This window comes from Shewanella intestini, from assembly GCF_018221465.1.
Classification (GTDB): Bacteria; Pseudomonadota; Gammaproteobacteria; order Enterobacterales; family Shewanellaceae; genus Shewanella; species Shewanella intestini.
Map to the genome: position 1 here is coordinate 1 of NZ_JAAIKR010000016.1, position 57,671 is coordinate 57,671.

Below are 57,671 nucleotides of genomic sequence, written 5' to 3' on the forward strand. Positions count from 1 at the left end.
TTGTCCCCCGTTGGAAATCTTTCGTTTTCCAGAAAGTTTCGCCGGGGCTGCTGGGGAGATGCAAGAGGGGGAGCAGTTTCCCCCTTCTTGCTCTGGTGTGGGCGAAGCGCCACAACGTTAATCCAAATAGGGTTTGGAAATCTTGTGTGAAATCCATATGTCTAAAACTGATATTAACTAAGTACCAAGACGTAGAGTTTTCAAAACAGTAAACAAGCAATGGGGCAAGAAATGTGTTAGCCCTCAACATAGCAAAACACACACCGACACCTCATAAGTAAACAACCTAATAAAGTGAATTCATTAAAAGTGATCCACTATGCAAGCAAAACCGTAATGGCTAATGAAAGTTAATGTCTCATCGACATCCTCACTGGCTTACAGCTGTATCGTAAGCCTTTTTTAGCCTCAAGATTACCCATATTAAGGCTATGTATGAATCGCATTCACCCAAAAAAACTGCTGCACAGCAAATGGACCAAGGTTGACGTCACTCAAAAAATGAAACACTTCAGTGTTTGTGAAGTCAGTTTTGACGACAATCAAAAAGTGCAAAGTTGCACAATAAGAGCTGAATTCACTCACCAAGAGTTTGCTATTGATTGGCGACAACTCACTGACACATTAATCTGGCGTCAAGGCTGGCAATAAGTCGATAAACACCATGACTTAATCATTCAAAACACTAAGCATTTGCTAAATAAAATCACACATTTCAGCTAAAGCTTTTTTCTGTAACGCATGGGTAGGCACAGTGGCATTGGTGTCTGGATAACCTGCAATAATCAACATATATGGCCGCTCATTGTCATTATCTCGGCCACACACTTTCGATAAAAAACTCATCGGTTTTGGTGTATGCGTTAATGTGCCTAAACCGGCATGATGCAAGGCTTGAATAAGAAAACCAGTGGCAATACCAACCGACTCATGTACATAATAATTACTCTTTTGTTCGCCTTGTTGCTGTTGCCGTTTCTGACTAAACACGGCAATTAACCACGGCGCATGTTCTAAATAGGGCTTATTGGCGTTAGTGCCCAACGGTTTCAATGCATCTAGCCATTCTTCACCCGCACGCCCTGCATAAAATGCTTGTTCAAGCGCTTCTGCTTGCTGCCTAATTTGCGCTTTAATTTCCGCGCTTTGGATTGCCACAAAATGCCACGGTTGATGATTCGCCCCATTTGGCGCAGTACCCGCGGCCAAAATGCATTGCTCAATAACTTCCCGTGCTACCGGTTTATCTGAAAATTGACGAATAGAGTGGCGACGCTTCACCTCTTGGTAATTAGCTTGCGCGCGTTGCAGCATTTGCTCTGGTGGATATTCAATGAAATCGGTTAACGGTAAGTGTGCTTCAGTCATAAGAGATTCCTTGTAATGTACGCGCTAACATCACGATATTATTGGCCGTAATTCCCTAACCTACCAAAGCTGTTTCTAAAGGTCATTAAAATCTTTCTTCGCCTGATGCAAATGGTACTATTAATAATTTAAACAATACGTTAATTAACAATTACAATAAAAAATAATCCCCAACAGGAAGCCATATGAGTTCAGCATTAACCACTAACACATTACCTAAAAATGTGGCAATAGCAGGTGCAACCGGCCTTGTTGGGCAAGCGCTATTAGTTGGATTACTAAAAGATGATCACGTCGCTAAAGTCATCGTCATAGGTCGGCGACAACCTCAAATACCATCAAGCAGCAAACTTTCTGCGTCGCAGTTAGCTAAGCTAAAATTTGTTGCCTGTGAATTGGTAAATTTGCAGCATTTACCCTTAAATGATGTCATTCATCGCGCGTATTGTTGTCTTGGCACCACCATTAAAAAAGCCGGCAGCCAAACGCAGTTTATTAATGTAGACAAAACCGCCGCCATCGACTTTGCCCAAATGATATTAACCGCTAATCAGCGCCTTAATGCCACTCACATATCAACGCAGCTGCATATGATTACTGCGCACGGCGCAACGCCTAATAGCAAGGTATTTTATAATCGTATTAAAGGCGAAACTGAACAGGCAATCGCTAAACTGGGTTTCGATCAGATTCATTTTTACCGCCCAAGCTTATTACTGGGAAAACGTCATGAAGCGCGGTTATTAGAAGATATTGGCCAACGCTTATCTACGTATTTCATCGGCATGTTTATTGGGCCAATGCGCAGTATAAAACCCATCACAGCTAAGCAAGTTGCCAGTGCTATGCTGTCTTATTCAGGGGGCTCTAGAGAAGAACTTGCTAGGTTTGAGGTATCTAACTGTGCACCGTCGAATGCAACACAACCCAATATAAGACTGGCCGATACAGAGCTTGCGAATACTGCGTTAACAAACGCAACGTCCACTGAGACTAAATCAATGGGTAATGCAGCCATCAAACCTGTTATCAGCATCATCACTAATCAACAGATGCATCAACTTAACTCTGTAAAGGTGTGATGGCATAAGCCTTTAGCACTAAGCCATTTGGCTGACTCAACACATTCGGTACAAAACATCAGTAATCAACTCGAAGTCAATACGGTTCTTAGGGGTGATATTGATATTGATATTGGTATTGATGTTGATGTTGTTGTTGTTGTTGTTGTTGTTGTTGTTGTTCAGAATCTAGACACGAGGACAAGCGTCATGAAAAAAACCGATAAAAAGCGCGACAATCAGCTGAGAATATTACTCACACAATTATGTGACACTGCTGTTGATGAAATAGCAGGCTTTCAATGGTTGACTCATTTGGTCAACTACTCACGTTTCCCGCAGAGCCTGAAAATTGTAGTGGTATTTGACAATCAAACTAATTTAGCCCGTTTTAGCGATCAAAGCCGTGTGCAGCAATGCAATAAACTGCAATTTATACAACAACTCAAAGCCAAGTTAGCCAGTGCTGACATTCAATTTTCTGACATCAATCAACATGTTATTTTTGATACAGAAACCGCCTGTGAGCAGCAACATCAAGGTAATTGGGCTGCAAGATTGCAACGACACTAATCACGACAAGCTTTAAGCACTTATCCAGTTATCCAGTTATTCAGTTATTCAAAATAAGTAAAATAACAATCGCCTTGCTGCAATCCCCCTTTACCAAAACCAAAAAGGCTCAACGTTAAATAATTAACCCTAAGCCCTAATCTCCCAAACTTACACACATACGATTAATTAGCTAACCAGTAAAGGCTAGTTAACTGGCGTTGGTTGCCAATCGTGTAATTGCCCCTTTTCCATATGATAAACTTTATCCATACTCTCAATTGCAGTCAGCCTATGGGTGATCATCAATAAGGTTTTTTGCTCAGCAAATTTAAGTAGTATTGCCATAATATCGCGCTCGGTACGCTTATCTAAGCCCTCTGTTGGTTCATCTAGCAACAATAACGGCGCATCACGTAATAATGCCCGCGCGACACCAATACGACGCTGCTCGCCACCAGATAATTGACGTCCACCGTCGCCAATCCATGCATCAAGCGGCTTATCACCTTGTAATAATGCCTCTAAACCTACTTGCTGTAACACGTCAATTAAACGGGCATCATGCGCTTTACGCTTGTCAGCTTTATTAAATGGCAGTGCTAATACTAAATTGTCGCGTAACGTTGCTGAGAATAAATAGATCCGCTGGCTCACCACGGTCATTGCGCTGCGCAGTGCTGGCTCACTGTATTGGCTAATATCTTTACCCGCCAACTCAATACGTCCTTGTTGAGGCTGCCACTCACGGGTTATTAAGCTGAGTAAACTTGATTTACCGCAACCTGTTTTCCCTAAAATAGCCACTTTATCACCCGCGTTTACTTGCAAAGATAAGCCACTAAGTACAGGCGAATTATCAAGGTAACTAAAACCAATATTATCAAGTTGTAATCTGGTATTTTTTGGGGTTATTGTCAGTTCCTTGTTATCCGTTTCTGGGAATGTAATGGCAGGAGTTTGCTCAGTAATGTCAGTGACTCGTTTAGCCGCAAGCACCGTGCTCGACAAGTGCTGAAACGCGCCGGCTATTGGCATCAGCATTTCAATACTGGCCATGGCCGCAAAGACGACCATTGCCATCATTGGCCCCGGCGGCACGTATTCGCCCACGCCTTGGCCTGCTAAATATAAAATAAGGGTGACAATACAACCATTGGCAAAAATCACCATTGCCTGACTCATCCCGGTAATAGCGGCCATTTTGGCTTGACTGGCAAATAAGTGTTTTTGAGCCTGCTCAAGCTGCGCCCGATAACGACCGTTGGCATTAAACAAGGTTAGCTCGGCTTGGCCTTGAAGCATATCGAGCAGCTTCACTCGATAGTGCTGACGGCTTTGAATAATCGCTTCACCCGGGTTTCGCCCTAGTTGGTAAAAAATCACCGGCACAATTAACCAAACCGCCAATAACGCCCCACACAACACGTTAGCCAATGCTAAGTCAAACCAAGCAATAAACACATACAAACCGCCAATCATTAATAATGAAGCGGTCATAGGGGTTAATAAGCGCAAATACAAATGATCAAGGGTATCAATGTCAGCCACTAGGCGGTTTAACATATCGCCTTGACGCATTGCTTGCAGATTTTTAGCGCTCAACGGCAACAATTTACGCCATGCCCAGACACGTAAATCAGTTAATAATTTAAAGGTGGCTTCGTGGGTGGCTAAGCGCTCACCATAGCGACTTGCGGTGCGAAAAATAGAAAAACCACGCACACCGCCAGCAGGGGTAAAATAATTAAAGGCTTGCGACGAAGCAACCGTTAAGCCCGCAACCGCCGAGGCAGATAAAAACCACCCCGACAAAGACAACAGTCCAATGCCAGTTAATAGGGTAATAAATGTTAGCAATAACCCGACACTCATCATTAACCATTGGCGACTAAATAAACGTAAAAACGGCAATAAGACTTTCATTACACCGTCTCCTTTTCATCATTAAGCAATTGAGCAAACATGCCTGAACGGTCATTAGCTAACACGTCAAATTGACCCTGTTGGACTAATTTCCCTTGGTTAAGCACCATAATGTTGTCCATTGCCGTTAACTGATCGATACGGTGAGTGATCATCACACAGGTTTTGCCTGACATAGCTTGGTTTAATGCTTGTTGAACCAGCTGTTCGCTGTGTAAATCTAAACTAGCTGTCGGCTCATCTAACACATATACACTGGCTTGTTGGCCTAATGCTCGCGCTAATGCAATACGCTGCGCTTGGCCAACTGACACCCCTGTTGCTTGGTCACTAATCGAGACATTTAACCCTTGAGCATGCGACGCGACAAACTCACCTAAATTGGCTTGAGTTAATAACTTCATCACTTGCTCATCACTGAGTTGAGGATTTGCCAGCGCCACATTGTCGCGCAAGCTACCATGAAACAGTTGGGGATCTTGCCCTAACCATGCAAGGTTTTGTCGCCATTGGGCTAATGAAATTTGATTGAGTGGTTGACCATTAATGCTCAGCTCACCTTGATAAGGTAAAAAACCCAATAAGGCATTGATTAAGGAGGTTTTACCTGCACCACTTGGTCCAACAATGGCAACATGTTGTTTCGCAGCAATGCTAAATGATAGAGGCCCTAACAAGCACACGCCATCTTGGCTATAGACCGTTAAGTTTTTGGCTTCAATACTGACACAACTCAAATCGATATCCACGTTACTTGGCTCAGCATTGGCTTTAGTTTGTGGCGTAGGCGTATTTAATAACTCAACTAATGACTCCGCCGCACCAATGGCTTGGGCTTTTGCATGATAATGTGTGCCTAAGTCACGTAGGGGTTGATAAAATTCAGGTGCTAAAATTAATATAAACAAGCCGGTAAATAAGCTAATCCCAAGGTCATAATGACCAAAATTCAAGTGGCCTAAATAACTAAAGCCAAAATACACCGCTAATACGGCAATCGACACCGCAGCAAAAAACTCTAATACCGCCGAACTTAAAAAGGCTAAGCGAAGTACCGACATGGTACGAGTTCTAAAGTCTTCCGATGCAACTTCCACTTTATTAAGCTCTACCTCACCACGATGAAACAGCCTTAAGGTCGATAACCCTTTTAAGCGATCCATAAAATGACCACTTAAACGCGACAATGCAGTAAAGTTTTTGCGATTGGCGTCTGCAGCTCCCATGCCCACGAGGATCATAAACATCGGTATTAACGGCGCGGTTACCAGTAAAATTAGCCCTGCGGCCCAATTAAGCGGGAACACACACACTAAAATGGTTAATGGAATAAACCCCGCTAGCATCATTTGCGGCAAATATTTAGCGTAAAAGTCGTGTAGATCTTCGACTTGTTCAAACACAATACTTGCCCAAGCACCAGCAGGTCGGCCTTTTATCCAAACCGGTCCTAATTCAATTAGCTTATTTAATATTGTCTGACGAATGTCTTGCCTTAAGCGTTTACCCGCTTCAAACGACACTCGCTCGCGTGCATAAGCAATTAAGGCTCTGGCTGCAAATAAGCAAATTAAGGTAACAAATGCACCTTGCAGCGCCATCACGCTTTGGTGCTGCATAATCACCCCATCAAGAATGGTCGCTAGATAATAAGCTTGAGCAACAATTGCCAAGCCATTAACAATACCGAGAAAAATAGACAATTTGAGGAAAACGCCACAAGCGAACTGACGACTTTTTAACCATTGGGTTAATGACTTTTCTAACGACTTATCCATATGACCTTAATAAATAATGGGTTAAACAACAGTGACTAACGAATTACCCGCCAGTATCGCAGTCCTAAAAAGCAGATAACACCCGACAGTCAATAACTGTTAACCGCCTCACAGAAAAGACGAGCTAGATATGAGAGGTAAACAAATAATTGGCTTAAAACTGCATGTCAAGCGAACACTAAAATCGTATTGATTAACTTAATGGTGTGGTGTTAACGCCAAATTTAACCAACACATGCCACAATAACTTTAATTGTTGCAGTTGCTGCTGTTGCATGTCGCGTTGCTGCCAACTGGCTAGTTCTTCAGTACAGCGTAATGTGGCCACACCCAGATTAAAAGGTGTCATCACCCCTTGTCGCGCAACCTGCTTGGCTAACGCTGGCATGCATGCTCCCCTAAAATTGTTAGGCGTGTGCGCAGCGTCCATTTGGTAGCCTTGATGATAATACAAGGTTATGTCGTATTGATTTGCTAGCGCCTGCAAAGTTTCATCCATTGGGGTGTTTTGGTAACAAGGGTCAACCACTAACGCGCAGATATCCTCCTCTAAGGACACATCGTCATGTATTTGGGCTTCAATGTAATGGTCTAAATTGGCAAAACCGGTATGAGTAAAACGTTGCGCTATATCTGTAAATGAGCACAGATACGCAATAAGAGCATCAGGATCAAACACATTCACACCCAATGCAGATTGGCGTTCAAAACTTTCAGTTAATAGCGCAGCTAACACCACCTCAAAGCAGGCTAATGTGCCGCGCTCAGGCAATAAACGGTGCGAGTCCATATAGCTAAAACTGCAATTTTTTAACAACGCGCAGTGGCTCAACAAGTAACAACTGCCAAAGCGCGGCGCAGGGCCATAAGGATTTAAGCCGAAATCTAACGCACCATATTTAGGTCGATGTTGAATGCCGGCATAAGCATGGCCAAAGAATTGATTCTCCCAATGGTCGCGTATCCCCCCAAGCTCTGGCGCTAGCTGCCCATTTGAAATGTGGGTTTCAAACTGGGTTTTATACACGCCATCTTTTAATAACCCTTGAGCAACGGTTAACCCACGGCTATCAATATGATCAGGATGAAAATGCAGCGCAACTCGGCCGTGTTGAGCAATATTATGTTTAGCTTGTTGCAGACGCTCAATGGTTACATTTGACATTAACAGCACATTTTTAAGCATACAATGGGCCTGTTCACGCAGCGGCGCGACCGTTTTTTCAATGTATGACAATGCCGCTTGGTTCATTAATGTCATCCTTATGTGGCTATCTGTTCACCGACCGCCCTCACTAGCAGACTCTTTTATTGTATGTGTTGTGAACATTAATCACACAAATTATTAAAGGTTTTTCAGCAAACAACTGATACATCAACGATTTTGTTATCTATTAAGCCAAATAAAAGTATAACTAATCGATTAAATAGCGCTTTAGACTATTCTCAGGTAAACTTCACGGCCGCTATTTTCGGCGCTATCCTTTAGTTTGCGCAGCACATACGCTGCCCAATGAGAACACGCTATGAGCTTTGCCTCTTTAGGTTTACAACCCGCTATTCTTCAAGCGGTTGAAAAACAAGGTTACACCACCCCATCTCCCATTCAAGCTCAAGCAATACCGGCTATTTTAAAGCAGCAAGATGTGATGGCAGCAGCGCAAACGGGTACAGGTAAAACAGCAGGCTTTACTTTGCCCATTCTAGAATTGCTCTCAAAAGGCAAGCGTGCGCGTAATAAGCAAGTGCGTGCATTAGTGCTAACGCCAACACGAGAACTGGCTGCGCAGGTACAAGACAATGTAGATGCTTATAGCCAAAATTTACCCCTTACCTCTGCGGTAGTATTTGGTGGTGTATCCATCAATCCTCAATTAAGCGCTTTACGCAAAGGGGTTGATATTTTAGTTGCCACACCAGGGCGGCTATTGGACTTATGCCAACAAGGGGCAATTTCATTTAGTGAGCTAGAAATTTTAGTGTTAGATGAAGCGGACCGTATGCTAGATATGGGCTTTATTCGCGACATCAAAAAAGTCCTTGCCCTACTACCCAAAACCCGTCAAAACCTCTTATTTTCAGCGACATTCTCTGATGAAATTCGTGCCTTAGCCAAAGGGTTGGTCCACAATCCAGTAGAAATTTCGGTTTCGCCGCGCAACACGACCGCTAACACCGTTGAACAAAGCGTTTACGCGCTCGACAAAACGAAAAAATCTGCGGCATTAATTCAGTTAATTAAAAGCGAGCAATGCCAACAAATATTAGTGTTTTCCCGTACGAAGCACGGCGCAAACCGTTTAGCAGTAAACCTTGAAAAAGCAGGTATTAGTGCAGCAGCAATTCATGGTAATAAAAGCCAAACTGCCCGAACCCGAGCATTAAGTAACTTTAAAACGGGTGACGTCTCAGTGCTTGTAGCAACAGACATTGCCGCCCGTGGTATCGACATTGACCAACTGCCTTTTGTTGTCAACTTTGATTTACCTAATGTACCTGAGGATTATGTACATCGTATTGGTCGTACTGGCCGCGCGGGCGCATCAGGGCAAGCGGTGTCATTGGTAAGTATTGATGATATTAAATTATTGCACGGCATTGAAAAGCTCATCGGTAAAGTGATTATGCGCAAGACCCTTGATGGTTTAGAGCCGCTGGAATACTTACCAGAACCCACCTTAGGCAAAGGGAATAAACCGGCTAATCATCAAGCTAAAACGCGTCGTACTCAAAGCCCGAACCAACGCAAACATGCGCGTTCAAATGACCGTAAAGCAAATCCAAATGCAGGTAACTCGCAGGGTAAAAGCAGCAATTCACAGGGCAAAAGTAACCCTAACCCAAAAGCGAAACCTCAATCCAACAGCAATAAAGCTGGTGATGCTAAAAAAGCCAATACGGGAAATAAAAATACCCCTAAAGCGACCCATAAAAACAACAGCAGAAAACCGAACTCATCACGCCCAAGAAACACTTCGGCTAACAGCTAGAGCATCGCTCATTTACGCCAATGGTTTTCCGTTAATCATTGGCGTAAATCTCATCAATTTTTCAATGCACTAATCTGCTAAGCCATTAAGCCATTAAGCCATTAAGCTCTTAACACAGAGCGGATCTATGGCAAATATTTACTTTGGACGCTTGGTGATAAACAGCGCAACCACTAAATAAGCTGATATTACTTATCATCTACCATCACAAATATCATTGTCACAATGGTACCAACAACAAGCGCAAGCCCCGTTGGAATAGCTAAAACAGCAACCAACTCATGGGCTGCCGACTTACCTATCATTGGTGTCATTAGCGCCATTAATGTCCACACAAATACCCCATAACCACTGGCACCAAAACCAATCATAATACTGGTTAGCTTTTTCTTACGCTCACTCACACCACAAAACCCCAACGCCAATATAGTAACTAAAGCTGCACTACCAATTGCGCCAGAGTGTAAATGGGCACGTTTAATATACGCTTTGGCTTTGTTATAGGCCGTCACTTTATCTTGTTCTGAAGTAAAGTTTTGCGCATGTGTGACATACACTTGCTGATGAAAATAGCCTTTTATTGTGCTATTTGCCGCGCCAAAAGCGCCACCTAATATATAACCAAATAAGATGGTTACTAGGCACAACATTATGCCAATTCTAATGGGTTTAATATTCAAACTAATCACTCCTGATATCATCATATTGTCAGTGTAAGCGATGCGGTAAATAAGGTTAACTTAATTAAAGTACATCATAGATATAACCTATGGTTAATGACGCGGGTGCAGTGATTAAGTTGCCAAATAATTTAATCATGCCAATATAAATAACCATGGCTGATTTTCAGTATCACTTAATTTTATATGGCGTAATTATGAGCAAAAAAACTGTCGTGATGTTAGGCGCAACGGGCGCAGTAGGTAATCACTGCGCGTTAGTATTAAGTGAACATCCTGAAGTAAAAAAACTGACGCTATTAGGCAGACGTATCGCCAGCAACATTCAAGCAGACATTGTTAATCAGCACATCATTGATATTTTTAATCCCGACAGTTATCGCCATTTATTAACAGGACATAACACTGCGGTATGTACTTTAGGTGTGGGCTCACCAACACAAGTGTCGCAGCAAGCGTTTATTAAAATTGACCGTGATGCAGTATTAGCCTTTGCCAGTGCATGTAAAGAGGCGGGAGTATTGGAGTTTGCGTTATTGAGCTCGATTGGTGCAAATGCCAAATCCAAAAACTACTATATGCGCACTAAAGGTGAACTTGAACAAGGCTTACAAGCATTGGGGTTTACCCGTTTAAGCTTATTCCACCCTTCTATGATATTAACCCCCGAAAACCGCTATGGTTTATCACAAGCTATCGCCTTGCGAGTGTGTAAGTTAATTAACCCGTTCTTTTTTGGTTCAGCAAGCCGTTTTAAAGGCATACCAGTGGCGATTTTAGGCCAAGCGATTGCGTTACATGTTACCAAGCCATATCAAGCTCAATGCAATGAATCGACCCAGATATTGCATTGGCAAGATATGATGGATTTACACCAGTAAGACAAAATAAAAAAACGAGCCTTTAAAGGCTCGTTTTAGTTTGCTTGTGAGCTTATTTATTTGCCCTCAAATCCAGCTTCGAAGTGCAACACATCGCCAACTGTTATCAATATCAACCCAACAAATGGCTTGCTCAGCGATTATAAAAACCACGCGCGATAAGTTTTACCTTTTAAGCGCCCATTGGTGATTTTATTTAACGCTTTTTTAGCCGCAAAACGATTAACAGCCACGTATGAACGAATATCAGTCACTTTAATTTTACCAATATCGGTGCCGGCAATACCGTTTTCACCAGTCAACCCTCCCACAATGTCGCCAGGTCTAATTTTATGCTTTTTACCGGCGTCAATTTGAATGGTCACCATTTCAGCTTCAATTGGCTGCTGAGTTAACACACTACTCGATGGCAATGGCGTTTCAACAATGGCTTTACCCATGGCATCTTCAATCAACGACACTTTATAGGCATCTTCATTACTAAAGAAGGTATAAGCTACGCCAGTGCTACCAGCACGCCCAGTTCGGCCAATACGATGAATATGCACTTCAGTGTCATAAGCAATATGATAATTAAATACCGCATCTAGCGCGTCGATATCTAAACCACGGGCTGCAACGTCAGTTGCCACTAACACACGGGCGCTTTTATTGGCAAATTGCAGCAACATTTTATCGCGATCGCGCTGTTCTAAATCACCATGAAGTGCTAATACGCTAAAGCCTTTACCCGCTAAGGTATCAGCCACTTTTTGGGTTTCACGCTTGGTATTACAAAACACTACTGCGCTTTCAGGCTGGCGATCAAGTAGTAATAATTCCAATGCTTCAGTACGACCTTGACCGTCTTCTATTAAATAAAACTTTTGCTCAATAGTGAGATCGTCATGAGTTGACTCAACTTTTACCATGGTCGGTTTATACATTATTTGATCAGCCACGGTTTTTATTTGCTCAGGGAAAGTGGCACTAAATAACAATGTTTGGCGCTCATGAGGCATTTCAGCGACAATTTGATCGAGCTGATCTTGAAAACCCATTTCTAACATACGGTCGGCTTCATCAAGCACCAACATGTTTACATTGCTTAGGTCTAAACGGTTACGATCTAAATGATCCACAATTCGTCCAGGGGTGCCGACAATAATGTGCGCGCCATGTTCTAACGAGCCAATTTGCGGCCCCATTGGTACACCACCACAAAGTGTGAGCACTTTCACGTTATGGGTGCCGCGCGCTAAAGTACGAATTTCTTTCGCCACTTGATCGGCTAATTCACGAGTAGGACATAACACCATGGTTTGAATACGAAAGCGTTTCACATCCAGTTTATTGAGTAAACCTAAGCCAAACGCCGCAGTCTTACCTGAGCCCGTTTTGGCTTGGGCGATAACATCGTCGCCGGCCAAAATGGTCGGCAAACTTTGAGCTTGAATTTGCGTCATCGCCTCAAAATTCATGGTTTTGAGGTTATCGAGTAAATCTTGCTTTAATGGCAAAGAAGCGAAGGCTGTAGAAGCCCCTTGTTGGATAGATTGACTCAAAATAAACCCCTTGAATTGAGCAAAAAAACAAATGACAGACAACATTAAGCTAATGCTTAAACAAGCCAATCATATAAAAATTAACGAATGACGCGCTAAAACTGACGAAGCTAATCACCTGCAAAGCATGACAAAAGCCAGAAACAATTTGGCCAAGGGAAACGAACAATTTGTTCAGCTGCAACCTTGGCCTATATGGCCGATATTGTAGCAATAATTCACCCAGTTAGCTGCTTAATTAATGACTTTATAAACGCTAAATTGGTGTGTGTTTTTTCAGACTTCTCCCATTCGCTGTTAAAGCAGAGGAGTCTATAAAGTATTCCTCATCAATCAAACAATTGAATACGGTGGCATTCATAATGCGCTTTCAAACCTCATAGAGCACTACGCAACAAAACCAAACTAAGATATCCCTACAACTATTGTTAATAATATGTTGCCAACAAGTTTCACCAAGGTTACATTGAGGGTGATATAAAAAATCAATTATAAGATTTAAATAATCACTAATATTACAGGGACTCAGTATGCATACATCTCAAATCGCAAAAGCTATTCGCTTAGCCTGTGTTTACGGCACGCTGTCAACAGCTGCACTTTCAACAAGTGTAATGGCTGTTGAAGTTGATGAAAATGATGAAGAAATAGAACGAATTGTCACCACCGGTTCTCACATTCCTAAAACAGAATATTCAAATCCAACCCCTATCATGGTGATTGACCAAGCTGAAATGCAAAAATTTGGTACGCCAGACTTAGCATCGATGTTGGCTGAATTACCAGCAATTGGCTCAACAGACACCTTAGTGGGTAACAATAATTCAAACGCCAATGCGGGTTTAAGCTCGGCAGATTTACGCCGTCTAGGTTCAAAACGTACCTTAGTATTAGTAAACGGTAAACGTCACGTTGCGGGTGCTCCAGGTTCTTCACAAGTTGACCTTTCAACCATTCCTACCGCATTGATTGAACGAATTGAAATCATTACTGGTGGTGCATCAGCCATTTACGGTTCTGATGCGGTATCGGGCGTTGTTAACGTCATCATGAAAAAAGATTTTGAAGGTTTCTTGTTTAACGCAACAGGTGCAACTTCAGTCGACGATGTTGAATACGGCAACCATAGTTTTAACGTGGTAGCGGGTACCTCAAACGAGAAAGGCAATGTGAGTGTTTATGCCGGCGTTGAAAGAACCAAACAAACCATGTCACGAGACTTAACTCAGTTAGAAAACTGGGGAACCATTGTTAACCCACTTGATACTGGTGAAGACGACGGTATACCAGACAGATTACGTGTGAAGAATGTCGGCTCAGAAATGATCAATAAATGGGGCGTTATCAATCCGTTTTCTGATTCACGCTTTACCTTTGATGACAGCGGCAATATGCAAGCACAGTGTGTACGTGACGGTACTAATAGCTTTGCATTTGGTCAGTTTGAAAACGGGTGTGACACTGCATTCTTTACTGAAGATTATGAGAATATTTATCCTGAAGTAGACCGAGTTAACTTAGGTGGTACGTTTAATTATGAACTAGCTGAAAATGTTAGTCTTTATGGTGATATTAAATACACTAAATCTGAGATTAAGCAGCAATTCCAACCAGGCTTTAGCTTTGGTGGAATTGCCATTGATGTGGCAAATAATGCTTACCTTTCAGACGATGCACGTGCAGCATTAGGTGGAACAGGCACAACATCAATGGCTAAATTCTTCGATGAATTAGGCAACCGTTCAGCCCACAATAACCGCGACTTATTCCGTTTTGTAGGTGGTGTAGAAGGTTTTGTTACCGCAAGTGAAACCGAGATTGATTATGAGGTTTACTACATTTACGGCGAAACTAACAACGTACGCGTAACTGAAAACGATATCATTGAAGGTAACTTAGCCGCTGCTATTGACTCCATTGTTGACCCAAACACTGGGGAAATCGTTTGTAATGACTATACTGCGGGCTCTGTCGACCCTTCAGGTTGTGTGCCTTATAACCCATTTGGTTATAACCAAGCCTCTGAAGAAGCCAAAGATTGGATTTCTGCAGACGTCACGCGCCAAGATAAAATTACTCAACAAGTTATTGGCGCTTCAGCCACATTCGACACCGGTGAATTTATGAACTTACAAGGCGGTCCAGTCGCCTTTGCTACTGGTTTTGAGTACCGTGAAGAGACCTCATCATCCATTACTGATGAACTCACAAAATCTGGTGCATTAGCTGGTGCAGCAACACCGGATGAAAATGCAGACTACGATGTAAGTGAAGTATTCATTGAAGTCAGCTTACCGCTATTAGCCGGTTTATCATTTGCTGAAGAGCTGACATTAGACGGAGCATATCGTATTGCTAACTATTCACATGTTGAAGATAGAGTGGATGCATGGAAAGTTGGCTTAATGTACGCCCCAATCGATTCGGTACGTATTCGTGCAACGCATGGTTCAGCCGTTCGTGCACCTAACCTTGAAGAAGCCTTTAGTCCACTATCGCCTGGTTTTGCTCGAGTATCTGACCCGTGTGATGCTGATAACATTAATGACGATCCAGATAGAGCGGCAAACTGTGCAGCACTGGGTATCCCTGTGGGTTGGGAAGCAAACGACAATGTCAGTATTGACACGCTTTCAGGTGGTAATGATCAATTAACACCTGAAACCTCAACCTCGACAACGGTAGGTATGGTATGGCAACCAACGTTTGTTGAAAACCTAGCCATTACTGTTGATTATTATAAAATTGAAATTGAAGATGCAATTATCTCTGTTGCGTCACAAGACATTGCCGACAACTGTGTTGATGCAACTGGGGGCTTAGATGCGCAATACTGTAGCGCAATTGACCGTGACCCAACGACCTTTGATATTGATTTAGTCCGTTCTGGCTTCTTAAATGCAGCCGCATTAAACACTTCAGGTGTTGAGTCTGACATTAGTTACAACCTTGGCTTAGAAGATTTCGCTTTAGAAGGTGATCTTAAATTCAACCTCTTTGTGAACAAGCTAATTGAGCTTGAAAGATTTGAATTCCAAGACCGTCCTGACGAAATTAACGTTGAAACAGGTGAAGTTGGTGACCCTGAATGGCAGTTTAGATTCAATACCAGCTACACAATTGACGATTTAACTGTAAGTTATGGCGTACGTTATATTGATAACGTAGTGACTTATGATGTATCACCAGGTGGCGGGTCGCCTGAAGATTTATCACCAGGTTACATTCCGTCATTAACCACTCATGACTTATCAATGAACTATTATGTTTCTGATAACATCAATGTTTACGCCGGTGTACGTAATATCTTTGATGCACTACCACCAGGTTACACGGTAAATGCACAATATGACTTAATTGGTCGCCGCATCTTTGGTGGATTGAACGTCACGTTCTAACTTAACCATTCATGGCTGAGCCAGTAACCTTTATGCCTGTCAGTTTAACTGACAGGCATTTTTATTACTTGGGTTACGATTATCTTTCTATTGGAACTTGTCAAACTAAAGCACAACGCTGGAATAGCTTTTCTTTTTCAGCATTCAAGCATTCAAGCATTCAAGCATTCAATAAATTGCCTATCAACCACACATTTGAGCCATAAAAAAGAGCGCCTAAGCGCTCTATTTCAATTGAGAGTGAGAGTGAGAGTGAGAGTGACTTTAAGGTTAACTTCTTAACCCTATCCCGCGTGAAATTAAATAATACGCCACAAACCATAATCCAGCACAAAAGCCAATAATAATGGCCAAAGACAATGGCACACTCATGTCTGAATAGCCTAAAAAGCCATAACGAAACACGTTAATAACATACACAACAGGGTTTAATGCCGACACGCCTTGCCAAAAATCAGGCAGTAATGACAATGAGTAAAACACCCCGCCTAAGTACGTTAATGGCGTTAATACAAACGTGGGGATAATACTGATGTCATCATAACTTTTGGCAAACACCGCGTTAATTAACCCAGCAAGGGCAAACATCATTGACGTTAATAACGCAGTAAGTAACACCAAGCCAAGATGATGAATAGAAATATCCACAAAGCACATTGCCACTATTGTCACTATGCAGCCAACAATTAATCCACGAGTGACACCGCCGCCAACATAACCGGCAATCATCACATAATGCGGTACAGGCGCAACCATAATTTCTTCAAGGTTACGCTGAAACTTAGCACTGTAAAAAGAGGACGCAACATTAGAAAACGAGTTAGTGATCACCGACATCATAATCAACCCTGGCGCAATAAATTCCATGTAACTCACGCCACCCATTTGCCCAATACGGCTACCAACCAGGTTACCAAAAATTAAAAAATATAAGGTCATGGTAATCGCAGGCGGTACAATCGTTTGTACCCAAATACGCGAAAACCGAGTAATTTCTTTGGTTAAGATACTTTTAAATGCAATAAGGTATAACGGGTTCATTATTTTGCCTCCTTGGCTTTTTCGACCAATTCAACAAACAACTCTTCAAGGCGGTTAGATTTATTACGCATTGATATGACTTCTATATTGGCTGCAGATAACAAGGTAAATACTTCATTGATATTATGATCTTTGGCCACATCGACTTCTAAGGTATGTGAGTCAGTTAAGCGACAAGTTATGTTGCCTAAATCAGGTGTTTGAGTCACATTGTTACGTAAATCAAGAATAAAGGTTTCCATGTTCAGTTTGCTTAACAATGCCTTCATGGTGGTGCACTCAACTAACATCCCTTGGTCGATAATACCGATATTACGACACAGCATTTCAGCCTCTTCAAGGTAATGAGTGGTCAAAATAATCGTCACCCCTTGCTCATTGATTTGCTTTAAAAAGTCCCACATAGAACGGCGCAGCTCAATGTCTACCCCTGCGGTAGGTTCATCTAAAATCAGCAGTTTTGGGCGATGCATTAACGCACGCGCAATCATTAAACGGCGTTTCATCCCACCCGATAACTGCCTAGCTTGCGCATTACGCTTGCCCCACAAGTCTAATTGAGTCAAATATTGCTCAGCACGTTCAAGCGCAACTTGGCGGGTAACCCCATAATAGCCTGCTTGGTTCACCACAATTTGCAGCACGGTTTCAAACTGGTTAAAGTTAAATTCTTGTGGCACTAAACCAATACATAACTTGGCTTGCTCAAGCTGCTTATCAATATCAAAGCCAAACACATTAACGCTGCCTTGAGACTTTTGTACTAGCGAACTAATCACACCAATAGTGGTCGATTTACCCGCGCCATTAGGGCCTAGCAATGCAAAAAAGTCACCTTGTTTTACCGTAAGGTCTAAGCTTTTAATGGCTTGTACCCCACCTTTATAAGTCTTTTTAAGCCCCTCAATTACTAATGCATTGGCGTTATCGCCCATGTGTTACTCCTTACGACAAAAAACAAAAACTCCCGCAATTGCGGGAGCCTTTTTAAACAGATTATTTATGCTATTGGTACGACTTTGGCAATGTAAGGTAAGTTACGATATTGCTCAGCATAATCAATACCGTAGCCCACAATAAACTCGTCAGGAATGCTCATACCAATAAAGTCGACAGGCACGTCAACTTCACGACGTTCAGGCTTGTCTAACAAAGTACATAACGCCAAGCTTTTCGGTTCACGTAGTAATAGCATTTCACGGACTTTATTTAAGGTGTTACCTGAGTCAATTAAGTCTTCAACAATTAACACATCACGATCGGCAATATCTGATTGCACGTCTTTTAACACTTTTACATCACGGGTACTGGTCATCGCATTACCGTAACTTGAAACCGACATAAAATCGATTTCAACGTGGCCTTTAATGCGACGACATAAATCAGCCATGAATACCACAGAGCCTTTTAATAGGCCCACCATTAGTAGACGCTCGCTATTGGCATAATGGGCATTAATTCGCTCAGCAAGTACATCTAATGTTTTGTCGATTTCTTCGGTAGAAATCATCTCTTCAATGGTGTGTTTCATATGTCTCTCAGTGTTCAATATCAAGAGCCTGAGACTGTCCGTATCCCCAGCGACTCGTAAGTGCATGTTCGATCCCCAAATGATCGAGAATGCGAGAAACCATGAAGTTTACCAGATCTTCAACCGATTTGGGATTATGATAAAAACCTGGTGCAGCAGGCATGATAGTTGTTCCTTGACGAGTCAGGCTTAACATATGCTCTAAGTGTATGGCACTAAAGGGAGTTTCCCGAGGTACAAGGATTAATTGACCGCGTTCTTTAATGACAACATCAGCGGCTCTTTCTAATAAATTATTACTCATCCCTGTGGCAATGGCCGCTAATGTGCCCGTTGAACACGGACACACCACCATTTGTTTTGGCGCGGCGCTACCTGATGCTGGCGGCGAAAACCATTCATCTTTACCCAACACCACCAATTGCCCTGTTAATACAGACGTTTGTGAGGTTAAATATTCAAGCAACTGCGCATGGGCTTTGTCGCTATTGGCGCTTAATTTCAAACCATGTTCAGTGGCAAGTACCACTCTGGCGGCGCTCGAAATCATTAAAAACACTTGATAATCTGCTTCTAATAAACACGTTAACAGTTTTAATCCATAAGGCGCACCTGACGCCCCTGTCCACGCTAAGCTAATGGCTTTGTCTTTTTTAGTGTAAGTCATGCTTTTCCTTTCGTTATTGGGGAAACCTGTGTTGATACTCCCCAATACCCGCACTATTTGGCCGCAATAGCCGCAATCAATTTCTGGTGAATGCCGTTAAAGCCACCGTTGCTCATTACCACAATGGTGTCACCATGGTGAACCTGCGCACTCACTTGGCTAACAATAGTATCAATGTTGTTTTGCACCACGACTGGCATAACCGCGCGTGTCATACTCGCGGCGATATCCCAATCAACATTACCGGCTTGATACAACCAAACTCGGTCAGCAAGCTTTAATGAATTGGCTAATGTGTCTTTGTGAACACCCCGTTTCATGGTGTTTGAACGCGGCTCTAACACCACAATCACTTTACCGCCCCCCACTTTAGCGCGTAAACCGTTTAAGGTGGTTTCAATGGCGGTGGGATGATGCGCAAAGTCATCATAAATCGCCACACCATTAACCGTATCAAGCAGTTCCATACGACGTTTTGGCGGGACAAATTTAGTTAATGCTTCAATGGCAAGTTCAGGTGTTACCCCAACATGTCTGGCTGCTGCAATGGCCATAATGGCATTTTCAATATTGTGCTGACCAATTAAGTCCCACAATAATATACCTTGAGATTGACCGTTAAATAACACTTCAAACTCATGCCCATCGTCAGCAATAGTACGGCTTTGCCAACCTTGGTTGTTATCGTGTTCGCGGCTGTAAGTTTCTTGCTCACTCCAACAGCCCGTCTCAATCACCAACTTCACGGCATCAGCATCTTTAGGCCAAATCACTTTTCCTTCACCTGGCACGGTGCGAATAACATGGTGAAACTGGCGCTGAATGTCTGCTAAGTCACAAAAGATATCGGCATGGTCAAACTCAAGATTATTAATCACTAACGTGCGCGGGCGGTAATGCACAAACTTAGAGCGCTTATCAAAAAATGCACTGTCATATTCATCGGCTTCCACCACAAAAAAGGGAGAGTGACCTAAACGCGCTGACACGCCAAAATTTTGCGGCACGCCGCCAATTAAGAAACCAGGCTCATAACCACACGAATCTAAAATCCACGCTAACATGCTAGAGGTTGAGGTTTTACCATGAGTGCCCGACACCGCTAATACCCAACGCTGCGGTAAAATATGTTCGGCTAAAAATTGGGGGCCAGAGGTATAGTTAATGCCACGGTTTAATACCGCTTCAACACACGGATTACCGCGACTCATGGCGTTGCCAATGACCACGATATCGGGTTGATCGATGCCTTCTTTTCCTAATTGGCTTGGGTCAAACCCTTGAATAAGGCTAATGCCTTGCTCTTGAAGCTGGGTACTCATTGGCGGGTACACATTCGCGTCGCTGCCCGTCACCTTGTGTCCTTCAGCTCTAGCTAATAGGGCAAGTCCGCCCATAAAAGTGCCACAAATCCCTAAAATGTGTACGTGCATGACAATGCTCTTTATTCAAAAAATACTGATAGGCCATTCTAATCTAACTACGCGGTTAATGTCAGTTAACTGCTCGCACTGAACAGGAATTTTGTTAGCTTTAACAAGATTGTATCGCTAAGCCCTAACATATTGGCTCATCAGGGAGTCAATACTCATACCAAAAACAAAAAAATGCCTGTTAGTAACAACTGACAGGCATTTTTATTTGACTTGTTATTGAGTGAATAAACACTAACTCACCGCAATCACCATTACCAAATTTTAACGCGTTTTTCAGGTGCAACATACATTGCATCACCTGGTTTTACGTTAAATGCTTTATAAAACGCTGGCGTGTTAGATAACGGACCTAAAGTACGGAACTTCTCAGGTGAATGTGGATCGGTTGCCACTTGGTTACGCAATGAGGCTTCTTTAATTTTAGAGCGCCAAATTTGGGTAAAACCAATAAAGAAGCGTTGATCACCTGTTAAGCCATCAATCACTGGCGCAGGTTTACCGTGTAATGATTTTTTGTACGCACGATAAGCAATGGTCACCCCTGAAAGATCACCAATGTTTTCGCCTAGTGTCAGCTTGCCGTTCACGTTTAAGTCATCAAACACCGCATAACCGTCAAATTGTTCTACCAATTGTTTAGCTCGTGCAGAAAATTCTTTAAAATCTTGCTTGGTCCACCAGTCACGCATGTTACCGTCACCGTCAAACTTAGCACCTTGGTCATCAAAACCATGGCCCATTTCATGGCCAATAACAGCACCAATACCACCATAATTTACCGCGTCATCAGCGTTAGGGTTAAAGAAAGGCGCTTGTAAAATAGCCGCTGGGAACACAATTTCATTTTGCACAGGGTTATAATATGCGTTCACAGTTTGAGGTGTCATGTCCCATTCCCATTTACGGATTGGTCCGGCTAAGCGTTCAAGTTCTTTCTTATGACGAAAGGCATTTGCACGTTTGCTATTGGCAAACAATTCGTTACCTTTAATCGTCAACTGGTCATAATTTTCCCAGCGCTCTGGATAACCCACTTTAGGGGTAAATTTAGCCAGCTTTTTCTTGGTGGCCGCTTTTGTGACGTCGCTCATCCATTCTAAATCGTCAACACTATCCACGTAAGCATTGCGCAGGTTTTCAACCAATTGCTGCATACGCTTTTTAGATTCAGGCTTAAATTGTTGCTGAACATACTCTTGACCAACCGCTTCACCTAATACGCTGTTTACCAGCGCAACACCGCGCTTCCAACGCGGAGTAATGGTGTCTTGACCACGCATTTTCTTAGAGTAGAACTCAAAGTTGGCTTGATCAATTGCAGGGGTGAGTTTGGTTGCTGCGTGGTTTAGTACCTGCCATTGTAGGTAGGTTTTCCAAGTATCAAGGTCAGTATTAGCAATAAGATCGCTCAAACCTTTAACGTAACTGGGTTGGTTAAGAATAATGGTTTTCTTTTCACCTAAACCTAAAGCGGTTAAATACTTTTTCCAATCAATATTCGGTGCCAGCTTAGCTAAGTCTTTAACCGTGTATGCATTGTAGCTTTTTTCAATATTGCGGTTTTCAACAATGCTCCAGTTTTGTTTCGCCATCGCTGTTTCTAACGTCATGATTTTTTGCGCACTGGCTTTAGGTTCAGCAAAACCGGCTAACGAATACATGTTTTCTACATGCGTAACAAATGCCTTGCGAATACTTTCAAAACGCGGCTGTTTGTTAAAGTAGTAATCTTTTTCAGGCAAGCTTAAACCACTTTGAGTCAGAAATGCGCTGTAACGATTAGCGTCTTTAAAGTCGACTTCAACATAAAATGTTAAAGGTGAGCCGTCACCCTGTACTTGGCTATGCCCAAAGTAAGTTGCTAAGTCAGCTTTATTTTTAATTGCGGCAATGGCGTTGAGTTCACCTTTAATCGGCGTCACACCTAATTGATTAAGCGTATCAACGTCCATATATGAACGGTAAAGATCTGCGACTTTTTGCTCGTTACTGCCTGGCGTTAAGTTAGGCGTAGCGGCTAGGGTGTCAATAATGTGTTTCACATCACGGTAAGATTTTTCATTTAAATCGGAAAAAGCCCCGGTACGAGTGCGGTCATTTGGGATCGTCGCTTTATTAATCCAAGCGCCATTCACATAAGAATAAAAGTCGTCTTGTGGACGCACGTTTTTGTCAAAGTTGGTAAAATCGATACCTGAGCTAAGTTGTTGTTGCACAGCAACAGCAGCTTTGTTTTTTGCAAGCGGGGCTGTGTTAGGAATGGCGGTGTCACTATTACATGCACTGAGCCCAAGGATAACGGAAGCACATAAGCCACCAACGATAAATTTGTTCATTTTAGCCCTTTTAGATAATCATCTTTATAGTTCAAAAGTCGCCTTTAACACGTAGAGTAGCAATTTTGGCTACCACTCCGTTTTTTAGCGAGCCCATTTAGCTCAAATAATGCTAAATGACTTAAGACCGTTCTCATTTTCAGTTTAACGATGTGCCGTTAAAAAAATTAACAATACTGCATTTACTGTAACCGCCAAGGCTGAGTAGTAAAAGTTAACGATTATTCATCATTGTTCGCTAATGCATGCTTGTAGCAAGCATGCAGTAAACCACGAGAAATTTCCCCTAAAGAAGCGGGAGATGTAAAAGCAATGCATCAATGTGGAACAAGAAGCAAGATTGTTTTTCTATGATTTTACGATGCGGTTGTTGCGTCAAAACGATTCATAAAACAAAACAACATGAGTTTACATGAGGTAAATTTGCCAACATTAAGCGCCCCTTGAGAGGTTGTCCTTAATCAAGATGACACAATCAATTTGATAGACGAATAACTGCTTTATTTTAATACTGTATTTCCTCCCCGCTGTATCTATATGTCAAACGTCAAAGTGAAGGTGAAGGTGAAGGTGAAGGTCATAACGGTAAAGTATTACGCGATGCAGTGTCTACTGTTATTGGGGGTTACCAAACCGCTTGTTCACTTAAATAAAATGCTGTTACGTCTTACGAAAAAGCCATTAGGTAACCATTGTTAACGTCGATGATAGTTCCTCCTGACAGCGTCAAATTTGTGCAAATTGACGAATTAAGTTGTGATAAACATGATGCAAATTATCAAGCTCAGATCGATCCGTTTGACCGGCGGCTATCAATGCTTGAATCGATTGATCAAGTTGATATAAGTTTTGCCTTAACGCTGAATCTGCCACCATACTTTGCATCCATGAAATTGCCGCAACTCGTTCACCACGGGTCACCGCAGTCACTTTGTGCAAGCTGCTTGATGGATACACCACCGCATAGCCGGCAGGCAGTTTTATCGACTGCTCACCAAATTCAGTGGCAATAATTAACTCGCCACCGTCATATTCCTCAGGTTCACTGAGAAACACCGTCATTGACACGTCGCTACGCAACACCACTTGAGTGTCAGGAATACGCATGACGGCGGCATCAACATGAAAGCCATATTCTTGTGATTGAGCATAACGGTTAAAACAAGGTGGAAAAATTTGCTGCGGTAAGGCTGCTGACACTACCTTTGGCGTGCTGCCCACTTTCGCAAGCAATTGATTAGCCAACTGCTGCACTTTAGGATCGCTTGCCAACGCTTGACCATTTTGTTTAACTGAAGCGGCCATCCCCATGGCGGTTTTCTTGCCATCTTCCCAAGTGACATTTTGTAAAGTTTTACGGTACAAAGCCACGTCTTGTTTTGACAACATTTGCTCAATCACAATCATAAAATACTCAACTTAATTCATTGTTATGCTGATATCAGTTTACTGACAGCTTAAAACTCGTAGGTTGCTGATAATCTAGCATTTCTTGCATCACCTAAATACATAAATGAGCCAGAACGGTACGCTGCAGTGAAGTACTCTTCATCTAACACGTTGCCCACATTTAAGCGAAATGTCAGTGACTCGGTGGCATTATAATTAGCAAACAAGTCAACCACTTGGTAGTTAGGTACCACAATGGAGTAACGACCGTTGTCAACGTCGTACCCTGCTGCTGTATCAGGTTGTCCACCATACATTTCACCTTGATAGGTATAACCTGCACCAACCACAAATGTATCATTAAGTTGATAACGTAACTGCAAATACGCACTTTCATCAGCAAAGTTACTTAATGCTAAACCAATGGTTTCTTCATTGAATGAAGCTAAGATTTCTGAGTCCATAATGGCGGCTGAAAATTGTAAACTCAGCGCCGGGGTAATATTACCTACCATGCCAAATTCAATCCCTTTTACACGGTTTTTACCGGTATTTAAGGTGCCTAGGGTTGAGTAACTGTCGCCCACACTTTCCATTACATCACTTTTGGTTATTTGAAATACCGATGCGGTGAACATCAGGTTATCTTCAAACATCATCCATTTTGTACCCAGCTCCATGTTTTCAACATGCTCAGGGTCTGCCACACTAGCTTGTTCTTGAGTACCACATACACCACCGTAGCCACAGCTTGCGCCTAAGTCTGACTCCCCCCCGTTAATGTTGGTGGCCGTGCTGTAATTAGCATAAATATTGCCGTTGTCGGTAATGCTGTATACCAAACCGACATGGCCGTTATACAAGGTGTCGTCATACTTATATAAGATGTCACCATTGCGCGAGCTTGACGTATCATTTTCATAATCAAAACTATCTTGTCTTACGCCGAAGAACAGCTCTAATTCATCAGTTAACGCCACGGTATCCATAAAGTAGGCCGAAATCGTGTTAATTTGATACTCAGCGTCATTGATACCTTTGGTATAGCTGCGCCCCATTAACTTATCGATATCATCAACGACATTGCCATTGCCATCTAAAATACAGTACGCGCCAGCATCACCACGACGACCTGCGGTAATACAGTTAGTGTCGTTCGCATTCACAATGTCATACACGCCGTTATCCACTTGTTGATCGGTATATTCCAAACCAAAAACAAACTTGTTTTGCATACCAAGTAGTTGGGTATCCCAAAATAGGTTGAATTGAGTGCTGAAGTAATCAACGTCTTGATTACCTTGGTGAGTACTTAAGGTTAAAGTGTTTGCCCCTGGTGCATCTAAGTCTGTCGCACTGCGCGTGGTGCCACGTACACCGGTGGTGATATAACCGTTTTCGGTATGGCCAACTCGCGTTGCATTATAAAAAGTAAGGTTGTCAGCAATGTTATATTCAGTGCGTAAGGTAAAGGTTTGTACTTTTGAGTCTAAAAAGTCTGAGTCTTGGGCATAAACTGGAATATCAGCAATAGGCTCACGGGTGCTTTGATCAAAATAACTGCCCAGATCGGCCACGTCGTTTGCATCAAGATAATAACCGTCAGCAATAAATGACAAGTCTTGGGTCGGTTCATAAACGGCCGATAACTGCACGCCTTTACGCTCGCGGGTAATGCCCTCACGCCCAGGTTTGTCTTCTTTAGCCAACAAACCATTAATACGCAGACCAACAGTGGCAGACACGCCATGGTTGTAATCCACGGTCAGTCGGCTGTGATCATCCGTCCCTAGCGCTAAATCCACTCGGCCTAAGTTATACGATGTTGACGCTTTTTTGGTGACACTGTTAACCGCTCCCCCAGATGAACCACGTCCTGCAAATGTTGAGCTTGGGCCTTTAGTAATTTCTACCGCTTCAGTTGCAAAGCTCTCACGCGTTGTCATACCTGGGTCACGAAGACCATCAACAAATACGTCACTGCGCGCTTCATGGCCACGAATAATGTATCGGTCACCAAAGGCATTACCATTTTCACCCGTACCAAGTGTCACACCGGCTTGGGCAGACAAAATATCTTTTAAATCTGTTTTACCTGACTCTTGAATTTGGTCTTGAGTTAATACGGTGATCACCTGGGGGGTATCAATAAGGTCAGCGACACGGCGTATATCACCCGAGGATTGATTAAAGTAAACAGAGCTTTTTACTCCGTGTACTTTTATTCTTTCAATGGCTTCTGCTGATTGATTTTTTTCACATTCTATTCCACTAACTTCAACATTACAGGCTTCATTTACCGCTGCGTTGGCTGTTGTTTTCTCTGTCGTTTCAGCCTGCGAAGCAAAAACTGGTGCACCAAATACCAGCGCGGCGGCGACGGCTTGTGCGCCTAGAGATGTGTTTTTATATTGTGCTCGTTTCATTTTCCGAACTGTCCTTTGTTGTGAATATATTAACGTTCGGCCGAATACTAACAATTATTTAACTTAAATGTAAATAGTTATCATTTAGGTTTGCATTCGTATCAATAACCTATGGTTGAGTTTTATAGATGTCGCACAGAACTAATTAGCTAGTTGTGCACCACATAAAAAGGCAAATAAAACAGGCTAAATTATCGCCGATAATGACAAGCTAGATTGCTTAAGAGGATTATTTATTACTGAATAGAAATATGAAGTTACAAGGACACACAGGTATTAGATAAATAGCAATTTTACCAAAATATGATTTGGTAAAATTGCACGATTAACAAGTTAATTTACGATAAAGTTAACGTTCATAAAGCTCTAATGGTAACCCATCTGGGTCGCTAAAAAAGCAAAAGCGTTTGTTGGTGTATTCATCAATTCGAATCGGCTCTAGGGCTACTTGCTGTTGCTCAAGATGGGCAATCACCGCTTCAATGTCATCCACTTTAAATGCTAAATGACGCAACCCTTGTGCTTCTGGATAGCTTGGTCTGGCTGGAGAGTCAGGAATAGAAAACAGTTCAATTTGGCTACCATCAGGTAAAGCCAAATCTAATTTATAGGAACGCCTTGGCGCACGATAATGCTCAGCAATCACCTTGAAGCCTAATATTTGGGTATAAAAGTGCTTCGACACTAGATAGTCATTACAAATAATTGCTACATGATGAATGCCATTAAACATAGTGCCTCGGTATTTACACGTAAAAAACAAACCCTGATAAATGACTCTATCAGGGTTTGTTATCAAGCTCACCAGTTTATGGCAGCTTTTGTTAGCCTAGTTATAAGCATGGTGATTAACCATCGCACTTATTTCTATACTCCAACTTCGGCGCCGTCATTGCGCTCATGCCAAGACGACGTCTGGCAAGTTTTATTTTACACTTGTTTAAAAGCAGTATGATTGCCGTTGTAATAGCAGGTAGACTCAAACGCCGCCTTGTTTATCCATTATCCTTGCCGTTGAAATTCATTAACGAGTCATAAAATATCAACACGGCCAATTTTTACTTTATTTAAAATAATAACAAAATGGTGCCGTTTTCAATCGTTTGCTTTCCTAATAAAAAGGGAGGTGCGACTAGGCTAATCAAGCGTTACAACACCAACATTTAAGCCACATAACATCAACAAACCACCGTAAATAAACAGATAAAACGGCCCATTATTTTTTTACTACCGAATCAAACTGTCTTTATTGATCAAATTATAAAAATAAAATTTGTTAACTCGGTAAAAAAATACGTCCAATAATTTGAATACAATAATAGACATAAAAAATACATGGCTATTATTAATATTTTTTTAATCACTCTTAATTTTAATATTTAGGAACAGGGCAGATGACCGCAAGTGAAAGGCTAGTAGGTGTAAACTCAACATTAATATCAATGACTGATCTTAACGGTGTCATTCAATACGCAAACCGAGATTTTATTACCATTAGTGGTTATTCTGAGAACGAGTTAATGAATCAAAACCATAACTTAGTTCGTCATCCAGACATGCCCAAAGCGGCATTTGCTGATTTATGGGCCACCATAAAAACCAATAAACCTTGGCAAGGTATCGTAAAAAACAAATGCAAAAATGGTGACTATTACTGGGTTGATGCTTACATTACTCCGGTGTTTGAAAACAACATCAAAGTGGGTTATCAATCGGTAAGAAGCCGGCCGACAACAGCGCAAATATCTGCGGCACAAGGGCTTTATAAACAGCTCAATCAAGACCCCAATAAAACAATTCCTAAACCTAATAAATTGTCCCAATTAAGCATTGCCACTAAGCTGCAAACCTTATTAGGTTTATTGTTTATTACTATATATGTGACCCTGTGGCATGAAGGAAAACTATTTAGTTTTGACCAATTCCATGTCATCAATAACCTGTGGACGCTAGCCTTATTTGGCGGCTTATTTTATGTAATCAACCAAGGGGTTATCTCGCGTATAAACCGCTTAACCGACATCCTTAAACGTATGTCTACAGGTGATTTAACCGCCAATATCTCATCGTCAAAAGGTGATGAAATTGGCGAAACCATCATGACTGCTAAAATGCTCCAAGGGCGTTTAAAAGCGATTATTGGTCGATTTGGTGAATCATCGGTTGGCTTAGTTAATGCCACCAGCACATTGTCAAAAACCAGCGCGGCAACCAAAGACAGTATGCAAGTACAACATGTTGACACCCAGCAGGCTACCAGTGCCATGCAAAGCATGAATAAAACCGTGGATGAAATTGTTCATACCACGGCTAAAACATCTGAACTTGCAACCTCAGCAGATGCCGCCGCGCAAAATGGTAAAATGATGGTGCTGGCCACAAGAGACACTATTTTAGATTTATCAGAAAGCCTCAATGCCATTTCAGTGACCATTAGCTCACTGGCTGATGAATGCAAAAAAATTAAAGACACCACCGACTCGATCAGCAGTATTTCAGACCAAACCAATTTATTGGCCCTTAACGCCGCCATTGAAGCCGCCCGAGCCGGTGAAGCTGGTAGAGGCTTCGCCGTTGTTGCTGATGAAGTAAGAACCCTTGCCAGTCGAACCCAAGAGTCGACCATTGAAATTGACTCAATGATCGAAGCGCTTGAACTTGGAAGCAGTAACGCGGTTGATGCTGTACAATTGGGCATGAGTAAAGTGTCTGCTTCTGTTGAGCAAATTCAGCAAACCGAGAACGCCTTTTCAGAAATTGAAGCCTCCATTGTTGACTTAAACGACATGAATTTACACATTGCCAGTACCGCACAAACCCAGTCCAGTGTCGCCAATGAAGTTAACCAAAATGTGTCATCAATTAATACCCAATCACGCATTACGGCTGAGGGGGTTGTTGCACTAGAAAGCGATATTGCAGAGCTAACTAACATGTCGCAGTCGTTAAAACTGCAACTGTCGCAATACTCTTTAGGGGAATAAATTAGCGCTATATAACGATTTTTAGCGCTTTTTTCTTGCTGACTCTGCAAGGGCTTTTTTACGCGCTTGCTGTTTGAGCGAGCCTTTTTTGGCTTTACGCGGTAACGGCGTTGCCGCTTTAGTTAAATCAGGTTCAAAGCCTTGATACCACTGTTGCGGTAAGTGGCGGTCAAGTTTACGTTCAATGGCAATTAATTGTGCGTCGTCATCTTGGCTAAGCAACGTGATCGCTAGCCCTTCTTTACCCGCCCTACCCGTGCGCCCAATACGGTGAACATAATCTTCTGCCTTAAACGGCAACTCAACATTTATCACCCTATCAAGTTGGTCGATATCTAAACCTCGTGCGGCAACATCGGTTGCCACCAGCACATTAAGCCGTTTTGCCTTAAAGTCATCAAGCGTTTGATTACGCACAAATTGCGATAAGTCGGCATGAAATGGCGCAGCAGGTATTTGCTGGCCTTGCAGGTACGCGGCAATGCTGTCTGCGCCTTGTTTAGTGCGGCTAAATATCAAGGTTTGCGCGTGTAATTGCTGGTTTAATAAGTGGCTTAGTAACGGCAGCTTTTTTTCGGTATCAAGGTTATACACCCGCTCGACGATTTTTGCCGCGGTGCTATTACGTTTAGTGGTTTCAACCACCTTTGGTTGCTGCAATAAGCGTTGACTAAACTTGAATATCGCGTCATCGAGCGTCGCCGAAAATAACGCGGTTTGGCGAGTGGCAGGTAAGCGTTTTAATATCGCAACAATCTCATCTTTAAAGCCCATATCTAGCATGCGATCGGCTTCATCTAATACTAAATGCTCAATCGACGCTAACGACAACACCTGATGACGTAAATGATCTAACAGTCGCCCCGGTGTGGCAATGATGATATCTGTCCCAGCTTTAATGGCATTAACTTGCGCTTGAATGCTCACACCGCCATACACCATTACCGCTCGAATATCACTAAGCTGAGCATATTGGGTCACGCTTTGATGCACTTGTTGTGCGAGCTCCCGGGTTGGCACTAAAATTAATGCTTTAATTTGCTGACTGTATTGCGCTTTAGCTTGGATATTGGTTTTAGCAACCGTTGGCGCTGTAATCTCGCTTATATGGTTAATGCCATCTTGCTCACTAACATCACTAACATCACTAACATCACTAACACTAGCTTGCTTTGCTTCTAAAATACGTTGCAACAGTGGCAAGGTAAACGCGGCGGTTTTACCTGTACCGGTTTGCGCGCCAGCCAGCACGTCATGACCCGCTAACAACAACGGAATTGTCGCGCCTTGAATGTCTGTTGGTTGTTGATAATTAAGCTTATTAAGTTGCTCAGTTAATACCGCATCCAATCCAAGTGAGGCAAAAGATAATTGCGCTGACGACATATTTTCTCCATTAACAATAATGTGGCCATTGATAGCAGCATCAACCACCGCATTTTTTACCTAAACGATAAGCACAGCGGGTGCAGTTGGCTCAATCATACAAAACCATTAATTAAACGGCTTAAATAAAAGCCATTAAGTAGCGCCTATTTCGTTGAGGTAATTTGGCACATAGCATCAGGTTTAGTTATATAAGGGCTAAGTAGCGGCAATAAGCCATTAAGAACTTGTAGCGGCAATGACGAAGTAAAATGATAATCATCTGCCTGCTTGCCCGGTACAAAGGCGGTTATAGTACCAAAAAAGTGATCGCCTAAGTAAAACACAAACGTTGCGGTGCGATTAATTGCCACTGATTTTATTCTGCGGCCATGCTCAAGTTGGGTAACAATCCGGTTATCGCCGGTACCTGTTTTACCGCCAATGGCAATATCCCCTAACTCTTTTATTGCTGTGGCATGGATTCGCCTTGCAGTGCCATGCTCGACCACATTGGTTAATGCCCGTTTCAACACCTTGGCAATGGCAGGATTAAGTACTTGTTTTGCCCTTTGCGGCAAATGCTGTAAAGCTACTTCATAAGGCGTGTTAGCCGCGAAATGTAAATTAGACACTTTCGACTTTGCTAACATTTTTCCTTCGTTTTGAATAATGCCCATTAAGTCGGCTAATGCTGACGGTCGATCGCCCGAACTGCCAAGCGCTGAGCCCAAAGATGGTACTAAATAATTAAATGGATAACCCCATTTTTGCCAGCGCTGATGAATACTTAAAAAAGCATTGACTTCTAGCATCACTTTAATGCGTACATCACGTGCATTTTGATGGCGCGTTTTAAATAACCACCGATACACCCCAATTAATTGCGCTTGCGACTGCTCGGTCAACTCTTGCAACTTAATATGGTTTTCAGTCGTTGCAGCACCGCCCTGATAAGGCAGGTTAAGTTGTTTAATCACCCATAATTCTAATGGGTGTACCCGCACTAAATAACCTAGATTGGCAAGGTCAAATTTGCCCTCGCCGTACTTCATATACAAGCGATTAATTTGGCGGTCGCTAAAGCGCGTTGGTAACCTTGTTTGTAAAAAATCTTTTAATTGCTGGCCGTTAGCTTGTGGCTGTAAGTACCTAAAAGCCGCACTTAAGCTGTCTTTGTCGGCTGCAATGGTGGCATAAAATTGCTTTCGTCGCTGCTGCGGGCTTAACCCTTTGTACTGATGATAAAAGCGACGAACAAATTGCCCCCCTTCACGCTTAGCATAGGCTTTTAAATAATTCTCGCGGTTTGGGTCGTCGTCGTTGTGCAGCAATTGCGCCATACTGCCTTGATAGTTATAACTGCTGCTGTAGCTAACAATATCGCGCATTAAGCGCACAAACGGCAGGTTAATTGACCCTTGCAACGCTTGGTATAGCGTTGGGGTAAGTTTGTCTTCTTGATGATTAAAGTTATTAAACTTCTGTTCACCACCACCGGTAAAAAAAGTTTCTTTAGGTGAAGCGGAATAGCGCCGTTTAAGGGCGGCATCGAGCATTTGGGCTAAGTTACTGTCACGGGTACGAATTAAATAATTAACCACCCATCGAGTAATATGATCACCGCGCTCAATATCGACTTTCCTCAAGTCGTTAACGGTTAACGTTACAAACCGTTGTTGCAACTCTGCAACAATATCAAGGTAGGTCATGAGTACCCTCAGCTTTGCTGTTGAGCCTAATTCCAACTTGCTGCCATCATTAATATCAAACGGTTGTGGATTATTGTCAGTTTGTACCCGCACATAGTTTTGCAGCCCGTCAGATTCATACAAGGTAAAGCTGTATATCACTTTCTTAAGCTGTTGCTCATTTAATAAACGCCAGCCAATAATACCGGCTTGTTTTGCCTGTTGTGGATCAGACAAACCTTGTAAGTAAGCACTCACCTGTTGCTGTAATTGCTGATTTAAAGTGCTTTGAACACTCAAGTCTAAGCGGTCTAAATGAAACAAGTCGACTCCCAACATTTGGGCGGTATTGACCCGTATAGCGTTAACCCCTTTGCTGTCTGGCAGGCTTGTCGTGTCATTCACCAGAAACCGCCGCGGATTAAACTTGGCAGTAGTAAACACTAACTGGCTTTTTAACGCCGCATTAGCAAGCTCTGCTGGCACAATGTGTTGCTTAGCCAAAAGATGTAAATGTCGATTCACTAATAAATTAAGATCGTTACGGCCTTTAAGTAAATAATACGACGGCCTACGCTGAGCAATAATTAACGCCAAGACATGCTTAAATGCTTGGCCACGTTTGCCACTATTAGCCAATGTATGAGGTTGATTAAGTAGGTCATTCACCTTGGTTAACGACATACCAAACCAGGCATTTAATCCATCACCAATGCCGTTGACCTCACCAAAACCCGGTGCCGATGACAAAGGCACCGAATTCAAATAATCTTCCACCAATAAATGTCTAGCCACATAAGTGGTTTCGCTGTGGTGATACACCCGAAACATGGCCGAGCTTAATTGGGTAAATTTGTCCGCAATAGAACGCGTTTGTCCGTGAGGGGAATGGCGAAATTTCTCTATTTGGGTAGCAAGCGTGCTCCCGCCGCCTTTGGTCGCCGACATGCCAAATGCAGTGGCAATTTGGTTAACACTGGCTTTGGCAAAACGTGGCCAATCAATAACAGGATTATGATACGGCTGTGGCTTCATTAATTGACGGTTTTCAATAAACAATAAACTGGCGGCAATAACGCTTGGAATATCATTGGGATCGCGATAAACATCATGAGGATAAGCAAAGTTAAATTGCGATTTTGCACTGCAGTCGTCAATGGTTAATCCGGCCTGCGCTTTTTCTCTAAACGGCGTAAACAAGCCTAATTTACTGTATTGCATCAGTTGCGGGCTAAATTGAGCTTGGGCAGTAATGCGATAACCTTGCGCTTGTAACTTGTCTAACATCAAGGGCAGATCAACATACCCCATTCTTTTGTCAAACGGGCCATATTGAGGGTAGCGCACCATTGACGTGGCCTGTGGCTTTAGCGAAGTTTGTAATTGGCTAGCACCATAATGCAACAATTTAGCTTGGTAAAAAGAGTGATTAACCTCGAAGGTAATGAAATAACCTAACGCCAACACCAATATCGGCAATAATAGTCCCACTTTGCTGCGCTTCATTTTGACCGGTTTTACTCGTGGAGGTCGGTAATTACCAAAGTTGGTCTGTGGTTCTGTTTCGGGCAAAATCACTCCCTAATTGTAAAGACGTTAATCATGTCAGCGCCGTCATTGGCCAGCGCTAATCATTCGGCGCGGCTATAGTAGCAGATGTCACCTCACGACCAAGTGCTATTGCCACTTAACTTAAGCAACCGCTCATTTATTACCTCGTGCTCACTCAGTGTTCATACTCGCACGCCACATGATGGCCCCCCCCCTCAAGGTGATTTAGCAATTTAATGCCTTGGCTGCATTGTGGTAAACTCAGCGCTCTTTTTTGGTATTTACCGTTATGACAATCTCAAGGAATGCATTTTGACCGATTCAGGCACCCGCTTAAATAAATACATCAGTGACAGTGGCATTTGCTCTCGTCGCGAGGCCGACCGCTTTATTGAACAAGGTAATGTTTTTATTAATGGCAAACGCGCCAAAATTGGTGATCACGTGGATATTGGCGATAAGGTAAAAGTGAATGGTCAAGACATTGAGCCACGTGACGCTGAAGATCTGGTATTTATTGCCTTAAACAAACCGGTGGGGATTGTGAGCACCACCGAGGGCACTGAACGTGATAACATTGTTGATTTTGTCAATCACTCAAGCCGCATCTTCCCTATTGGCCGTTTAGATAAAGACTCTCAAGGGCTTATTTTCTTAACCAATAATGGCGACTTGGTGAATAAAATTCTGCGTGCTGGTAATAACCACGACAAAGAATACGTGGTAACGGTAAATAAACCGATCACTGATGACTTTATTAAAGGCATGGCTGGCGGTGTGCCAATTCTTGGCGTGATGACTAAAAAATGTAAAGTTGAAAAGGTGTCTGCCAACGCGTTTAAAATTGTCTTAGTACAAGGGTTAAACCGCCAAATACGCCGTATGGCAGAGCATTTTGGTTATGATGTCACCAAACTTGAACGCCAAAAAATCATGAATGTCGACATGAAAGGGTTGCCTATTGGTGAGTGGCGAGACCTAACCAAACAAGAACGAGACACCTTATTTGAGATGATCAAAGGCTCGTCCTCTGAAGATAAAAAAGCCACCCCAAAGAAAAAGCAAAAACCGAAGCCTAAAGCTCAATCGCTGCGCGATAAAATTGAAGGCCCAGAGCACTTTATGCAAACCCACGGCAAAGGTAAGCCAAAACGTGCCACGGGGGGGCCGCGTAATAAAGGTGGCAAATCAGGCCCATCACGTTCACCACGAAAAGGTCGCTAAACACAGGGCGGTGGTAGAGAAATTTCACCACCGCAATTTACTCTTTAACTTACCCGTAACACCCTGTAACATTAATCCTGAATAAAACGTTATCACGCTTTGGATCTTCCGATACCGTAGCGTATTTTCAACAAGGATAGTTACATGTTAAACAAACAGATGTTACTGGTTGATTTTACGGATGAATTACAAAACCAGTTTTCAAGCATTGCCCAGCTATTGCATTTCTCTGTCACTCACACCGTTGCCAGTCATGCCGCAGAAGATATTGCCCCATATACTTCTAACGAATACTCAATGCTGATAGCCCATTATATTAATGCCCCGATAGCACACATTAATGCACTTAAATTACCCTCAAAAAACCAGCACTACCATTTAGCCATTTGTCCTAAATTAACGACTGAAATAGAACTCAGTTTAATGAGCGCAGGCTTTAATGGCGCAATTGAAGAAAACGCCAAGGTCGTCGACAAGTTACAAGCCATTAATCAATTAATGGAACAACACATTTATTATTCACAAACGGCGACGTCTCGTTATGTTTTAAAAAATAAACCCCGAGCGAGTTATCAAAACAACACGAAATTATTGGCCCTGACCACGCCAAAAGAACAACAGATACTCAGCTTAATTTGGAGTGGTCTTAACAATGATGAAATGGCAGCAAAACTGGATATTTCAATCAACACGGTAAAAATGCATGTTCAAAATATTTATAAGAAAACCAATATAAATAGCCGTGGACAATTATTTGCAATGACCGCAGATTAACGGTTACCGGCAAGTCAAATAATCACTGAAGCCATCAAAGAAAAAAGCAGACTTAACCACGATTAAGTCTGCTTTTTATTATGGCCAATCTTAATAAGCAATACACCAATACACCAATACACCAATACACCAATACACCAATACACCAACCTATCATGATAAACATTATTGTCAGTAAACAGGTATCGATAACGGTAAATACCCCGCAAGTGTTCATCGTTTATAAGCTTGACCGCTTGAGCGCTTGATTAAGCGAGTAAGTATCGAGATAACACGCTCTGCGCCATAATGTGAGTTAATCAATTAATAATTGTGTCAATAACTGAGATTGCGTCATCAAATTAACAGTCTGTTTAGATTGACCATTCACATGGATATGTACCTGTGGCTGAGCTAAAAATGCACGAGCTTCATCAACATTATCAATGTCAGGCGGCGTTAAATGATATTGTTGGTTTGCGCTAAGATTCAACTTTAAATAGAGGGGGTCAGAGCGCACCCAATGACCTGAATCATCGGCATGATCTTGAAATAAATCATGGTATGTTAACTCAATCAATGTCGCGCCCTCTTGCAGCCCCACCAGCTTTTCAAATTTCACATTTTTGCCATTAATGCTGGCAACATTTAAATCATCATGGGTAGTGATGCTGGCGGCATGAGAACTGATTGATGTCATTAACGCTAAAGCGCTGATGGTGGTGCCAAGTATCGAAGTATTCATATTCATATTCATAACGTACTCCATCATATTTCACTGCTATGGCTTATTGCCCATTCATCACCACACCCATGTCAATATTTGGTGCCCTGGCGATGTGTTGTAATAACAGACCGTCATGTTGGCAAGTCTATTTCAGCGCCATTGACAATTTAGTCGCCACAGCCGCAGGGGGGCAGCTATTTTGCTAGCATAAGCCGCCACCGACTTATATAAAAAAACCGCCCAACTATGGACGGTTTTAATAAAAATGACTGGCTTAGCAATAACCTGCACGTTGACGAATCCGTCTTAATATAAGATGGTTTGCGCTAAATCCCCATGAGGATGAATAACCCAATTTACGCCTTTCGGGTGATTACTTTTTTATTTTCCATTTCACGGTTTCACCAGCAAAAAACGGCACAATTGGATTACCATTAGGTAAAATAATTTGCTCTGGCACTGTCCAGTCTTCTTTCACTAATGTCACGCTACCTTGGTTACGTGGTAAACCGTAGAAGTCTGCACCATGTAAGCTAGCAAAGCCTTCTAATTTATCTAACGCACCTAACTCATCAAACACTTGAGCATATAACTCAAGTGCACTCCACGCGCTATAACAACCTGCGCAGCCACAAGCAGACTCTTTACGGTGTTTTTCATGTGGCGCAGAATCTGTACCTAAAAAGAACTTACTTGAACCCGTTGCCACCGCCGCTTGCAAAGCCTGCTGATGAATATTGCGTTTAAGAACCGGTAAGCAGAAATTATGTGGGCGCACGCCTCCCACCAATAAATCATTACGATTTAGCAATAAGTGTTGCGGGGTAATGGTGGCGGCAATATTGCTTGGCGCAGCAGCAACAAATTCAGCAGCATCTTTAGTCGTTATATGTTCAAACACTACTTTAAGTTGCGGCATTGCCGTTACAATGCGCGACATGTAGCGTTCGATAAAGATTTTTTCACGATCAAAAATATCAATATGCGATTCGGTCACTTCACCATGAACCAGCAATAACATACCTTGCTCAGCCATAACCTCAAAGATAGGAAATAATGCATCTAAGGCTTTTACCGCTGCATCTGAGTTAGTTGTTGCTCCCGCAGGATACAATTTAGCCGCAACCACACCAGCCGCTTTGGCATCAATGATATCTTGGGCACTGGTGGTGTTAGTTAAAAACAAAGTCATTAACGGTTCGAAGTGACTGCCTTGAGGACGTGCCGCAATAATGCGTTCACGGTAAGCATTCACCATTGCAGCATTTGTAACCGGTGGCACTAAATTTGGCATCACAATCGCACGTTGGAATAAACGCGCAGTAGCAGGCACGGTTTCACCTAACATATCACCGTCGCGAAAATGCAAATGCCAATCGTCCGGCGTCGTGATGGTTAGTTGTGTCATAGTGATCCCTTATAAGTGAGTTGCAATATTTTGGGCGCTATTGTGCCTCAAATGCGTTGGGGTTAATAGATGCGTTCATTAAACGCAGACTTTGCTGTAGCAAAAAATCCCTTTGGCTTTAGCACTGCCATTAAGGGGCAATATGCCACACAATGATTGGCGCAATATCAAGGTGAACAACAATGCTGCCCCAATGCAAAAACGGCGCGTTTATGGGGGAATGAAATACCGTTTCGCGGATAAATAAGCGAGGATAAATAAGGGAGGATAAATCAAATTAAGCCAATCAGGGTTAAGTTGCCAAAACCATGAAAAATTCGACAGATTTACGTATAAACACAGTGTATTGTTAGTCTTTTTATTTTATTTTCAATATTTTACTCTAAAAATAGACATAAAACGTCATCGCTTAATACAGATTACTGCAAAATGTGCGCTTATAAATTAAAATATAACTACATTTTTGCGAATGAAAATTCTTCTAAACGAGGATCGATGAATACTAAAAAAGATAAATACAGCATAGATAATACCGACTACACCGTTGGACAAGATAATATACAAAAATGGGGATTTGACGTTCACAACCCAGTATTTGGCATTAGCGCCTCACTTATTGGGCTCTTCATTATTGCCATTTTATTGGTTGAACCAGCAACATCCAAAGCTGTCTTAGATGGCATAAAATTACAAATTATTAATTCATTTGATAGCTTATTCATGTGGTCAGCCAATATATTTGTGCTGTTCTGCATAGCCATGATTGTGTCACCTTATGGCAAAATCCGCTTAGGAGGCGATGAAGCGAAATCCGACTACAGCCGCATGTCTTGGCTTGCAATGTTGTTTGCAGCGGGTATGGGCATTGGCCTTATGTTCTGGGCAGTCGCTGAACCTGTTGCATACTACACAGGTTGGTTTGAAACACCACTTAACGTTACGCCAAACACACCTGAAGCGGCCAAGCTTGCGCTCGGTGCGACGATGTTTCACTGGGGATTACACCCATGGGCGATTTACGGCGTTGTTTCTTTATCACTCGCCTTTTTTGCTTATAACAAAGGCTTACCGCTTTCAATGCGTTCTGTTTTTTATCCAATTTTAGGTGATCGCACTTGGGGCTGGCCTGGACACATTGTTGATATTTTAGCGGTTATTGCCACCTTATTTGGCTTGGCAACCTCGCTTGGGTTAGGTGCGCAACAAGCCGCCAGCGGTTTCCACCATGTGTTTGGTATCGATAACAGCATGACACTGCAAATGATTATTATCCTTGCAGTAACGCTTGTGGCGGTTGTATCAGTTATGCGTGGTATTGATGGCGGCGTAAAAGTCATCAGTAATATCAATATGCTAATGGCATTAGTGCTGGTTGTCTTTGTTGCTCTAGTCTGCTTTGCAGTATCAATGGGTACCATTCCAATAACGGTAATGGGTTACATTGAGAATATTATCCCCCTGAGTAACCCAATTGGCCGTGAAGACCAAGTTTGGATGCACGGTTGGACTGTATTCTATTGGGCTTGGTGGATTTCATGGTCGCCATTTGTTGGTATGTTCATCGCACGTATCTCACGTGGTCGTACAATCCGTGAATTTATGACCGCTGTATTAATTGCACCTACATTAGTTACCATTATCTGGATGTCTGTGTTCGGGGGTATCGGTATCGACCAAGTGATAAATAAAGTTGGTGCACTTGGTACTCAAGGCTTAACGGAAGTTCCGTTAGCGATGTTCCAAGCTTTTGACGCATTGCCATTTGGTAACATGCTATCAATGCTTGCAGTTATCTTAGTGTTGGTGTTCTTTGTCACCTCATCTGACTCAGGTTCTTTGGTTATCGACAGTATCACCTCTGGTGGTAAAGTGGATGCGCCAGCACCGCAACGTATTTTCTGGGCATTAATTGAAGGCGCTATTGCTGCTGCATTGGTTTGGGTGGGTGGTAAACAAGCCATTGAAGCCTTACAAGCGGGAGCGATTTCAACGGCATTACCATTCACGGTTATTTTACTGGTGATGTGTGTCAGTTTGATTATGGGCCTTAGAACAGAAAAAAGAGCAAGCTAATTAATTAGCGCGCCGGTTATCGGCGCGCTTTTTAATGGTGATTTATTAAGCTAAAGCACCAAGCACCAAGCACTGACTAATAAAAAGCCGACTGACAATGATTGTCAGTCGGCTTTTTTATGGTTGATGTTTCATAATACATCGTGGCGGCAATTTAGCATTTAAACACCGTGATCATGGCCTGTTATTTCAAACGGGGGAATGGCTATAGCCATAGCTTTTTAATCGGCGTATTCGGGCTAAAATGATGATGAATTTGTGCTTGTAGCAATTCTGCCGTCGCTATTGCATCGGTTAATGCGTTGTGAGAAGCATAGGTCGGTAAATGATAACGACTGCGAGTTCTGGCTAAGCGGATAGATTCTGGCTGAGTATTTCTCAACCAATCCATAAAGCTTCTGCGTTTCGATTGTTGAATATCAGCCTCAATCTGCATGGTATCGACCACCGGAAACACAATACCTTCGTTGATAACACTTCTTAGTTCGGCATCAAAAAAGTCACGTTCAATTCTGCGATAATGCACCACCACAATTTTCCCCGCGAGCTTATCCAATACTTGCTCTAAAATACGCTCAAGATCAGGCGCACCTTTTAGGTCTGAATGGGTGATACCGTGGATAATAATGGAATCTTCTTGCAATTTATCTTCTGGCGTAACAAACCAATGCTTGGCGTCACGACACACAATTCGCTGCAAGGTAAAAGGCACTAACCCAATACTAATAATACTGTTTTGATTGGCATCTAATCCGGTGGTTTCGAAGTCTAACGCCACAAAATCGATGTCTTTGAGTTGCGTTTCACTGTGATAGGTATTAGCACGATAAAAACGGGTTAAGCGATTATCTTTACTATTACTGGCTTTGTTTTGTAAAAAAGCTTTCCAGTTAAGCACTTCTTGATTATTAAAATCACGCATTATTTAGCCTGTTGCATGCTGTTGGCGGTGTAGCGGAATTTAAGGAAGTTTTGCGCACTGCTTAATACTAAAAAAGCATCTTTTAAATTGCGGCGCTCAAAATCGGACATATTCTCAGGTTCAATGTTGTTATCAGGTGCTTGCTCTGACTCAATATCCAGTGCTTGATGGCGAATACGAACTAAAGAAATAAACTCCATTGCATGTTGCAAGTCCTTACCTTTTGAAGGAGGCAAAATGCCCGCTTCGATAATATCTTCTAGACGATTAAACGAGTTTTGCGACTGTGAACCGATTGCTAACGCATGTACCCGAATAAGATCGGCTAAAGGCGCGGTGCCACGACGTTTAAGGTTAATAGAATTATTATGACGACCGTCTTTTTCCATCACAAAATCTTTAAAGAAACCCAGTGGCGGTTTACGATTTAAAGCGTTTCTAGCCAGACAAGCTAAAAAGCGATTGTTCTTTTTAGCTTTACGTAAAATAAACGCATTGAGCTGCTCTGCCCATTTGCGTCGACCATACACGCCATATAAATCAAAGAAAATCGAGCTGTTGAGTAAGGCTTTTGGGTTTGGGTGCTCAATCCAATCGGCGAACACGGCTTCCCATTGTGACTGGGTTTTACGATACTCAGGATTGGTCGCCATAATATCGCCTGTACAATAGGCATAACCGCACGCGGCTAGCCCGTCGCATACATATTTGGCTAATGCCTTAAAGTATTCACCGTGGTGCTGTTCGTCATAATCGTTATCGAGAATAATCGCGTTGTCTTGATCGGTAACAATAAGCTGCTCATCACGCGCCATTGAGCCTAAAGCTAAGAAACAATACGGCACTGGCGGAGGGCCCAATTTATCTTCAGCTAGCTCAAGCAAACGCTGCTTAAAACTACGACCAATTTCCGACATCGCGCGGCCAACCATATGCGAGTTAGCGTCTTCATTAATCATTCGCACAAAACAATCTTTGGTTTGGTGCGATAAGGTAATTAAGTCGTCAATGCTACTTTGTTGGAAAATACTGCTGACAATCAACAAACTGTTTTGCGACTCGTAACGAATAATGTCGCTAACTTCAATGAGGCCAATGGGTTGTTTGTTTTTTAAAATCGGTAAATGGTGCACGTTATAGCGCAGCATTAAAATCATCGCTTCAAAAATGTAGGCGTTATGATCAAGCGAAATAAGCTCGGTGGACATCACCTCACCAACATGGGTGTTCATATCAAGGCCTTGTGCGGCCACTTTGGCGCAAATATCGTGCTCGGTAATAATACCCACAAAGCTATTACTGCCTTCATTACTGGTAGTGGGGTCTTGAATAATGGCCGCTGAGACATTCTCTTGCGTCATGATTTTTGCCACATTTTGAATGCAAGTATCAGTAGGCAACATCACTGGTGCGCCGCGCAGCAAGGTTTTCACTTTTGAGGTGGTTAACGAATTGGCGTCATCGCTATTATCTTCAACCGCTTGTTGTAAACGGGTGCTGCCTTCAGCTTCAACAAAGTCGGCAAACACATCATAACGCTCACAAAATTCTTCAAATATTTGCTCTGGAATACAATACAGCAAGGTGTCTTTTAGTGCTTTAGCTGGGTAGCGTACTTTGTTGTTGGTGAGTAGCCCCATTTGACCAAAGATTTCCCCCTGATCGAGACGATTATATAACTCACCATTACGCCGATACATTTCAACCACACCACTGCGGATCATAAACAGATCGTGTATTTTATCGGCAAATTCAATCACCATTGAGTCAGCGCGATAATAAGATATCTCAACACTTTTTGAGACTTCCACTAAGGCAGTTTCTGGCAATTGATCAAAAGGCGGGTATTGGCGGATGAAGTTGCGAATTTCTAATAGCTCGACTTCCATTTTTCGCTCGATATTAAAGGTAACTAGGATGAATCATTACATTATATGGCATCTATTGACGTTGTGCAGCCAACCTAAACGACAGAGTTTAAGAAATAACGCCTTAAGGACAAAGGTTTAATCATTGCGGCGTACTTTATTTGCTGCGCTTGTATTTAACGGCCATATATTAGGGTTATTTACCACCCTGTCCGCATCATTGATTGATACTCAATAACGACAGGACTTGTCCCTAAATCGCACACAAATAAACATGTTCACTGAGCGGTAATAATGAGTACTGACAAGTTGAGATAACTATTTTTAGCCATTCAATCGCCAGAAGTATTGCAATGAATAATATTTTTAAAAAACTTAACACTTTAAAATCAATAGTATAGACCAACAACTCATAAATTAAATGAACAATCGTTCAGATTCAACTTGAACAGTCGTTCATTTTTATCTATAGTTTATTTCATCCACGGGGCAAACAACTGCAGCTTGCCAACGTAACGACACTTTATATTATTCTGACCCGGAGCATTGAACATGACGACATTTACTATTCACACAACTGAATCAGCACCTGAAAAAAGCAAAGCAATTTTAGCAGGCGCAATTAAACAAGTTGGCGTTATTCCTGGTTTATATGGCGTGATGGCTGAGTCACCTGAAATCTTAAAAGCATACACGCAATTAAACCAACTCTTCACCAGCACTTCATTTAACGCCGAAGAGTTAACCGTTGTTTGGCAAACCATTAATGTTGAACATGAATGTCATTATTGCGTACCAGCTCATACCGCTATTGCGCACTCGATGAAAGTGGACGCGGGATTAACCGAAGCATTACGCAATCAAACTGCAATGCCAACTGAAAAACTTCAAGCATTACATAAATTTACTTTGGCAATGGTACGTCAACGCGGTAATGTTACTGACGAACAAATAGCTGAATTTTTTGCAGCAGGTTATGCGCAGCAACAAGTGCTGGAAATTATCTTAGGCTTGTCACAAAAAGTCATCAGTAACTACGTTAATCATGTCGCTAAAACGCCTGTTGACCCTATGTTTAGCGATTTTGCATGGACTAAATAATCCATCAATGTCAGTTTGTTGTTGATGTCAATTGCGCAAGTAACTGACATCAACAACCACATTGTTAACAACCGTTACTTTACTTCCAGCATGACACCCACCCAAAAAAAAACCATAACACATTGATTAACAATACAAATAAAGCATTAGCAAACCCTAAATCACTGACATTATCATGGGTTAAATATGTGCTATATTTAAGGCACTTTTCAGTTGTGCCCATGCCTATATCATCGCATCGCTGCCGACGGCATCAGCACGTTGTGGCAGTTATCAATAGTCGGTAATGCGTGCAACACAGGTTTGCAATGGACGCAATATGATTGAATCATTTAACTTTTTCAAATCCATTCTCGACACTATGACCGAGCACATCGTGGTCATAAATACCCAAGGTAATATTGTGTTTGTGAATCATGCCTGGAAGACATTTAGTCAATTAAACGAATGTACTATTAACGACCCTTGGGATGATGTTAATTACTTAGCAGTGTGTGACAACGCCGCTGCGATGGGAGATGAATTTGGCATTAAAGCTGCCAAAGGTATTCGCGCGGTGATAAATAAACAACAAGACAACTTTTATTTTGAATACCCATGCCACAGCCAAACTGATAAGCGCTGGTTTATGATGCGCACCACGCCATTTATAACCAATGACAAAGCCTATTTTGTTATCTCTCACCAAAACATTACCGAAAGAAAAGTCGCCGAAGAAAAAGTCCTTAACTTGTCGCGCATTGACGGTTTAACAGCTATTCCTAATCGCCGCTATTTTGATGAATTCATTAGTGATGAATGGCGTCGCTGTAAGCGCCTTAATATGCCAATTTCACTCGCTATGGTCGACCTTGACCACTTTAAACTGCTAAATGACACTTACGGCCACCAAGCTGGCGATGAATGTTTGAAATCCATTGGCCACATTCTTAAAAACTTTGGACAACGCACTGGCGATTTAAGTGCACGTTACGGTGGCGAAGAATTTGCCTTAGTGTTCGGTAACACGACCAAAACACAGGCGGTAAACTTGTCAAAAAAACTATTGGAACAAATTCGTGCCCTGAAAATATCCAACAAATATTCGCCCACCCTCGCTATCTTAACCGCCAGCATTGGAGTCGCTACCATGCAACCTAATGGCACTAATGGCCATGATCAATTGATAAAAGAAGCCGACCGTTTGCTTTATATCGCCAAACAGCATGGCCGTAATGGCTTGCATTACTAACGCCTTATTCGTGCATTTTTATCTTTTGTGCTTGGAGGGCGCAGGCGGTTATCACGCTTTTAGCATAACATGGTAACCTTAACGTTATTTTTGTCGTCCACTCATCTAAGCTGAAGGTTATCTATTATGTCCCCCGCACTGCACAAATCTGCCGCGCTATTTATACTGTTATTGGCTATGCCAACTTTTGCAAATGAGCTCACCCGTATCACCTTAGACAACGGCGCAGTGGTGCAGCTTAATGATGACTTCACTTGGGAATATGTCATTTTAACCAGTCAGCGACCTGATACTCAAAAAGCCACAATAGAACAAACAAGCTCAGCAACTGCAGCTAATACTACGAGCAACACGACGGCTAGCACATTCACTCAAGCGACTTCTGGATCAATCTCAAATCCGGTCATACCCGCAACCGAACTCGCTTCAACGCCAAATATTGACCAAGTTCCTACCTTAACCCAAGCAGCAATAACTCAAGCGGCCTTATTGAAATCAACCGCGAAAGGCGATGTTAAAATCAGCTATATCAAACATCAATGGGACGATGATCGCTTAGGGTTAACCTTTGAACTGAGCAGTAACAGCCCTGAACATTATGTGATGATAGCGCTTGAAATCAGTTTATTTGCCGACGATGGCCACCTGCTAAAACAGCAAACGGTAAAAGTATGGAAAGCTATTTTTAGAATGCCAGAAACCTACTTACGTAAAGGCGAAACTCGAAGCAGCAACATCATTTGGATTGACGGTATTGACCAATCCCAATGGTCAAAACAATTAATCAGTTTAAAAATAAAGAAAATGGACTCAAGAATGTAACCGTAACGCTCACACTCGCGTCAGCTCAGTTGCTAATTCATTCGTCAGCAGTATAAACACATCTACATGTTTGCCATTAACCTTTATCTTTATCTTTATCTTTAATGGCAAACATCAGTTACTCAGCCAACATCATTGGCAAAAAGTCACACCATTTACAGCCTAATGGTTTGTTTCAAGCTTTAAAATAAGCGCTTTAATCCAACTTGCACTCGCCTATCATCGCCGTGAAAACGGACGCTAGCAACTATATCTAATTTAAAGTAACTTACTAAAATAAAGCCGTTTATAAGATAAAATCACCACAGTTTTAAGGTTCATTGATGTAACCGCAATTTCAATAATTGCTAAAACAAGGATGCCACCATGCTAAAGCCCGCTTTATTGCTGACAATGTTACTCACGCCACTGTCAATATCAGTTTCATCCCATGCGTTACCACTTGAAAACATCACCTTACCTAAAGGTTTTTCAATTGATTTATATGCTGACAAAGTCACTAATGCTCGGCAAATGGCATTAGGAGATAACGGCACCGTTTTTGTTGGCAGTCGCCGAGCAGGTAATGTTTACGCGTTAATTGATAGCAATAATGACAACCGCGCCGACCAACAAATTACTATCGCCAAAGATTTATTTATGCCATCAGGTTTAGCATTTCATCAAGGCAGTTTATATGTGGCCGAGGTCGATAAAATATGGCGCTATAACAACATAGAACAATCACTTCCTACCATTCCTGCCCCAGAATTGGTTTATAACAAGTTACCCAATAAGTCACACCACGGCTGGAAAAACATTAAATTTGGCCCAGACGGCAAGCTGTATATCCCCGTTGGCGCACCTTGCAATGTTTGTGACGAACCATTGCCGTTTTCATCTATTTTGAAATTGAATGTCGACACTAAAAAAGTCACCACGGTTGCCCGCGGAGTACGTAATAGCGTGGGGTTTGATTTTCATCCACAAACAGGTCAATTATGGTTTACCGACAACGGCCGCGACATGATGGGCGATGATTTACCCGATGACGAACTCAACCGAGTCACCCAAGTTGGGCAGCATTTTGGCTTTCCGTATGTGCACAATACTGACATAGCTGATCCGGAGTTTTACGATCCAAACAAGGCTAAGCTTAATACCGCGCCCGAGCTTAATTTAGGAGCGCACGTGGCGGCATTAGGCATGGAGTTTTATTTAGGTAAGCAATTTCCGGCTCAATATTATGGCAATATTTTTATCGCCCAACATGGCTCATGGAACCGCAGCAGTAAAGTGGGATACCGCATCATGCAGGTCAAACTGCAAGGCAGTAAAGTGGTAGATTATCAGCCTTTTGCAACCGGATGGTTACAGGGAGAGAAAAGCTGGGGACGCCCAGTTGCGGTGTTAACCATGCCAGATGGTGCATTGTTAGTGTCTGATGACGCCGCCAATGCGGTTTATCGAATTAGTTATCAAGCGACGACGGATTAAACATGCATTTTGGATGACGAATCCCATTCACTCGGCCAACTTATTAAAGGCATATTTAGCCAATAACAAAAGCAGCTATTTAAACTAGCTGCTCTGATGAACGCCTTTGAAACGCTGTTATGGTGCGCAATCTATTATGTAGTGATACTAGAAACTATAACGGATACCTACACGGCTTCTTAATTCACGTTGACTGGTGTGGCTGTCCACCAACACATCACCAAATTCAACCCATGGTGTCCACTTACCCGCTTTGTAATGCGCGGTTAAGTTAGTTTCATAATTGGTGCGTTTATTATTGAATAATATGTAATCTGAATGGTCGGCATAATAATAATTACCTTCTAAACCCAAGCTCCAATTTTGATATTTATAACCAATGTTGGTCGTAAAGCGATGGCGTAAACGCTTTATATCTTCACTCGGTTTCATATCTAAACGATAACGACCACTTATCGATAAACCTTGAATATTACCTGGATAATAGGTTAATCGCAGTTGAGGTTTGTAGGTCTTATTACCAGAAGAACTCACTTCAATTGGCAAACCTGGAGATAAAGTCCACTGGTCATTTAACTTTAACTTATAGCCAAACGCCAGTTCAGCACCATTAAAATGGAGATCTTTCATAAACTCCGCATCTTTACCCTTGTATTTAAGTTCTAAAGAAACGGCGTATTTTTTATCAAAGGTATGACCGATTTTTACACGACTTGCGTGCCGATCAGTGCTGTGTTTGTATTCGTGTCTAAAGTCTATTGAAGTCGCCATTGCATTCGGACTTAGCAAAGCCAATCCAACAGCAACTAAAGTAATAAGGTTAGATTTCATATTAAATACTATCTAATGGCTACGATATTTGTATTACAATACGATTCACTAATTCAGCCAATACGAGTTAACCTGAAACGTGATCCAGCCCCAAACAAGCGCTTTTAAAGTGATTTATGTTTAAAGTTAACGATCGAATGTATCATTTATGTACATTTAAAATGTCAATTGATCATACAATTTAACATTTGGAGCAATATTTTTTCTTGTAACGCCTTGCCAGCGTCCATCATGTTTACATACAAATGGTTAATTTTTTTTATCCATGGGTGAGTTTCAAACTTCGTTGTTATTTTGAAATAACGTTTTTATTTCCAAACAACATTTATCTTTCCAAACTTCGTTTGGATTAACACCGTGGGTTTTCCACCCACACCCGACCAAAAGGGAGTGAACTGCGACTCCCTCTTGCTTTTGACTAAGAGCTACGCCCCGCAGTCCCAACGAAATTTAAACAGCAAAATTTTCAGGCATCTATTTCCAAACTCCGTTTGGATTAACACCGTGGGTTTTCCACCCACACCCGACCAAAAGGGAGTGAACGGCAACTCCCTCTTGGAACACCCACCCGCTCCAACGAAATAATCTGAAAAACGATTATTTCCAATGGAGGAATCAATAGCTTTAAACCTCGTTTGTAGGCTGCTTCGGTAATCTTCAAAAATTACTAACGCTTACGATGGGGCGTCCCTTCCCCTCGAAAGCTAGCCAGAATCTTAAGTACAGGATGTACTAAATGCCTTGAAGCACATGGATGTGCGAGAAAGGCCATGGCCAGACTCACGCAATTTTCTTGCTTACCTCAATTCAATTGCAGCTTTCATAGAAAATAAAAATCAGTTTAAAGCTATAAAAAATGGGTTATGTAACAACAAATGAACTTGCAGGCTCAACAGTCTCCGTTGGAAGTGTCCGAATGCGTTGAGCAAATTTGCGTGATGGAGGCAGGTCATTCTCGTGCATCCATGCACTACATGACATTCAGTCTTCCTGCCTATCGACGCTGACATAGCCTCAGTTGAGCCATGGTCACTTCTTGGCATCCCTGCCATCGTGACATCAGTAAATCCATTTACAAGCGATGGCGAATCTGAGGCGGTAGCAAATTCGCTCTGTAGCATGAGGAAGAACACTTCGCCGGAGCGGCAAGGCTCTTATGAAAATCAGCGAAAAGGGAAATGCTGTTGTTTCCCTTTCGTCGGGTGTGGGCGAAGCACCACGACTTTATTTCTTATTTCCATACTTACAAATTTCCAAACTTTGTTTGGATTAACATCGTGGGTTTTCCACCCACACCCGACCAAAAGGGAGTGAGCGGCAACTCCCTCTTGGAACACCCACCCGCTCCAACGAAATAATCTGAAAAGCGATTATTTCCAATGGAGTATTTTATAGCGTTAACCTTCATTTGTAGCCAGCTTCGGTAATCTACAAAAATCACTAACGCATCCGATGGGGCGTCCCTTCCCCTCGGAAGCGTTAGCTATTTTCGAATAAGCATGAGGCTTACTCGCTTTGAAAGAGTAATTTCGTTGGGGCGGCAAGGGATATCGAAAAGGGAAATGCTGTTGTTTCCCTTTCGTCGGGTGTGGGCGAAGCATCACGACTTTGACTTTTACACTCTAAAGCAATCAAGTGTATATTTTAAATAGAAAAATAAATTACAGTAAGTTAAATAGATACTGTATATAAGTCATGAAATCAAAGAACCTATGTTCAGTAGCTAAATTTAAAAAATATTAGCTCAAATCTACGCTCTGGTAAGGAGGCTAGGCTACATATGAATAAAGGTAAACTTATTTGGCATGTCGCCTGTGATGAGTCTGGAATTGATGGCCAAGTATATTATGGCTTTGGCTCTCTCTGGATGAAATATCAAAGACGTGGAGACTTTACTAGGATTATTAGGGAATTAAGAGAAAAGCATGGTTACCATAACGAGATAAAATGGCAAAAGGCTCATAAAAAACAATATGCTGAATTCTATGCTGAATTAATTGATACTTTCTTTAAAAACTCATGGCTAGCATTTCACTGCATAGTTATTAGAAAGGGAATGGTTGATAAAGAGTTTCACGATGGTGACTATGACCTAGCTATGCGTAAACACTTCACAAAACTGATATCTACTAAAATCATCGCCGTTAAAAAAGCGCACCCTAATCGAGAGTGCGAATTTAGAGTAGAAGTTGATCCACTACCATCTAGATATAAAAAAGCAGATGAAGCTTTCCATAAAATTGCGAACAGCATGTTAAAAAAAGAATTCGGTGGCTCTGCATTAATCAAAACCGTAGTAACTAAAGACTCTAAAGAATCGGAACACATTCAGATTGCTGACTTCTTGCTTGGTGCTGTGATGAGCGCTTTTCAAGGTAAAGCATCGTCTCCAGCAAAATTAGCTGTAGCAACCAATATTGCTTTGTATTTAGGTTGGAAAGATTTAAAACATGATACTTGGGGTACAGAAAGAAAATTTAATATTTGGTACTTCTTTGACCCAAGGGCTGGTGAGAGGGAAGTAACAACTGAGAACGTTAAACTAAAATACCCTTTACCCAAGCGTGTGAAATAAACTAGTTTATTCACTACTCTATCCACAAAAAACCAGCCTCTTTTCCAAGTAGGCTGGTTTTTTAATGGTGATTATTAAGCCAACGGCTTAATCAACAATTACCCTTGTGGGCGCATTGCTGGGAATAAAATCACGTCACGGATAGTATGAGTGTTAGTAAACAACATCACTAAACGATCGATACCAATACCTTGACCAGCAGTTGGCGGTAAACCATGCTCTAGTGCTGTAATGTAGTCAGCATCATAAAACATGGCTTCGTCATCACCGGCATCTTTAGCATCAACTTGCGCTTTAAAGCGGTTGTCTTGATCTTGTGCATCGTTAAGCTCAGAGAAACCATTCGCCACTTCACGGCCGCCAATAAAGAACTCAAAACGGTCGGTGATAAAGTGGTTTTCATCGTTACGACGAGCAAGTGGTGAAATGTCAGCTGGGTAACCAGTAATGAACGTAGGTTGCATTAACTGTGGCTCAGCTGTTTCGCCAAAGATTTCTTCAAGTAATTGACCACAAGTCCAGAATTTTTCGATAGTCATACCAAGGCTTTTCGCCAAGTCACGCATAAATTCAACGTCTTTAACTTCTTCATAAGTCATCGATTGAATGGTTGCGTTGTCTGGGTTGTATTTCTTAATCGCATCTAACATGCTTAAACGCGCGTAAGGGCCGCCAAAGTCAACGGTGTGCTCGCCATAAGGCAGTTTTGGTGAACCACAAAGTTCAGTCGCAATAGAACTTAGCATTTCTTCAGTTAAGTCCATTAGGTCTTTGTAATCAGCGTACGCCATATAGAATTCCATCATGGTGAATTCTGGGTTATGACGTGGTGATAAACCTTCGTTACGGAAGTTACGGTTAACTTCAAATACACGCTCAAAACCACCAACAACAAGACGTTTTAGGTAAAGTTCTGGCGCAATACGCAGGTACATTTCAATGTCTAACGCGTTATGGTGAGTCACAAAAGGACGCGCAGAAGCACCACCTGGAATGGTGTGCATCATTGGCGTTTCAACTTCCATGAATTCTTTTTTCACCATGAAGTTACGAATCGCGGTAACCACTTTTGAACGCATAACAAATGCTTCACGTGACTCTTCGTTTACGATTAAGTCAACATAGCGTTGGCGGTAACGCGTTTCTTGGTCAGTTAGGCCGTGGAATTTTTCAGGAAGCGGACGCAATGCTTTAGTTAGCAATTGGTACTCTTCCATATTCACGTATAAGTCGCCTTTACCAGAAAGGTGCAATTGACCTGTTACGCCAATGATGTCACCAATGTCTAAACCTTGGTAAGTGGCTTTAAGATCTTTTTGAACATCTTTACCTGCATAGGCTTGAATACGACCCGATACATCTTGAATAACCAAGAAAGGCCCACGTTTTGCCATAACACGACCAGCGATTGAACGCTGAATAGCCATTTCTTCCAGCTCAGGCTTAGAATAATGACCGTATTCTTTTTGAATATCAGCTGCCTTGTGTTTTCGATCGAAGTTATTTGGGTGACCATTTGCTGGGCAGTTTTCGCGGATGTGATCTAATTTCGCGCGACGTTCTGCAATTAACTTGTTTTCGTCTTGGGTTTGTTCAGTCATCTTCTTCTCTCGTTAAAGGCCAGATTTCAGGCTAGCTTCAATAAACTTGTCCAAATCGCCATCTAAGACGCTTTGGGTATTTCGGTTTTCAACACCGGTACGTAAATCTTTAATGCGGGCATCATCAAGCACATATGAACGGATTTGACTGCCCCAACCAATATCTGATTTGGCGTCTTCCGCTGCTTGTTTGTCGGCATTTTGTTTAAGCATTTCTAACTCATACAATTTTGCTTTTAATTGCTTCATTGCCGCGTCACGGTTCTTATGTTGTGAGCGGTCGTTTTGACACTGTACGACGGTATTGGTCGGTAAGTGAGTAATACGAATAGCAGATTCGGTTTTGTTGACGTGCTGACCACCCGCGCCTGATGCGCGGTAAGTATCGACACGTAAATCGGCCGGATTGATATCAATTTCAATTGAATCGTCGATTTCAGGGTAAACGAATACCGAACAAAAAGAGGTATGACGTTTTCCTGAAGAGTCAAAAGGCGACTTACGCACTAAACGGTGAACACCGGTTTCAGTACGCAGCGATCCAAAGGCATATTCGCCCGTAAACTTAATGGTAGCACCTTTAATTCCGGCTACATCGCCGTCGGTAACTTCCATTAATTCAGGTTTGTAGTCATGGGCTTCGCCCCAGCGCAGGTACATGCGTAATACCATGTTAGCCCAATCTTGCGCTTCTGTTCCGCCTGAACCTGATTGAATATCAAGATAACAGTCTGACGCGTCATGCGGGCCCGAGAACATACGACGAAACTCAAGTTCTTCTAGACGCTTTTCAAGATCAGCTAATTCATTGCTGGCATCGTTAAAGGTTTCTTCGTCATCTTCTTCAACGGCTAACTCAAGCAGGCCTTCAATATCTTCTAAACCACTGTCCATGTCATCAATGGTTTTCACCACCACTTCAAGTGCTGAACGCTCTTTGCCTAAGGCTTGGGCGTTATCTGGGTTATTCCATACTTCGGCACTTTCTAACTCACGAGAGACTTCTTCTAAACGCTCACTTTTAGCAGCGTAGTCAAAGATACCCCCGAAGAAGTTCAGTGCGATCTGCAAGTTCCTTGATTTTGAATTTTACTGGATTGACTTCAAACATGAATTTTCTACTTAATTTCGCGAATATATAAACAATACAATTAACCGCGCATTTTACCCCATGACCGCCACTAAACCTAGCGTATTAGGTCTAAAAAATTCAATCAATTTTGGATTAATTACATTCCCCTAAAGCAGAGGCTAACACCTTGGCTATATTGATATTCATGACCATTGAAAACCAGCTTGCTGTTATCTCAAGGACGAAGGCTTTGCCTGTACAGAACCCGCTGAAGCATCTGGGCGTTGTTATTGGCGCGATCAACGAATAATCCCCCCCGACAATAAAGCGAAGTGACAGCCCATCTCCATAAAGCGGCCAATATTGACGCTATGCCAGTGCCCAGTTCCCACCTCCCACTTCCCCACAACAACGGACTCTGAATAAAATGTACAGCCACCCAAATGGAAAATATCCATTTGGGTCAGCACCTGAAACAAGCAAACCTGACCCATGAAGCTTTACAAGTGGGCGAAATCGATATCAAGATAGACGCCGCTGAACAGTCTGAAGAGGTGTATCGAACACGACGAAAACCCGCAGAACATGAAAGTTTTTTTGTTATGGCGGGCCAATTCACCCGTAAAGAACTCATTATGCGCCGCATGCAAATGCCCCGCGGGTCGGACAAGGAGTAATGTCATCAATCATTAATTTGTTTTTGGTTATGTTAAAGCACCGCTGCGGGTGATTGGATTGTAACGAGTCATCGCTGCATTAGGCGCATTGACAGGCAGTATTACCCTTACTTTTATTATGGTGATGTTTATCAAAAATAAATTGATAAACCTAAACTGATATTGATTAAATTATCCACAATAACGAATTATTTTATTCTGTTAACATCCTAAAAAGGGCAATCATTGTTTGATTTTAGCTAAATGAACACCCCGAAAACCACGCGTTAACCAATGTAGAAGTAAAAATATAAGCTATTATTTAATAACAATATTTTTATATAAACATTATTTTTAAACCCATAATAACAGGCGATAACCAACGGCTTTTTTCATCCCCAAGCCACTCAATGTGATTTTGATCTCAGGCCATACCAGAACACAAGTGATGCTGAGCACAAAAGCTGTTAATAACGTGAACAAACCAGCAAAAATAATCCCAGAAATTCTCCCTTCGTTCTGTTCCGTAATAAATAAGTATATTTTGTACACCTAATAGGGGCTTTTTAAGGCCAACAAACATCAGGGCCGACAAAATGATAAAAGTAAATATCGACGGTAAAGACATCAGTGTAAATTCTGATAAAAATTTACTGCAAACAGCACGAGACGTTGGAATTATCATTCCAAGCTTATGCGATCCAAGCCAACCTAATTCAAAATCCGAAGAAAACAAGCAAGACTGTAATCTTTGTGTTGTCGACATTAAAAATAACGACGGCAGTTGCCGCAAAGCCAAAGCCTGCCAAACCATGGTGACTGACAATATGAAAGTCACCACCCAAACGGCAGAACTGAGCGAACTGCGTCGTAAAGCCCTAACTCATATTTTGTCTGATCATTTTGCTGACTGTGAAGCGCCCTGCCAGCAAGCCTGTCCGGCAGGTGTTGATATTCAAAGTTACCTCTTTCATATCGCACAAGGTAACCACACCGAAGCGGTGCGAGTGATTAAGCAAACCTTACCGTTACCCTTGTCTATTGGCCGTGTTTGCCCTGCTTTTTGTGAAGCAGAATGTCGCCGTGGGTTAATTGATGAGCCATTGGCCATTCGCCAATTAAAACGTCACGCTGCCGATTTAGATTTGGCGGACGAACACAGTTACCAAATTGAACGCCAGCCTGATACCGGTAAAAAAGTTGCCATTATTGGTAGTGGCCCAGCGGGGTTAAGTGCGGGTTATTTCTTGTCTAATCAAGGCCATGACGTAACAATCATTGAGTCAATGCCACAAGCTGGCGGCTGGTTACGTTACGGTATTCCTGAATACCGATTACCAAAAGATATTCTTGATAAAGAAATCGACCTACTGACCCAGAACGGCTTAAAAATTAACACCGGAATTCGCCTTGGTGAAGACACTCATTTAAATGAATTAACTGAACAATATGACGCCGTTTGTTTGGCCATTGGCGCACAAAAAGCCGTGCCAATGAACTACCCAGGTAGTGATCTAGCAGGTTGCTACTTAGGGGTTGACTACCTCCGCGATTATTGCACAGACAAAACCTTCTCTATCGGCAAAAAGGTCGCTGTTATTGGTGGGGGTAACACCGCTATTGACTGTGCGCGTACAGCGGTACGCGCCGGCCACGACGTGACGCTTATTTATCGTCGTACTCGTGATGACATGCCCGCAGAACCTTATGAAGTGCATGAAGCTGAAGTCGAAGGGGTAAAATTCCACTTTTTAACCAACCCGGTTGAAAACATTAGCGACGATAATGGCCAAGTCATTGCCGTTAACCTGGCCAAAATGGCATTAGGTGAACCAGATAGCTCAGGTCGACGTTCACCAAAAGCCACCGGTGAAACCTTCACCGAAGCATTTGACACGGTTATTGCGGCGGTATCACAAACGCCAGACATGAGCTTTTTAGAACACCCTGGCAGCAGCTTAACCTCTGGTGAGATCGCCTTGTCTCGGTGGAATACCTTTATTGGGTGTGAGCACACCATGTCTGCAGGGGTTGATAAACTGTTTGTTATTGGCGACTCACGCCGCGGCCCAGCAACCGCCGTTGCCGCTATTGGTGACGGTCGTAAAGCTGCTATCGCCATTGATGGTTTATTAACTCAAGGCTTAAGCTGTGACTTAACGCCACAAGAATTTAATGCCACTAAAGCGCCTAAAACCGCCTCATTAAGTGCACAGCTTTACCCAAGCATTAAAGCTGAATCTCGATATAAAATGGCGGAACTGAGCGCCATTGAACGCCAACTTAACTTTAATGAAGTTGAGCTTGGATTTACTCAAACACAAGCAATGAAAGAAGCGGCACGCTGTTTAGAATGTGCTTGTCAGGCTAATACAGACTGTAAATTACGTGACTATGCTACCGAGTACCGCATTGATCCTAAGACCCTAGACACAACTAAAATGCGCCAATTTGAGGTTGATAAAACCAGCCCATTTATTCAATTTGACGCCAACCGCTGTATCAGTTGTGGGAAATGTGTCGACATTTGCGGTCAACAAAGTGGCCACAATGCCATTAAGTTTGAAAAAGACAGTTATCAAGCATTACCGGTTTCTGTTGATAATTCACCGCTTCAAGAGCGTAATGCCCCTCGTGCAGGCTTTAAAGTCAGTATGGCAGATAGCGATTGTGTCCAATGTGGTAACTGCGTTCAGGTGTGTCCAACAGGCGCATTGGTTGATGCCCGCGACAAAC

41 protein-coding genes (1 of these 41 running past the window's edge) are annotated in these 57,671 nt (G+C 42.3%); 17 read left to right on the forward strand and 24 right to left on the reverse strand.

Features of this window, described 5'->3' with window-relative positions:
- Positions 1-435: 435 nt before the first annotated feature.
- A complete protein-coding gene (locus G3R48_RS14280) occupies positions 436-651 on the forward strand; it encodes a TIGR02450 family Trp-rich protein (protein WP_153665898.1) in 216 nt (71 codons plus the stop codon).
- A 45-nt stretch (positions 652-696) separates the two neighbouring features.
- Here G3R48_RS14280 and G3R48_RS14285 read toward each other — a convergent pair whose 3' ends face one another.
- Positions 697-1,368 carry a nitroreductase family protein gene (locus G3R48_RS14285; protein WP_153665896.1) on the reverse strand — a complete coding sequence of 224 codons (672 nt, stop codon included), beginning with the start codon at positions 1,366-1,368 and terminating at the stop codon, positions 697-699.
- 185 nt (positions 1,369-1,553) lie between these two features.
- On the opposite strand from G3R48_RS14285, the gene G3R48_RS14290 reads away from it, so the two are divergent.
- Together G3R48_RS14290 and G3R48_RS14295 are read left to right on the forward strand one after the other, a co-directional pair.
- Positions 1,554-2,450, forward strand: coding sequence for a Rossmann-fold NAD(P)-binding domain-containing protein (locus tag G3R48_RS14290; RefSeq protein ID WP_153665894.1), 897 nt, complete (start codon positions 1,554-1,556; stop codon positions 2,448-2,450).
- 27 nt (positions 2,451-2,477) lie between these two features.
- Positions 2,478-3,002 carry a hypothetical protein gene (locus tag G3R48_RS14295; RefSeq protein WP_228497496.1) on the forward strand — a complete coding sequence of 175 codons (525 nt, stop codon included), beginning with the start codon at positions 2,478-2,480 and terminating at the stop codon, positions 3,000-3,002.
- A 186-nt stretch (positions 3,003-3,188) separates the two neighbouring features.
- Here G3R48_RS14295 and cydC read toward each other — a convergent pair whose 3' ends face one another.
- From cydC to G3R48_RS14310, 3 genes are all read right to left on the reverse strand, one after another.
- Positions 3,189-4,907, reverse strand: coding sequence for a heme ABC transporter ATP-binding protein/permease CydC (gene cydC / locus G3R48_RS14300; protein WP_153665892.1), 1,719 nt, complete (start codon positions 4,905-4,907; stop codon positions 3,189-3,191).
- Positions 4,907-6,685, reverse strand: a complete 1,779-nt coding sequence (gene cydD, locus G3R48_RS14305; protein ID WP_153665890.1) for a heme ABC transporter permease/ATP-binding protein CydD — start codon at positions 6,683-6,685, stop codon at positions 4,907-4,909. The genes cydC and cydD overlap by 1 nt, the downstream gene beginning before the upstream one ends.
- A 193-nt stretch (positions 6,686-6,878) precedes the next feature.
- Entirely contained in the window at positions 6,879-7,937 is a 1,059-nt protein-coding gene (locus tag G3R48_RS14310) for a DUF3626 domain-containing protein (RefSeq protein WP_228497495.1), read from the reverse strand.
- Positions 7,938-8,211: 274 nt separating this feature from the next.
- On the opposite strand from G3R48_RS14310, the gene G3R48_RS14315 reads away from it, so the two are divergent.
- Positions 8,212-9,675, forward strand: coding sequence for a DEAD/DEAH box helicase (locus tag G3R48_RS14315; RefSeq protein ID WP_153665886.1), 1,464 nt, complete (start codon positions 8,212-8,214; stop codon positions 9,673-9,675).
- Positions 9,676-9,863: 188 nt separating this feature from the next.
- On the opposite strand, the gene G3R48_RS14320 is transcribed toward G3R48_RS14315, so the two are convergent.
- The gene (locus tag G3R48_RS14320) at positions 9,864-10,355 is read right to left on the reverse strand and encodes a hypothetical protein (protein WP_153665884.1); all 492 of its coding nucleotides are present in this window, start codon (positions 10,353-10,355) and stop codon (positions 9,864-9,866) included.
- A 197-nt stretch (positions 10,356-10,552) separates the two neighbouring features.
- Between G3R48_RS14320 and G3R48_RS14325 the strand changes: the two genes are divergently transcribed.
- Positions 10,553-11,236 carry an NAD(P)H-binding protein gene (locus G3R48_RS14325; RefSeq protein WP_194823918.1) on the forward strand — a complete coding sequence of 228 codons (684 nt, stop codon included), beginning with the start codon at positions 10,553-10,555 and terminating at the stop codon, positions 11,234-11,236.
- Positions 11,237-11,376: 140 nt separating this feature from the next.
- On the opposite strand, the gene dbpA is transcribed toward G3R48_RS14325, so the two are convergent.
- Positions 11,377-12,696 carry an ATP-dependent RNA helicase DbpA gene (gene dbpA / locus G3R48_RS14330; protein ID WP_246504642.1) on the reverse strand — a complete coding sequence of 440 codons (1,320 nt, stop codon included), beginning with the start codon at positions 12,694-12,696 and terminating at the stop codon, positions 11,377-11,379.
- A gap of 614 nt (positions 12,697-13,310) precedes the next feature.
- Here dbpA and G3R48_RS14335 point away from each other — a divergent pair.
- Positions 13,311-16,178 (forward strand): TonB-dependent receptor plug domain-containing protein, encoded by a 2,868-nt coding sequence (locus G3R48_RS14335; protein ID WP_153665878.1) that lies wholly within the window; start codon positions 13,311-13,313, stop codon positions 16,176-16,178.
- 270 nt (positions 16,179-16,448) lie between these two features.
- On the opposite strand, the gene G3R48_RS14340 is transcribed toward G3R48_RS14335, so the two are convergent.
- The 9 genes from G3R48_RS14340 to gloA2 all read right to left on the reverse strand — a co-directional run bounded on the left by G3R48_RS14340 (position 16,449) and on the right by gloA2 (position 27,737).
- Positions 16,449-17,219, reverse strand: coding sequence for an ABC transporter permease (locus tag G3R48_RS14340; RefSeq protein WP_153665876.1), 771 nt, complete (start codon positions 17,217-17,219; stop codon positions 16,449-16,451).
- Complete coding sequence (locus tag G3R48_RS14345) at positions 17,219-18,154, reverse strand: ABC transporter ATP-binding protein (protein ID WP_153665874.1); 936 nt, start codon at positions 18,152-18,154, stop codon at positions 17,219-17,221. Before G3R48_RS14345 ends, G3R48_RS14340 begins: the two co-directional genes overlap by 1 nt.
- Positions 18,155-18,219: 65 nt before the next feature.
- Positions 18,220-18,750 carry a hypoxanthine phosphoribosyltransferase gene (gene hpt, locus G3R48_RS14350; RefSeq protein ID WP_153665872.1) on the reverse strand — a complete coding sequence of 177 codons (531 nt, stop codon included), beginning with the start codon at positions 18,748-18,750 and terminating at the stop codon, positions 18,220-18,222.
- Between the two features lie 7 nt (positions 18,751-18,757).
- The gene (locus tag G3R48_RS14355; protein ID WP_153665870.1) at positions 18,758-19,417 is read right to left on the reverse strand and encodes a flavin prenyltransferase UbiX; all 660 of its coding nucleotides are present in this window, start codon (positions 19,415-19,417) and stop codon (positions 18,758-18,760) included.
- 53 nt (positions 19,418-19,470) lie between these two features.
- Positions 19,471-20,850 (reverse strand): UDP-N-acetylmuramate:L-alanyl-gamma-D-glutamyl-meso-diaminopimelate ligase, encoded by a 1,380-nt coding sequence (gene mpl / locus G3R48_RS14360; RefSeq protein WP_153665868.1) that lies wholly within the window; start codon positions 20,848-20,850, stop codon positions 19,471-19,473.
- 254 nt (positions 20,851-21,104) lie between these two features.
- The gene (locus G3R48_RS14365) at positions 21,105-23,189 is read right to left on the reverse strand and encodes a M13 family metallopeptidase (protein ID WP_153665866.1); all 2,085 of its coding nucleotides are present in this window, start codon (positions 23,187-23,189) and stop codon (positions 21,105-21,107) included.
- Positions 23,190-23,915: 726 nt separating this feature from the next.
- On the reverse strand, positions 23,916-24,596 hold the full coding sequence (locus tag G3R48_RS14370) for a Fe2+-dependent dioxygenase (RefSeq protein WP_153665864.1): 681 nt from the start codon (positions 24,594-24,596) through the stop codon (positions 23,916-23,918).
- A gap of 50 nt (positions 24,597-24,646) precedes the next feature.
- On the reverse strand, positions 24,647-27,004 hold the full coding sequence (locus tag G3R48_RS14375; RefSeq protein WP_153665862.1) for a TonB-dependent receptor: 2,358 nt from the start codon (positions 27,002-27,004) through the stop codon (positions 24,647-24,649).
- Positions 27,005-27,353: 349 nt separating this feature from the next.
- Entirely contained in the window at positions 27,354-27,737 is a 384-nt protein-coding gene (gene gloA2 / locus G3R48_RS14380) for an SMU1112c/YaeR family gloxylase I-like metalloprotein (protein WP_153665860.1), read from the reverse strand.
- Between the two features lie 661 nt (positions 27,738-28,398).
- Between gloA2 and G3R48_RS14385 the strand changes: the two genes are divergently transcribed.
- A complete protein-coding gene (locus G3R48_RS14385; RefSeq protein WP_153665858.1) occupies positions 28,399-29,988 on the forward strand; it encodes a methyl-accepting chemotaxis protein in 1,590 nt (529 codons plus the stop codon).
- Positions 29,989-30,009: 21 nt separating this feature from the next.
- Here G3R48_RS14385 and G3R48_RS14390 read toward each other — a convergent pair whose 3' ends face one another.
- Together G3R48_RS14390 and G3R48_RS14395 are read right to left on the reverse strand one after the other, a co-directional pair.
- The gene (locus G3R48_RS14390; protein WP_153665857.1) at positions 30,010-31,374 is read right to left on the reverse strand and encodes a DEAD/DEAH box helicase; all 1,365 of its coding nucleotides are present in this window, start codon (positions 31,372-31,374) and stop codon (positions 30,010-30,012) included.
- A 146-nt stretch (positions 31,375-31,520) separates the two neighbouring features.
- Positions 31,521-34,616 (reverse strand): transglycosylase domain-containing protein, encoded by a 3,096-nt coding sequence (locus G3R48_RS14395; RefSeq protein ID WP_228497493.1) that lies wholly within the window; start codon positions 34,614-34,616, stop codon positions 31,521-31,523.
- A gap of 291 nt (positions 34,617-34,907) precedes the next feature.
- Between G3R48_RS14395 and rluF the strand changes: the two genes are divergently transcribed.
- Positions 34,908-35,819: a 23S rRNA pseudouridine(2604) synthase RluF gene (gene rluF / locus G3R48_RS14400; protein WP_153665855.1), complete on the forward strand. Its 912-nt coding sequence runs from the start codon at positions 34,908-34,910 to the stop codon at positions 35,817-35,819.
- A 144-nt stretch (positions 35,820-35,963) separates the two neighbouring features.
- Positions 35,964-36,593, forward strand: a complete 630-nt coding sequence (locus G3R48_RS14405; RefSeq protein WP_153665853.1) for a helix-turn-helix transcriptional regulator — start codon at positions 35,964-35,966, stop codon at positions 36,591-36,593.
- A 295-nt stretch (positions 36,594-36,888) separates the two neighbouring features.
- On the opposite strand, the gene G3R48_RS14410 is transcribed toward G3R48_RS14405, so the two are convergent.
- Positions 36,889-37,329, reverse strand: coding sequence for a DUF2057 family protein (locus tag G3R48_RS14410; protein WP_194823916.1), 441 nt, complete (start codon positions 37,327-37,329; stop codon positions 36,889-36,891).
- 343 nt (positions 37,330-37,672) lie between these two features.
- Positions 37,673-38,707, reverse strand: coding sequence for a dihydroorotase (gene pyrC / locus G3R48_RS14415; RefSeq protein ID WP_153665849.1), 1,035 nt, complete (start codon positions 38,705-38,707; stop codon positions 37,673-37,675).
- A gap of 495 nt (positions 38,708-39,202) precedes the next feature.
- Between pyrC and G3R48_RS14420 the strand changes: the two genes are divergently transcribed.
- Complete coding sequence (locus G3R48_RS14420) at positions 39,203-40,780, forward strand: BCCT family transporter (protein WP_153665847.1); 1,578 nt, start codon at positions 39,203-39,205, stop codon at positions 40,778-40,780.
- 205 nt (positions 40,781-40,985) lie between these two features.
- Here G3R48_RS14420 and G3R48_RS14425 read toward each other — a convergent pair whose 3' ends face one another.
- Together G3R48_RS14425 and G3R48_RS14430 are read right to left on the reverse strand one after the other, a co-directional pair.
- Positions 40,986-41,702: a 3'-5' exonuclease gene (locus tag G3R48_RS14425; protein WP_153665845.1), complete on the reverse strand. Its 717-nt coding sequence runs from the start codon at positions 41,700-41,702 to the stop codon at positions 40,986-40,988.
- Entirely contained in the window at positions 41,702-43,591 is a 1,890-nt protein-coding gene (locus G3R48_RS14430) for a DUF294 nucleotidyltransferase-like domain-containing protein (RefSeq protein WP_153665843.1), read from the reverse strand. The genes G3R48_RS14425 and G3R48_RS14430 overlap by 1 nt, the downstream gene beginning before the upstream one ends.
- 531 nt (positions 43,592-44,122) lie before the next feature.
- Between G3R48_RS14430 and G3R48_RS14435 the strand changes: the two genes are divergently transcribed.
- From G3R48_RS14435 to G3R48_RS14450, 4 genes are all read left to right on the forward strand, one after another.
- Positions 44,123-44,671: a carboxymuconolactone decarboxylase family protein gene (locus tag G3R48_RS14435; RefSeq protein ID WP_153665841.1), complete on the forward strand. Its 549-nt coding sequence runs from the start codon at positions 44,123-44,125 to the stop codon at positions 44,669-44,671.
- 319 nt (positions 44,672-44,990) lie between these two features.
- Positions 44,991-45,902, forward strand: a complete 912-nt coding sequence (locus G3R48_RS14440) for a sensor domain-containing diguanylate cyclase (RefSeq protein WP_153665839.1) — start codon at positions 44,991-44,993, stop codon at positions 45,900-45,902.
- A 126-nt stretch (positions 45,903-46,028) separates the two neighbouring features.
- Positions 46,029-46,724 (forward strand): DUF3157 family protein, encoded by a 696-nt coding sequence (locus tag G3R48_RS14445; protein WP_153665837.1) that lies wholly within the window; start codon positions 46,029-46,031, stop codon positions 46,722-46,724.
- Positions 46,725-47,090: 366 nt separating this feature from the next.
- Positions 47,091-48,200: a PQQ-dependent sugar dehydrogenase gene (locus tag G3R48_RS14450; RefSeq protein ID WP_153665835.1), complete on the forward strand. Its 1,110-nt coding sequence runs from the start codon at positions 47,091-47,093 to the stop codon at positions 48,198-48,200.
- Between the two features lie 147 nt (positions 48,201-48,347).
- Here the strand turns inward: G3R48_RS14450 and G3R48_RS14455 are convergent, their stop codons facing one another.
- Complete coding sequence (locus G3R48_RS14455) at positions 48,348-49,031, reverse strand: oligogalacturonate-specific porin KdgM family protein (RefSeq protein ID WP_153665833.1); 684 nt, start codon at positions 49,029-49,031, stop codon at positions 48,348-48,350.
- A gap of 1,780 nt (positions 49,032-50,811) precedes the next feature.
- Here G3R48_RS14455 and G3R48_RS14460 point away from each other — a divergent pair.
- Positions 50,812-51,606 carry a DUF3800 domain-containing protein gene (locus tag G3R48_RS14460; protein ID WP_055024908.1) on the forward strand — a complete coding sequence of 265 codons (795 nt, stop codon included), beginning with the start codon at positions 50,812-50,814 and terminating at the stop codon, positions 51,604-51,606.
- A gap of 98 nt (positions 51,607-51,704) precedes the next feature.
- Here the strand turns inward: G3R48_RS14460 and lysS are convergent, their stop codons facing one another.
- Positions 51,705-53,207 (reverse strand): lysine--tRNA ligase, encoded by a 1,503-nt coding sequence (gene lysS / locus G3R48_RS14465; protein WP_153665831.1) that lies wholly within the window; start codon positions 53,205-53,207, stop codon positions 51,705-51,707.
- Positions 53,208-53,219: 12 nt separating this feature from the next.
- A protein-coding gene (gene prfB, locus G3R48_RS14470; protein WP_194823915.1) for a peptide chain release factor 2 occupies positions 53,220-54,318 on the reverse strand; the annotation gives its coding sequence in 2 pieces (ribosomal slippage) (positions 53,220-54,242 and positions 54,244-54,318; 1,098 coding nt in all).
- A 404-nt stretch (positions 54,319-54,722) separates the two neighbouring features.
- Here prfB and G3R48_RS14475 point away from each other — a divergent pair.
- Entirely contained in the window at positions 54,723-54,956 is a 234-nt protein-coding gene (locus G3R48_RS14475; protein WP_153665827.1) for a hypothetical protein, read from the forward strand.
- A gap of 575 nt (positions 54,957-55,531) precedes the next feature.
- Positions 55,532-57,671 carry the 5' portion of a formate dehydrogenase subunit alpha gene (gene fdhF, locus G3R48_RS14480; protein WP_153665825.1) on the forward strand. The gene runs 2,096 nt beyond the window's last position, so the window shows 2,140 of its 4,236 coding nt (coding positions 1-2,140); the start codon lies at positions 55,532-55,534; its stop codon lies beyond the right edge, outside the window.

Coding starts and splice junctions, on each gene's coding strand:
- cydC (WP_153665892.1), bottom strand. CDS start 4,907: ATGAAAGTCTTATTGCCGTTTTTACGTTTATTTAGTCGCCAATGGTTA.
- G3R48_RS14450 (WP_153665835.1), top strand. CDS start 47,091: ATGCTAAAGCCCGCTTTATTGCTGACAATGTTACTCACGCCACTGTCA.
- G3R48_RS14425 (WP_153665845.1), bottom strand. CDS start 41,702: ATGCGTGATTTTAATAATCAAGAAGTGCTTAACTGGAAAGCTTTTTTA.
- G3R48_RS14345 (WP_153665874.1), bottom strand. CDS start 18,154: ATGGGCGATAACGCCAATGCATTAGTAATTGAGGGGCTTAAAAAGACT.
- G3R48_RS14445 (WP_153665837.1), top strand. CDS start 46,029: ATGTCCCCCGCACTGCACAAATCTGCCGCGCTATTTATACTGTTATTG.
- G3R48_RS14435 (WP_153665841.1), top strand. CDS start 44,123: ATGACGACATTTACTATTCACACAACTGAATCAGCACCTGAAAAAAGC.
- G3R48_RS14390 (WP_153665857.1), bottom strand. CDS start 31,374: ATGTCGTCAGCGCAATTATCTTTTGCCTCACTTGGATTGGATGCGGTA.
- G3R48_RS14370 (WP_153665864.1), bottom strand. CDS start 24,596: ATGATTGTGATTGAGCAAATGTTGTCAAAACAAGACGTGGCTTTGTAC.
- G3R48_RS14410 (WP_194823916.1), bottom strand. CDS start 37,329: ATGAATATGAATATGAATACTTCGATACTTGGCACCACCATCAGCGCT.
- pyrC (WP_153665849.1), bottom strand. CDS start 38,707: ATGACACAACTAACCATCACGACGCCGGACGATTGGCATTTGCATTTT.
- G3R48_RS14430 (WP_153665843.1), bottom strand. CDS start 43,591: ATGGAAGTCGAGCTATTAGAAATTCGCAACTTCATCCGCCAATACCCG.
- G3R48_RS14385 (WP_153665858.1), top strand. CDS start 28,399: ATGACCGCAAGTGAAAGGCTAGTAGGTGTAAACTCAACATTAATATCA.
- G3R48_RS14460 (WP_055024908.1), top strand. CDS start 50,812: ATGAATAAAGGTAAACTTATTTGGCATGTCGCCTGTGATGAGTCTGGA.
- G3R48_RS14325 (WP_194823918.1), top strand. CDS start 10,553: ATGAGCAAAAAAACTGTCGTGATGTTAGGCGCAACGGGCGCAGTAGGT.
- lysS (WP_153665831.1), bottom strand. CDS start 53,207: ATGACTGAACAAACCCAAGACGAAAACAAGTTAATTGCAGAACGTCGC.
- G3R48_RS14315 (WP_153665886.1), top strand. CDS start 8,212: ATGAGCTTTGCCTCTTTAGGTTTACAACCCGCTATTCTTCAAGCGGTT.
- G3R48_RS14335 (WP_153665878.1), top strand. CDS start 13,311: ATGCATACATCTCAAATCGCAAAAGCTATTCGCTTAGCCTGTGTTTAC.
- G3R48_RS14340 (WP_153665876.1), bottom strand. CDS start 17,219: ATGAACCCGTTATACCTTATTGCATTTAAAAGTATCTTAACCAAAGAA.
- G3R48_RS14355 (WP_153665870.1), bottom strand. CDS start 19,417: ATGACTTACACTAAAAAAGACAAAGCCATTAGCTTAGCGTGGACAGGG.
- G3R48_RS14280 (WP_153665898.1), top strand. CDS start 436: ATGAATCGCATTCACCCAAAAAAACTGCTGCACAGCAAATGGACCAAG.
- G3R48_RS14365 (WP_153665866.1), bottom strand. CDS start 23,189: ATGAACAAATTTATCGTTGGTGGCTTATGTGCTTCCGTTATCCTTGGG.
- mpl (WP_153665868.1), bottom strand. CDS start 20,850: ATGCACGTACACATTTTAGGGATTTGTGGCACTTTTATGGGCGGACTT.
- hpt (WP_153665872.1), bottom strand. CDS start 18,750: ATGAAACACACCATTGAAGAGATGATTTCTACCGAAGAAATCGACAAA.
- dbpA (WP_246504642.1), bottom strand. CDS start 12,696: ATGAATTTTGAGGCGATGACGCAAATTCAAGCTCAAAGTTTGCCGACC.
- gloA2 (WP_153665860.1), bottom strand. CDS start 27,737: ATGTTTAATGGCATTCATCATGTAGCAATTATTTGTAATGACTATCTA.
- G3R48_RS14290 (WP_153665894.1), top strand. CDS start 1,554: ATGAGTTCAGCATTAACCACTAACACATTACCTAAAAATGTGGCAATA.
- G3R48_RS14475 (WP_153665827.1), top strand. CDS start 54,723: ATGGAAAATATCCATTTGGGTCAGCACCTGAAACAAGCAAACCTGACC.
- G3R48_RS14405 (WP_153665853.1), top strand. CDS start 35,964: ATGTTAAACAAACAGATGTTACTGGTTGATTTTACGGATGAATTACAA.
- cydD (WP_153665890.1), bottom strand. CDS start 6,685: ATGGATAAGTCGTTAGAAAAGTCATTAACCCAATGGTTAAAAAGTCGT.
- G3R48_RS14455 (WP_153665833.1), bottom strand. CDS start 49,031: ATGAAATCTAACCTTATTACTTTAGTTGCTGTTGGATTGGCTTTGCTA.
- G3R48_RS14310 (WP_228497495.1), bottom strand. CDS start 7,937: ATGAACCAAGCGGCATTGTCATACATTGAAAAAACGGTCGCGCCGCTG.
- G3R48_RS14420 (WP_153665847.1), top strand. CDS start 39,203: ATGAATACTAAAAAAGATAAATACAGCATAGATAATACCGACTACACC.
- G3R48_RS14375 (WP_153665862.1), bottom strand. CDS start 27,004: ATGAAACGAGCACAATATAAAAACACATCTCTAGGCGCACAAGCCGTC.
- G3R48_RS14285 (WP_153665896.1), bottom strand. CDS start 1,368: ATGACTGAAGCACACTTACCGTTAACCGATTTCATTGAATATCCACCA.
- G3R48_RS14440 (WP_153665839.1), top strand. CDS start 44,991: ATGATTGAATCATTTAACTTTTTCAAATCCATTCTCGACACTATGACC.